Origin of the sequence: Streptomyces sp. WMMB 322 (assembly GCF_900090145.1) — a bacterium.
Taxonomy (GTDB): domain Bacteria; phylum Actinomycetota; class Actinomycetes; order Streptomycetales; family Streptomycetaceae; genus Streptomyces.
Genome location: NZ_FMHI01000017.1, coordinates 112,466 through 158,464, shown reverse-complemented (window position 1 = coordinate 158,464; position 45,999 = coordinate 112,466). Strand labels below are relative to the sequence as shown.

Genomic DNA, 45,999 nt, shown 5'->3' with positions numbered 1-45,999 from the left:
TTCTTTTTGCTCGCGTCCACTGTGCGGTATCTGAAACAGCAACCGTTCTGGTTGTTCGTGTATGTTCAATTGAACAGTGCGCTGGCACACGAGTTTTCCCCCGCCATGTGTGGGGGGTGTGTTTCGGTGGTCATAGCGTGAGGGAAACGCCCGGTTACTTTCCGAACCCGGAAGCTAAGCCTTACTGCGCCGATGGTACTGCATGCGGGAGCGTGTGGGAGAGTAGGACACCGCCGAACTCTTAGTAGGAGAAGCCCCGTTGGAGGGTGGCACAGCCACCACACCAACGGGGCTTCTTCATGTGCCCGTACAGTTGCCGCATGGGCAGGTATGACGTGGTCGTCTTCGACAACGACGGAGTGCTGGTGGACAGCGAGCCGATCTCCAATCGCGTACTCGCCGAGTATCTGACGGAGTTGGGGCATCCGACCACGTTCGAGGAGTCGGTCCGGGACTACATGGGTGCGGCCGTGCACCGCATTCACGACCTGGTGCTCGAGCGGTCGGGGCGCCGGCTGCCGGACGACTTCGATGAGACCTTCCACAGCCGAGTGTTCGCTGCTTTCCGACGCGAGTTGAGCGCCGTCGGCGGTGTGCACGAAGTGCTCGCGAAACTGGACGCGGACGGTGTGCCGTACTGCGTCGCTTCCTCCGGGAGCCATGAGCGGATCAGGGTCGCGTTGGGCAGGACGGGGCTTGCCGTGCATTTCGGGGAGGGGCGGATCTTCAGCGCGCAGGACGTGGGCCGGGGCAAGCCTGCGCCGGACCTCTTCCTGCTCGCCGCGGAGAAGATGGGTGTGCGGCCCGACCGGTGCGCGGTCGTCGAGGACAGCCCGTTGGGGGTGCGCGCCGCGCTCGCGGCAGGCATGGACGTATACGGATTCACGTCGATGACGCCTCGCGAGAAGCTCGTCGGCGCAACCGCCCACTTCTCCCGCATGGAGGAACTGCCGGCGCTGCTCTCGTAGGGCAGGGCGGTTCCGGGCGGCCTCTGTGATACGTCCCCGGACCATGCCGGTACGGTGGCGGGATGAGTGGCGGCGCACAGTTGATGTGGGACGAGGCGGTCACCGGTTACGACTTCGGGCCGGGGCACCCGATGAATCCGGTGCGGTTGGCGCTGACGATGCGGCTCGTCGAGGCGCTCGGGCTCGACTCCCACAAGGACCTGAAGGTGACCGCCGCGAAGGCGGCCGGGGATTCGACGCTGCGTCTGGTGCACAGACAGGACTACATCGACGCGGTGCGGCGCATCTCCGGCGATCCGGGTTCGGCTACGGGCGAGTTCGGGGTGGGCACGCCGGACGATCCAGCGTTCGCCGGGATGCACGAGGCGTCCGCGCTGATCGCCGGCCAGTCGACGGCTGCCGCCGACGCCGTTTGGCGCGGAGAAGTGAAGCACGGCGTGAACTTCTCCGGCGGCCTGCACCATGCGATGCACGCGTCCGCCGCAGGGTTCTGCATCTACAACGACGCGGCGCTGGCCATTGCCCGTCTCCTGGAGAACGGAGCGGAGCGAGTCGCGTACGTCGACGTGGACGTGCACCACGGGGACGGCGTCCAGGACGCGTTCTGGAACGACCCGCGCGTTCTGACGATCTCCCTGCACGAGCACCCGCGGATGCTGTTCCCCGGCACCGGCTGGCCCGAGGAGAACGGCGGCCCGGACGCCGAGGGCACAGCGGTGAACGTGGCGCTTCCGGCCGGCACCGGCGACGAGGGCTGGCTGCGCGCCCTGCACGGCGTGGTGCCCGAACTCCTCGCCGAATTCCGGCCACAGGCGCTCGTCACCCAGCACGGGGCGGACACCCACTTCGAGGATCCGCTGGCTCATCTGGCCGTCAGCGTGGACGCACACCGCCTCGCCGCGGAGGCACTCCACGGCTGGGCGCACGAGTACGCGGACGGGCGCTGGGTGGCGCTCGGCGGCGGAGGGTACGCCGTGTTCGACGTCGTACCGCGCACGTGGACTCACCTGGTGGCGATCGCCGCGGGTGCGCCCGTGCCGCCGGAGACGGAAGTTCCGGAGTCCTGGCGGGAGTTGGTGTACGCACGCACGGGCACTCCGGCGGCTCCGCAGCGGATGACGGACGGGCGCGACCCGGTGTGCCGGGTGTGGTCCGACACGGGCTACGACCCCGCCGACGCGCTCGACCGTGCGGTGCAGGCGACGAGGATGGCGGTCTTCCCGGCGCGGGGGCTGATGCCGTAGCCGCGGGATGCTCCGTACAAGGATTCGTCAGGTGGTCGCGGGCCCGAGAACGGGCGGCAGGGGGCTCCGGCCGCCAGCATGGACGATGTGCTGGGCAGCGGTGGATCACTTGCGGGGAGCGGAGCGGGCGATGTTCCGCCCGGCGTGGACGAACTCCGTGCGCATCTCCTCGCCTCCCGGCTCGCCGGCACGACGTCGACCAGCCGTGAGAAGAGTCTGCGCCGCTACCGGCTCTTCGCGGCCGGTGACCCGCGGGCACTGATCGGTCTCGAACCGGAACGTGAGTGGCGGGTTCCGGAGTTGCTCGCACTCATGGCTGAAACCTGTGGTGTCTCGGGCGATGCGGCTACTGTCACGGGCCTCGACACCATCGATCCCGAACGCACCATTGCCGCGCTGGACGCGTTCGCCGACCGGCTGCGAAGTGCGGCTGAGCGGCGCCTTCCCGTGCTCCTGGGTACGGGACACCCTCAGCGTCTGCTGGGCTTCTACGCCACATTGGCCTCAGCTCTGTCATCGGCGGGATGCACTCTCCTCACATCAGCGATGGGGAGACGTATCGACATAACGACCCGGTTCGGCGTACGTACTCTCGCCCTTGGCTACGCACGGGGAGTTGCACTGATACACGAACCCGGCGTACGCCCGGGAGGTGATGCGCCTGGTGTGCACACGCATTCGCCCCTGCCGCTGCGCACGGTGCTCGCGGCGGCGATGACGGATGGCGAGCCGTTGCCACGTCTGGTCATCGGGGACCACGGATGGGTCTGTGCAGCAGGTCAGTTGGGTATTGAGGCCATCGGGCCCGCAGATACGGATGATCCGGCGCCGTTCGTGGGCCAGGCCGAGGGGAGGGTGTCAGTCGCGGTACCCGTCGATGACGCTGCGCGTTCCGACAGCTACCGTCCGCTGGCGCACTATGTACTCAATCGAGCGTGTCTGTCACAGTAGGAGGCCGATCGCTACTCCTCTTCCCCACTTGCATCACCCGCCCCTAATCTGGGGAGGAGCGCGCATGCGAGCGGGAGTCGCCGGAAGGGGAAGCCGGTGACCGACATGTGCGGAAGGTTCAGGTGTGACATGGCTGCTGGCAAGGGACCTCTCAACGAGGTCAACTTTCTGACCGTGGCGGAAGTCGCCTCGGTGATGCGGGTGTCCAAGATGACCGTGTACCGGCTGGTGCACAGCGGTCATCTGCCGGCGATCCGGGTGGGCAGGTCCTTCCGGGTCCCAGAGCAGGCCGTCCATGAATACCTCCAGGAATCCTATGTGGGGGTGGAAACGGCCTGAAGGTGTCGCGCGGCGACCCTCGGATTACGGGCCGCGCCCGGCGGCGGGTAGGCTGGGCCTTCATGTAGGTCGTGTGGGCTCGGACGCCCCGCGCCGAGTGAAGACAGTTCTCTCCGTTCCGGACGGAGATGATTTGTGAGCGAGGGTTGTCGTGGGCTCAGTAATCAAGAAGCGCCGTAAGCGGATGGCGAAGAAGAAGCACCGCAAGCTCCTGAAGCGCACGCGAGTTCAGCGTCGCAACAAGAAGTGAGCGAGCGCCGAGTTCGTCGGTGACCGCCGTTCTGCTGCCCGCACCAGGTGTGCGGTGCGGTGGGGCGGCGGTTTTCGTTTGGCCGGGGCGCTGCGTTTCGCGTGGGCGTGTGCGGACAGGCGACAACCGGAACCGCGGGACCGGAGCCTGCGGGCGCGCGGAGGGCCGGCTTCACGCCGCACGGTCCGCAAGCGGTCGTCACGGGAGGGATCTTGGGCAGGGTCGTACTGGTCACCGGCGTCGCCCGGCAGCTGGGTGGCCGTTTCGCGCGCCGTGTCCAGCGGGAGCCCGACGTGGACCGGGTCGTCGGCGTCGACATCACCGAACCCGTGCACCACTTGGGCGGTGCCGAGTTCGTCCTGGCGGACATCCGGCAGCCCGACATCGCCGGCGTGCTGGCGCAGTACGGCGTCGACACCGTCGTCCACATGGATGTGCACGGATCGCCACCGTCGGTACCCGGGGTCGGCAGTCGCGGCTCGGTCAAGGAAGTCAACGTCATAGGCACCATGCAGCTGCTCGGTGCCTGCCAGAAGGCTCCGTCGGTGCGCCGGTTCGTCGTGAAGTCGACGACGAGCGTGTACGGCGGGGCACCGCGCGACCCGGCCGTCTTCGACGAGTCCATGCCGGCCAAGTCGCTGCCCAGCGGCGGCTTCGCGAAGGACGCGGTCGAGGTGGAGGCGTATGTGCGCGGCTTCGCCCGGCGGCGCCCCGACGTGTCCGTCACGGTGCTGCGGTTCGCACATGTGCTGGGCCCGTCCGTGGATTCGCCCCTCGCTGCGTACTTCGCGCTTCCGGTGCTGCCGACCGTGCTCGGCTACGATCCGCGGCTTCAGTTCGTCCACGAGGACGACGCCATCGAGGTGTTGCGCCTGGCGGCCCGCGAGCCCCGGCGCGGGACGCTCAGCGCCGGAACGTTCAACATCGCCGGGGACGGGACGCTGCTGCTCTCCCAGTGCGCGCGGCGGCTCGGGCGTCCGACGGTGCCGATGCTGCTTCCGGCGATCCGCTGGGGCAGGTCGCTGCTGCAGTCGGTCGGTGCGACGGACTTCTCGCCGGAGCAGGTGAGGCTGCTGACGCACGGACGCGTCGTGCGTACGGCCCAGATGCGTGAAGTCCTCGGTTTCGAGCCTCGGTTCACGACGGGCGAGACGCTGGCAGCCTTCGCGCGCAGCCGCGGGCCGGGACTGCTGCCGCCGGAGACTCTGGCCCGTACGGTCGACAGACTGGCTGACATGCTGGAGCCACCGGAGGTTGAAGGGCAGGACGAGGAGGTCGGCCGGCGTGGCTGATGCGAAGGTCATTCCGTTCGGGTCTCCGGACGACGGGCACGAGCGGCGGGGCGGGCACCAGCGTCACGACGGGCGCGGGGAGTCAAGGGGCGAGCGGCATCTGCGCGCCGGGCAGGCGGGCACGGGCGGCAGCGGTGGCGAGTCCGGGACGGGCACCGACGCCGGTGCGGCCTCCGGCGGCCAGGAACGCGCCGGCGGGGCCGGCGGCACGGAGGGCGGCTGGGAGGGCAGGGCCGCGCAGGCGCTGGCCTTCCTCCGCAGGCGGGTCACCGGCGAATACGAGGTCGACGACTTCGGCTACGATCCCGAGCTGACCGATCAGGTGCTGATGTCGCTGCTGCGGCCCCTGTACGAGAAGTACTTCAGGGTCGAGGTGCGGGGGATCGAGAACATTCCCGCCGAGGGCTCGGCGCTCATCGTCTCCAACCATTCGGGCACGCTGCCGCTCGACGGTCTGATGATGCAGGTCGCCGTGCACGATCACCATCCGGCGGGCCGTCATCTGCGACTGCTCGCGGCGGACCTCGTCTTCGTGCTGCCCGTCGTCAACGCCCTGGCGCGCAAGGCGGGGCACACGCTGGCCTGTTCGCAGGACGCCGCGGCGCTGCTGGAGCGGGGAGAGGTCGTCGGCGTCATGCCGGAGGGGTTCAAGGGGCTGGGCAAGCCGTTCTCGGAGCGCTACAAGCTGCAGCGGTTCGGGCGGGGCGGCTTCGTGTCGACCGCTCTGCGGGCCGGGGCCCCGATCGTGCCCTGCTCGGTCGTCGGCGCGGAGGAGATATTCCCCATGGTGGGCAACGCCAAGACGCTCGCCAGGCTGCTGGGTTTTCCGTACTTCCCGGTGACGCCGACGTTCCCCTGGCTGGGGCCGCTGGGCGCTCTGCCGCTGCCGACGAAGTGGACCATCCAGTTCGGTGAGCCGATCCCGACGGACGGCTATCCGGCGGGCTCGGCCGAGGACCCCATGCTGGTCTTCAACCTCACCGACCAGATACGCGAGACGATCCAGCACACGCTTTACAAGCTGCTGGTGCAGCGGAGGTCGGTGTTCTTCTAGGCGTACCCACGCGGGACGGCGGGGCCTAGTTGCGTACGTCCTGCCGCCGTTTGTGACCCACCGCGGGTCGTGGGACGGGCAACGCCCCTCCCGCGTCCCGGACTTCACCGTCCGGGGCACCGAAGAGGCGTTGCCTGCACCGCTTCTGCCGCTGCTCCGCCCGACGCGCTACTTGCCGTTCTCCGAGAGCTTCTTCAGCCCCGGCAGCACGTCGGGGACGATCGGCGGCAGCGTGACCTGCGGGTCGGGCTGCGCATCGCGGTCGGAGCCGGGGTGCGACGGATTCCCGTCCGCGTCCCGGTCCGGGTCCAGGAGGCCGCCACCGCCGATGAGTTCGCCGTCACGCGAATCCGAACCGGACGGTGAGGGTTCGCCGCTCCGGCCGTCCTGGTGTCCCTCGTCGTAGGAGCGGGACGAGGACGGCGACGACGGCCCGGCGGACGTACGGCCGTGACCGTGCCGGCCTTCGCCGCCCTGGCCCTGCTCGCGCGACGACTCCTCGCGGGAGCCGGAGAGCAGACCCGCGATCGGGGTGATGTCGTGATCCATCTCGTCGAAGACGGAGCTCACCTCGTCGCCGACCGCCGAGAGTTGCGGGGGGAGGTTCTGCCGGAGCTTCGACCAGCTCTCCCGGTGCCCCGTTGTGAAGGACGAGAGCGAACGCATCGGCGCGATGCTGCCGTCCCTCTCGTACGCCGCCCGGAGCAGGTGGTGTCCCTCGGAGGCGTCGTAGCGCATTGCGGCGAGGGCCCTGCGGACCTTGCCCACCGACTCGTCGTCCAGCTCTGCACCGCCTCGTGCCCGCTCCATCAGCCGGCGGGCCTCGCGCAGCCTCGCCGATGCGTTGTCGAGATGCACCTGGCCGCGGCCCGTCTCGTCGTCGGCGAAGTCCAGGCGCAGATCCTCCATGCCCCGCTTGAAGCCGTACAACGAGTCACCCGGCAGGGCTTCGCTGCTCGCCGCGGCGACTCCGCCGAGCGCGGACGCGGCGACACCGACGCCGAGCCCCCCTGCGGCAATCCCCTTGCCCAGACGGGAGTTGGGGCGGAGCTTGCTCAACGGCCCTGTGGCGGGGGCACGATGGGTGCCCTTCCTGGCGCCGCGGCCGTCCCGCTGCGGCGGAACCTGCCGGGCGCGGGCCTCCGGCGAGGCGAACTCCGCCTCCATGGCGGCGATCAGCTGCGCCCGCTGAACGGTCTTGACGTCGGGAGCCAGCGCCGGCCGGGGCACCGAGCGGAGCCTCTCCGCCAGGCCCAGCAGCCGTTCGGGCCCGGTGTCCCCGGCTTCCCCGGGCAGGCTCTCCGCAGCGCCCGCGGGGGGCGCGGCACTGTCGCCGGTCTTGAACGGACCGACGGGTGCGGGCACGGGAACGGGAACGCGCAGGGGCTCGGGTGCAGTGACGCCCCGGCTCCCGACCTCAGCCGTCCGGCCGTCCGCCCGGGCCTCGTCGAGCTCCAGCTCATCCAGGCCTTGGGCGAAGGCGGCGGCCCGCTTGCTCGCGGCTGCGGACCCGATCACGGGCGGCACCTCCTCTCGTCAGCACGGTCCACTCCCCACCACGGATGGAAGGCTGTGGGCAAAGCGTTCATGTTCACTCGGAAGTGGTAGCGAACCCTTGCGCGCCACGGGTGCGGGGAGACTGCACCCCCACAACGAGCGGCAAGCCACTCGGGTTACGGACTCACGATGATGTGACCACATGCATGCGCGGAGTCACCCTGTGGTGAACGGCAAGCACGGAAAAACACGTGAAAACGGCCTGGCGCAGGGCGAGTCGGCGTCAGCGCGCATCCTGCGGCAGGAGCCGGGCAAGGGTGCGGACCGCCCGGTACTGCAGGGTCTTGATGGCGCCCTCGTTCTTCCCCATGGCGCGGGCCGTCTCGGCGACGGAAAGGCCCTGGAGGAAGCGGAGCGTGACGCACTCCTGCTGCTGCGGATTGAGCCTGCGCACGGCCTCCAGCAGGGCGGCGTTGGAGAGCGACTCGAGGACCGAATCCTCCGGGCTGCGCTCGACCTCGTTGGCGTCGAGCATCTCGCCGGTGGTGACCTCGAGCCGGAAGCGGCTCGATTTGAAGTGATCGGCGACCAGATTGCGGGCGATGGTGACGAGCCACGCGCCGAAGTCCCGGCCCTGCCACGTGAAGGTGCCGATGCGCCGCAGCGCCCGCAGGAACGTCTCGCTCGTGAGGTCCTCGGCCGTCGCCCGGCCGCCGACGCGGTAGTAGATGTACCGGTACACCGTGTCGCTGTACTGGTCGTAGAGGCGGCCGAAGGCCTCCGCCTCCCCGGCCTGCGCCCGCTCGACGAGGTCCATCATCCGGCGGCTGTCGGTGTCCGAGGCGGCGGGACGGGCGCGCCGGGTGTTGGAGGTGCCCGCACTGCCCGCGGCGGAGCTGCGGGTGCGCCTGCCGACGCTGCCGGAGGACGCGGCGGAGACGGCCGGCGCGGCGTGGGCGGCGGCCGCGCCGAGGGCGGTGCCGGCGGCGGCGCGGTGCGCCATGGCATAGCGGGGCGCGGCGGGGACGGGCACGGCTGATGCGAGGGCGAGGGCGGGGGCGTACGCGCGGGGGACAAGAGCGCGCAGCCGGCCGAGTGCCGTAACGACCGTGCTGCGCAGCGTAGCCAGGCCCGAGGCGTCAACCCCGACGTGTGGGTACACGGGACTCCCAGAGGCAGAGCTTCCATCACGTGCAGTACGGGACCGTTCGACCCGGAAGGGACGTGTGGGTACCGATTGCGTCTGAGGAGAATAACGCTTCGTACAGACAGTGCTACGCGTAGTTGCTGAAATCGCCGATTCAGTCAGATCTGTTACGCGTTGGTGCCATCTATTGAACAGAGTGTGAGCGGCTCAACGACCGTTTGCTGAGCACAATTTGTCGTTCGAGTTACGACTTGTGCCCGGAAGTCCAGAGCGCGGCTGGCGGGAGGGAGCGTGCGCGGAAAGCGGGAAACACGGCCTCCAACTGCCGTGCGCCATCGGCCGGTATGGCGTGTCGGGGCGTGGCCGCGGGGGCCGAGGCCTTATCGGCGGCGGCGTTGCATCGCCACGGCCGCGGCCGCGCCGCCCGCCACCGCTCCGACGCCTGCGGCGGCCGGAATGCCCACCTTGGCCGCCTTGCGGCCCGTCCTGTAGTCGCGCAGCCGCCAGCCCATTTCGCGTGCGTGCTCGCGGAGCCTGCTGTCAGGATTGATCGCATACGGATATCCGACGAGCGAGAGCATCGGGATGTCGTTCGACGAGTCGCTGTAGGCGGCGCACCGCTCCAGCTCCAGATCCTCCGCCGCGGCGAGCGCCCGTACCGCTTCCGCCTTGGCGGGGCCGTGCAGTGGCTCGCCCACCAGCCTTCCCGTGTAGACGCCGTCGACCGATTCCGCGACGGTCCCGAGCGCGCCGGTCAGGCCGAGCCGGCGGGCGATGATCGTCGCCGTCTCCACGGGTGCCGCAGTGACGAGCCAGACCTTCTGGCCCGCGTCGAGGTGCGCCTGGGCGAGGGCGCGGGTGCCGGGCCAGATGCGGCCGGCCATGTACTCGTCGTAGATCTCCTCGCCGATGGCGGTCAGTTCGGAGACGCTGTGCCCCTGGACGATGGAGAGGGCACTGGAGCGCACGTCCGCCATGTGCCCGGCATCCTCCTTGCCGGCCAGCCTGAACCAGGCCTGCTGCCAGGCGAAACGGGCCAGTTCGCGCTTCTCGAAGAAGTCGCGCTTGTACAGGCCGCGGCCGAAGTGGAAGAGCGCGGCGCCCTGCATGACGGTGTTGTCGAGGTCGAAGAAGGCCGCTGCGCGGACGTCTCCGGCGACGGGGAACCCGTCCTCCTCGTCCTCGTCCGCCTGCGCCGCCTCGAAGACGCCCTGCTGGAACTCCTCCGCCTGCTGCCGCTCCAGTTCCTGCTTGCGTGCCGCGTCGGCCGAGGCCTCGCCTGCGAGCACGCTGCGCGCGGTCGCGGAGCCGGCCCGGCTCGCGATCCAGGACCAGGCGTGACGGGGGGAGCGGCGGGAGCGCATGACAACGAGGATAGCCACTCGGCGCCGCGCGCCTGTTACGTCCGGATGTCCAACTGTGGGCCGTACGGGACACATTCGGAACCGACCGGTTGCGCAGAGGTGTTAGGGCCCGACCGGCGGTTCCGGCTCGTGCCACGGGTGCGGTGTGGGCCGGTGGACCCGTCCGCCCTGCGTGCACCGCGCAGGGGGTCCGCCCGACCGGTGGGGACGGTGCCGGATGTGAAGCCGCGGGAGGTGACGTGTGCTGCCGGAGAAGCGTGACAATGGCGGGCATGAGGACTGTCACCCTGATCGGGAAGCCCGGATGCCATCTGTGCGACATCGCACGGGACGTGATCGTGCGGGTGTGCGCCGAGACCGGAGCGGCCTGGGAGGAGAAGAGCATCGAGGACGACCAGGAGCTGTACCGGAAGTACTGGGAGCAGATCCCGGTTGTACTGGTGGACGGTGCGCAGCACGACTTCTGGCGCGTGGACCCGCAACGGCTGCGCAAGGCGCTGGAGAGCCGGTCCTGAGCGGGGCGGGTCTCGTCGTGCGGGGCCGCCGGGAAGGCCCGTCGCCGTGCCGGGCGCGGGAGTCGGGCCGCGTACAGGGAGCGGCGGTCACGGCCGGTGGATGATGAGGAGTGACATGTGTCGCAGGTGTTGCATGTGGCACCGGTCACGTTGACCGGACAAATCGGACTCCATCTTTGTGCACGCGTTCACAAAGGCATAGCCTTGTCGCGACGGAGCGTTCGGAACGCGCGGCTCGCGCGACATCGCTCACCGCTTCGCGCAGACGGCAGGAGCACTGTGGCAACTGGCCGAAACCACCGACCGGCGACGAGCCGGAGCCGAGGGATCCCCGAGGCCACCGTCGCCCGGCTACCGCTGTATCTGCGGGCCCTGACGGCGCTCTCGGAGCGTTCGGTGCCCACGGTCTCCTCCGAGGAACTCGCCGCGGCGGCGGGGGTGAATTCGGCCAAGCTGCGCAAGGACTTCTCGTACCTCGGCTCCTACGGCACCCGCGGGGTCGGCTACGACGTGGAGTACCTCGTCTACCAGATCTCGCGCGAGCTGGGTCTGACGCAGGACTGGCCCGTCGTCATCGTCGGCATCGGCAACCTCGGCGCCGCCCTCGCCAACTACGGAGGCTTCGCCTCCCGCGGCTTCCGCGTCGCGGCCCTGATCGACGCCGACCCGGCCCTCGCGGGCAAGCCCGTCGCGGGAATCGACGTGCAGCACACCGACCAGCTCGAGCAGATCATCGACGAGAGCGGCGTCTCCATCGGCGTCATCGCCACGCCCGCGGGCTCGGCGCAGCAGGTGTGCGACAGGCTCGTCGCCGCCGGGATCACCTCCATCCTCAACTTCGCCCCGACCGTGCTGTCCGTCCCCGAGGGCGTCGACGTACGGAAGGTGGACCTCTCCATCGAGCTTCAGATCCTCGCCTTCCACGAGCAGCGCAAGGCGGGCGAGGAAGCGCCGGAGGAGGAGACCGCCCCGCCGGCGGTTCCGCCCGCCGCGGCGGTCACCAAGCGTCCCGGGCCGGGATCTGACGGGGACCGCCCCGCCGTGATGCCCGCATGAGTCTGCTGGTCGTCGGTCTGAGTCACCGCAGTGCCCCGGTGAGCGTCCTGGAGCGGGCCGTGCTCGCACCCCAGGTGCGCGGCAAGCTGGTGCAGGACACCGTGAGCGCCGAACCCGCCGCCGAGGCGGCGGTGCTCTCCACCTGCAACCGCATCGAGCTGTACGCCGACGTGGACAAGTTCCACGCCGGCGTCGCTGAGCTGTCGACGCTCCTGGCGCTGCACAGCGGCGTCGGCCTCGAAGAGCTGACCCCCCACCTGTACGTGCACTACGAGGACAGGGCCGTGCACCACCTTTTCTCGGTGGCCTGCGGCCTGGACTCGATGGTCGTCGGCGAGGGCCAGATCCTCGGCCAGATCAAGGACGCCCTCGCGGTCGCCCAGGAGCAGCACACGGCCGGACGGGTGCTGAACGACCTCTTCCAGCAGGCGCTGCGCACGGGCAAGCGCGCCCACAGCGAGACGGGCATCGACAAGGCCGGGCAGTCGCTGGTCACCTTCGGCCTCGAACAGCTCGCACGGCCCGCGCCCGTCGGGGAGTGGGTGCGCGGCAAGCGTGCCCTGGTCATCGGGGCCGGATCGATGTCGTCCCTGGCCGCGACGACGCTCGCGCGTGCCGGTGTGGCCGAACTGGTGATCGCCAACAGGACCCTGGACCGCGCCGAGCGGCTGGCCTCCGGGCTCGGTGCCGGGCTCGCCGCGGGTGCGGCGCCGGTCGCCGCGCTCAGCGCCGGGCACGGGCCGCGTGCCCACGCGCTGCCGATCGACGGGCTCGCGGCCGAGCTGCCCCGCGCGGACATCGTGGTCTCCTGCACGGGCGCCACCGGTCTCGTCCTCACCGACGAGGCCGTACAGCAGGCCCTGGACCGGCGGCCCGTACCGGCCACCGCGGAGGACGCCACGGGCGGCCCCGGCGACGACATGGCGCTGCTCGACCTCGCCATGCCCCGGGACGTCGACGCCGCTCTGCACCACAACGGGCGGGTGCGGCTCGTCGACATCGAATCGCTCGCGGAGGCGGCGGCGGACGCGCCGCTCGCCGCCGACGTGGACGCCGTGCGGAGGATCGTCAGCGAGGAGGTCTCCGCCTTCGGAGCCGCGCAGCGCGCGGCGACGATCACACCGACGGTCGTCGCGCTGCGCACCATGGCGGCCGATGTCGTCTCCTCCGAGATGACCCGGCTCGACGGCCGGCTGCAGGGCCTCGACGACAAGCAACGCGCGGAGATCACGCAGACCGTCCGGCGCGTGGTGGACAAGCTCCTGCACGCGCCGACCGTGCGCGTGAAGGAGCTCGCCGGTGAACCGGGCGGCGCGGCCTACGCGGACGCCCTGCGCGAGCTCTTCGACCTCGACCCGCAGACGGTCGCCGCCGTCAGCAGCCCCGGGGCGCCAAGCGTCCCCGAGCCCACGGCGTCTCCGGAACAGGCACCCGATGCGGCCCCCGAGCAGTCCCCGGGAGGCCGCGGCGCGGGGCGGCGGGCCGGACAGAACGACGAAACAGCAGTCCCGGGCCTGAACACGGCCGGGCGCGACGAGGTGAGCACATGAGCAACAGCCCAGCGAACGCCCTGCGCCTGGGCACCCGTCGCAGCAAGCTCGCGATGGCCCAGTCGGGGCTCGTGGCCGAGGAGGTCCGACGGCTGACCGGGCGCCCGGTCGAGCTGGTCGAGATCACGACGTACGGCGACGTCAGCAGGGAGCAGCTCGCGCAGATCGGCGGCACCGGCGTCTTCGTCACGGCGCTCCGGGAAGCCCTGCTCGACGGGCGGATCGACTTCGCCGTCCACTCGCTCAAGGACCTGCCCACCACGCAGCCCGACGAGCTGAACCTGGCCGCCGTGCCCCGCCGGGCCGACGCGCGCGACGTGCTGATCGCCCGCGACGGACTCGGTTTCGAACAGCTCGCGGCGAGCGTGCGCACCACGGGCAGGCCCGCCCGCATCGGTACGGGCTCGCCCCGCCGGATGTCCCAACTGGCCGCGTGGGCCCGCAGCCTGGGTGTCGAGATCGACACGGTGCCGATCCGGGGGAATATCGACACGCGCATCGGGTATGTGCGGTCAGGCGAACTCGACGCCGTGGTGCTCGCAGCCGCCGGGATGGAGCGCACCGGACGCCTCGACGAGGTGACCGAACTGCTCAGCCCCGATGTGGTGCTGCCCGCTCCCGGCCAGGGGGCCCTCGCCGTCGAGTGCGCGTCGGCCGACGTACACCTGGCCACCCAGCTCGCCGAGCTCGACGACCCGCAGACGCGGGCCGCCGTGACCGCCGAGCGAACCCTGCTCGCCGCTCTGGAGGCCGGCTGCAGCGCACCTGTGGGAGCGCTCGCCGACCTGCTGCACGACGGGCAGGCTGTCACCGAAATGCGCCTGCGCGGCGTCGTCGGAACCATCGACGGCGAGACGCTGGTGCAGCTGTCCACCACCGGTCCCGTACCGGCGTCCGCGGAGGGCGCAGCGACCCCGGAGAACATGGGTCGTGAGCTCGCCGACGAGATGCTCGCCAAGGGCGCGGCCGGTCTGATGGGGGAGCGAGCACTTTGAGCCCCACCACTGCCCATAACTCGACATTCCCGCACCTCTACGGCGCGCACGGACACGTCACCTTCCTCGGTGCCGGGCCCGGGGACCCGGGTCTGCTGACTCTGCGCGCCGTCGAGGCGCTGGCGCATGCCGACGTGCTTGTGGCCGATCCGCAGGTGTACGACGTGGTCCGCGGCCACGCGCGGGCAGGGGTGGACACGCCGCTTCGGGTGGAAGCCGAGGCGAAGCGGGACGCGAAAACTGACGGGGCGTCAGCCGACGCGCCCGCGAACGGTGCTGCCGATCTTGCCATGGCGGCAGCACGGTCCGGCAAGCGGGTCGTGCGGGCGGTGACGGGCGATCCGGGCCTGGACGCCGACGCGGCGCGCGAGATGCTGGCGTGCGCACGCGAAGGCATTCCGTTCGAGGTGGTGCCCGGCATCGCGACCGCCGTGGGCGTGCCCGCGTACGCCGGCATCCCGCTGCGCGACGCGGAAGGCACCGACGTCCGCTTCATCGACGCGCGTACCGCCGACGACAGATGCTGGACCGAGGTCGGTGCCAGCGACGCCACCGTCGTCGTCTCCACGAGCCTGGGCTCCGTCGTCTCCGTCGCGGGTGACCTCGTCGCGGGCGGCCGCAAGCCCGAGACGCCGCTGACGGTCACCTCCGAGGGCACCACCACCCGTCAGCGCACGTGGAGCGCCACGCTCGGCACCATCGGGCAGGTCCTCAAGTCCGCGAAGGTGCTGCCGCCCTCGGAGGGCGGGCAACCGGTCATAGCCGTGGTCGGCGAGCGCACCGGCGCGGCGGAACGTCACCGCCTGGCGTGGTTCGAGTCCAAGCCGCTCTTCGGGTGGCAGGTGCTGGTGCCGCGCACGAAGGAGCAGGCGGAGTCGCTCTCCGACCAGCTGCGCAGCTACGGCGCCGTGCCGGCCGAGGTCCCCACGATCGCGGTGGAGCCGCCGCGCACGCCGCAGCAGATGGAGCGGGCGGTCAAGGGCCTGGTCACCGGGCGGTACGAGTGGATCGCCTTCACCTCCGTCAACGCCGTGAAGGCGGTGCGTGAGAAGTTCGAGGAGTACGGGCTGGACGCGCGGGCCTTCGCGGGGATCAAGGTCGCCGCGGTGGGCGAGCAGACGGGCAAGGCACTGATCGAGTTCGGTGTGAAACCGGACCTGATGCCCAGCGGTGAGCAGTCCGCCGCCGGGCTGCTGGAGGACTGGCCGCCCTACGACCCGGTCTTCGACCCGATCGACCGTGTGTTCCTTCCGCGGGCCGACATCGCCACGGAGACGCTCGTGGCCGGGCTCATCGAGCTGGGCTGGGAGGTCGACGACGTGACCGCGTACCGCACGGTGCGCGCCTCGCCGCCGCCCGCCGAGACGCGTGAGGCGATCAAGGGCGGTGGCTTCGACGCGGTGCTGTTCACCTCGTCGTCCACGGTGCGGAACCTCGTCGGCATCGCCGGCAAGCCGCACAACGTCACCGTCATCGCCTGTATCGGGCCCGCCACCGCCAAGACGGCGGAGGAGCACGGGCTGCGGGTGGACGTGATGTCGCCGGAGCCGTCGGTGCACAAACTTGCCGCGGCGCTGGCGGACTTCGGCGCGGAGCGCCGGGCGGAAGCCGTCGCCGCCGGTGACGTGGTGAAGCGGCCGAGCGAGAAGCGCCCGGCGAGAAGGAGGGCACGAACGTCGTGACTGTTGATGTTCCCGGCGGCACCGGTGCCGGTGGTGTCGGCACCGGAGGTTCCGGCAGCGGGAGTGCCTCGGGCGGGTTCCCGTTTGTGCGGCCGCGCAGGCTGCGCACCACCGCGGCGATGCGCCGCATGGTCGCCGAACACCGCCTGCACCCGGCGGAGTTGATCCTTCCCGTCTTTGTGCGCGACGGCATCCGCGAGCCGGTGCCCGTCTCGTCCATGCCGGGGGTCGTGCAGCACACGCGGGACACTCTGAAGAAGGCGGCGTCCGAGGCCGTACGGGCCGGCGTCGGCGGAATCATGATCTTCGGCGTGCCCGACGAGGCCGACAAGGACGCCGTCGGCACCGCCGGAACCGACCCCCAGGGCATCCTCCAGGTCGCTCTGCGGGACGTACGGGCGGAGGTCGGCGACGACATCGTGATCATGTCCGACCTGTGCCTGGACGAGACGACGGACCACGGCCACTGCGGAGTCCTGGACGCCCAGGGCCGGGTGGACAACGACGCGACGCTGGAGCGGTACGCCGAGATGGCCCGCGTCCAGGCCGAGGCCGGCGCCCATGTGCTGGGCGCCAGCGGCATGATGGACGGGCAGATCGGTTACGCACGCCGCGCCCTCGACCAGGCGGGCCACCAGGACGTGGCGCTGTTCGCCTACACGGCCAAGTACTCCTCCGCGTTCTACGGCCCGTTCCGCGAGGCGGTCGGCTCCTCGCTCAAGGGCGACCGCAGCACCTACCAGCAGGACCCTGCGAACGCCCGCGAGGCGCTGCGGGAGCTGTCCCTCGACGCCGCCGAGGGCGCGGACATGGTGATGGTCAAGCCGGGGCTGCCGTACCTGGACATCCTGCGGGACTTCGCCGAGCGGTCCGAAGTCCCCGTCGGCGTCTACCAGATCTCCGGCGAGTACGCGATGGTCGAGGCGGCCGCGCAGAACGGCTGGATCGACCGGGACCGCGCCATGATGGAGACACTGACGAGCTTCAAGCGCGCGGGCGCGAACCTCATCCTCACCTACTGGGCGACGGAGGCCGCGGGCAAGCTGTAGCGGGCCGCGGTTCGTTCGCGCACTCCCCGCGCCACTCGATGTGGTGACCCGGTGCGAGCATTGGTGAGCACGCTGCGATTCTCGCGTGAAATGCGGGCAGGACCCACGCGGGTCCTCCGTAGACTGGCAGGCAGCGCGCGATGGGAGGACTCCTCATGACGCTCACCGCACACGAACACGGCACCAGCCCGATGCGGCAGGCCGCTGAGGCGGCCGAGGAGGCCACTGGCCTGCGCGCCGAGATCATCTGGGGAGTGCTGATGATGTCGCCCACTCCGCGCTTCAAGCACGCGCGGGTCATCAATGTGATCCATGAGCAGTTGATGTCCGCGCTGCCGGAGGGGATGGAAGCGTTCCAGGTCGCGTCGGTCGCACTGCCCCACGATCCGGACGACTACGCCACCCCCGACCTCCTCGTGGGGGATTCGGCCCTCGGCGACTCGGACGACTGGCTCGCTGAGCCGGGCAGCGTCGTCTTCGTGCTGGAGGTCGTCTCAAGGAGCAACAGCACGAAGGACACTCAGGACATGGTTCGCTGGTACGCGGAGGCCGGCATTCCCGAATACCTGGTGATCGATCCGCGTGACGGCACATGGACGCTCCACACAGAGCCACGCGGTGGCGAATACCAGGGCACGCTGCACAAGCAGTACGGCGACGAGATCGTCCTGAACGGCCTTGAGGTCAAGCTGTCGACCGGCTCTCTTCCCAGATACGCCGACGGGCCCTGACCTCGGCCGGCGAGGGCGGCGATGCTCAGAGCTTCTTGCCGATGCCCGCGTAGAAGAAGGCGTCCGCGTCGGTGATGCCGGAGTCCCCGTCGGGGCGCCAGCGGTGAGTCGTGGTCAGGCCCGGCTCGATCAGCTCCGTGCCCTCGAAGAAGCGCATGATCTCGGACTTGGTGCGTATCTGGGCCGGGGTGCCGCTCTGGCGGTAGACCTCGACGGCCTTCTCCGCCGCCGGGTTGAAGTCCGGGGTGGCGTGCGAGAGCACCAGGAAGCTGCCGGGGGCGAGGCGCTGGACCATCTCCTGCACGATCTCGATCGGCCCGTCCTCGTCGGGGAGGAAGTGGGTCACCGCGAGCATCGACAGCGCGACGGGCTGGTCCAGGTCGATGACGTCACGCAGCTCACGCGACTCCAGAACGGCGTCGTGGCGCAGGTCCGCGTGCACGTAGGCGGTCTTGCCCTCGGGGCTGCTGAGGGTCAGCGCGTCGGTGTACTCCAGCACCGTCGGGTCGTTGTCGGCGTAGACGACGCGCGCGTCCGGAGCGACCTTCTGGGCGACCTGGTGCAGGTTGGGCTCGGTGGGGATGCCGGTGCCGATGTCGATGAACTGCCGCATGCCGTACTCGGATGCGAGCGTGCGCGTCGCGCGGTGCATGAAGTCCCGGTTGGCGCGCGCACCGGTCACGATGAAGGGGAAGACCTGCTTGACCTTCTCGGCCGCCTCCTGATCGACCGGGTACCAGTCCTTGCCGCCGAGGTAGTAGTCGTACATCCGGGCGGAGTGGGCCTTGCTGGTGTCGATCTGCTGGGGACGGGCGCCGGAACCGGTCATGCTGTGCTTCCTCTTCTGCCGCTGCTGCGTGGGACGGGTGCGGGGCAGATCACGTCCGAGTCCTTGCCGGTTCGTCAACAGCCCTTCTGTGCAGCCGATTTGAAACTATCAGAGCGATGGTTGCGTGTTGAAGGTCCTGGGAGGCGGCAGTGTGCGGGGCCCGGGGCGCCCGGCCCTCCGCCCGATCGCGGACGGAGGGCCGGGCGCCCCGTGTCTCAGAAGATTCCCTGGCCGGGGACGAGGATGCCGTCGGGGTCGTAGCGGCGGCGGGCCGCCTCCAGCGCCGGCCAGGCGCCGCCGAAGTGGTCGCGCCAGTCCGCACGTTGGAACGGGATGGAACCCACGGGGTACTGCTTGCCTCCCGCGTCGCGGACCTTCTCGTACGCGGCGCGGTTGGCCGCGAGGAGCCGGTCGACGGTCGCGGGCTCGTCCGGCGGGCTCGTGCGCAGCACGGCGAGCAGGTACGGCGCCGGGTCGTGCGGCATCCGGAGCATCGGCGTGTGCAGCACGTCCCCGTGCAGCGGGTAGAGCAGCACGACTCCGCTCGTCCCGACGTCCTCCGGCTTGAGGTTGTCGAGGATGCCGGAGGCCAGGGGTTCGACGGAGGCCGACGGCAGGAGCAGGTTGAGCCAGGGGTGCGGGTCGTCCCACAGGCCCTGTTCCTTCTGCTCGGCGACGCCCGGAGCGAGCCGGTCGAGGAACGTGTAGTAGTCGAGGGTGTCGGCGGTCATGCCCGCGCTCTCGAAGCGCAGCCCTTCCAGCAGCGCCTCGTCGTCGGGTTCGGGGCCCGCGGGGGGACCGTATGCGACGGCCTCCAGCACGTGGACGCGGAAGGCGCCGGTCTCGTCGGGGAACACCAGGCCCTCGACGTAGTCGAAGCGGCGCTCCTGCGTCAGCCGGCGCTGGTCCTCGAGGAACACCGCCAGGTCGGTGTAGGGGAGCTGGAAGTGCCGCACCGTCTCGGGTGCCCGTACGAGGCGGAGCGTCGCAGCCACCACGATCGCGCACTGGCCGAGCCCGGCACGTACGGCGTCGAAGAGGTCGGCGTGCCGCGTGGCGGAGCAGCGCACCAACTCGCCTGCACCCGTGACGACTTGGAGTTCGGTGACGGTGTCGGTCTGGGAGCCGTGCCGGTGCGTCTGACCGCCGAGACCCCCGACGGACAGCGTGCCGCCGACGGAGAGTTCGAGGTAGTCGGTGAAGACCGGGGGCGTGAGCCCGTCCCGCAGCGTGGACTTGGCGACGGCGCTCCACAGGGCACCCGCGCCCACTGTCACCGTGCGGTCCTTGCCGACGCCCTGAACGGGGCCGATGTCCTTCAGCGGCGCGGTCTCGATCACCAGGCCGCCCTCGGTCTGCGCCTGCCCGTTCGTCGCGTGCCCCTGGCCACGGGGCGCCACCGGAATGCCGTGCTTGCGGCAGAAGCGGACCATCACCACCACGTCGTCGACGGAACCGGGACGCAGAACCGCCGCCGGACGCCGGTGGACGATGTGGCCGAAGTCGTCGGCGGCAGCGTCGCGCGAGGCGTCGTCCGTGAGCAACTGGCCGTCCAGGGGCGGCACATCGTCGAAACCGCCACCGTCCGCCGACCGCGCGGGCCGGGTGCGTTCCGTGGCCCAGGCACGTGATGAGGGGTCGAATCCGACGACGGCAACGGCCGCGGTCGTCAGGCCGTACAGGGCAGCGGTCCGTCTCGAGGGTTCTGAGCGTTCCCGGCGCATGGTGTCCTCCTGATGCGACGTCAGCGGGTGTCTCCCGGCGGTGGATGGTACTTGTGCGGGTGAAGTTGCGCGCGCCGCTTGCCGGTCGCCCCGGTCGCCCCGGTCGCTCCCGACGCCCCCGTCGTCCTGGTCGTCCCGGCCGGCGGCCGGAGGTCAGGCCGCCGCAGCTCAAGATTCGCGCTGCGAGCTCGTGCGCCCTTGCGACAGGATCAGTCCGCATGAACCGTGTCTACGACGAGGAGCGCCTTGCCAACGCCTACGAGCGGGGCAACGCGATGCCTGAGGAATCCATGCGGGCCTGGGTCGAGTTGATCGCCTCCTGCTCGCCCCGCCCGGCCCCGTCCGTCATCGAGGTCGGTGCCGGGACGGGCATGTTCTCCGCCGCGATGGCCCGTTGGCTCGAAGGGTCGACCGTCCTCGCCGTGGACGCCTCCGAAGCGATGCTTGCCGAGGCCCAGCGGCACCATGCGCACCCCCGTGTGCGGTACGTGTCAGGGGCGGCGGAGGCCGTGCCCGCCCCCGCCGACGCCTTCGACCTGGCCTTGCTCTCCCGCGTGATCCATCACATCCCCGACCGGGCCGGTGCGGCGCGGGAGTTGGCCCGCGTCCTCCGGCCGGGCGGGAAGACGATCGTCCGGACGACGTTCCGCGAACGGCTGGACGCTCTGGTTTACGAGTACTGGCCGGCGCTGCGAACGGCCGACGAGCGCCGGTTCCCGGGCGAGCGGGAGGTCGTCGCAGATTTCGTGGCCGCCGGATTCGCCCTGGAGTCGGTGACGTCTTTCGCTCAGCCGGTGACGGCGAGCCTGCGCGATTACCACGCCCGCCTGGTCGCTCGCCCGCAGTCGAAGTTCACCTGCCTGAGCGATGAGCAGTTCCACGAGGGTCTTTCGCGTCTGGCCGCCGCAGCGCGGAGCGAGCCGCAGGAGAAGCCCCTGCCCGTCGAAGAACGCTACGACGTCGTCGTGTTCGCCCTCTCCTGAGCAGCCCGCCTCACAGCGGATCCGGCCGCCGGCAGATGAGGGACGCGCCGGCAGATGAGGCGGGCGCCCGGCTGTACGGCCCCTGTACCGGCACCGGCGCGTGACGGTACGTCCCCGCGGCCGGTTGACCAGGACGGGCAGGGGCGGGCACCGGGCACCGGAGGTGGCGATGAGCGAGGACGCGGACCGCGGGCGGAACGGCGGCGGACGGGCGGAACCGGACGAGGACGACGCGGACGAGACCGCGGCGGTCGTACGGACGGTCGGCCGGCTCGTCAAGCTCTGGCGCGAGCGTGCGTCCATGACGCAGGCCGAACTCGGCGCCGCCATCGGCTACTGCGTGGACCTGGTCGCGTCCGTGGAACGCGGACGGCGCGTGCCCCGGCCGGAGTTCCTGTCCGCCGCCGACGAAGTGCTGGGCGCGGGCGGCATCCTGGCAGCGATGGCGAAGGACGTCGCGGAGGCGCGGTACCCGAAGAAGGTCCGCGACCTGGCGAAGCTGGAGGCCGAGGCCGTCGAACTGGGCGCGTACGCCAACCACAACATGCACGGCCTGCTTCAGACGGAGGAATACGCGCGGGCGTTGTTCTCGATGAGGAAGCCCGCGTACGGGGACGACGAGGTCGAGCGGCATGTCGCCGCACGCATGGCCAGGCAAGCGATCCTGGGAGGACCCACTGCCCCGATGCTGACCTTCGTCCAGGAGGAGGTCACGCTCCACCGGCCCATCGGCGGACGCGCGGTGCTGAGGCGGCAGCTCCAACGTCTGCTGGAACTGGGCCAGTTGCGTAACGTGAGCATTCAGGTGATGCCCACGGCCCGGGACGATCACGCGGGGATGGGCGGCCCGGTGCAACTGCTGAAGCTCAAGGACGGCGCGGCCGTCGGGCACACGGAGGTCCAGCTCACCAACCGCCTCATCTCCGATCCGAAGGAAGTACAGATCCTGGAGATGCGGTATGGGATCATCCGTGCACAGGCGCTCACACCCAGTGAGTCCCTGGCCCTGGTCGCAGAAGCCTTGGGAGAGACATGACGCTCAAGTCCGTTGCCCGGAACGGCTCAACTCCCCAGTGGATCAAAAGCAGTTACAGCAGCAATGACGGCCCGGAATGCGTCGAGGTCGCCGCCGTCGCTCCCGGCACGGTGCGGGTACGGGACTCGAAGGACGTGGCCGGTCCCCAACTGGCGTTCGGAGCTGCGAGCTGGAGCGCGTTCACGGAACTCGCGGCCCGGTGCGCTGCTTCCCGGTGAAAGAGCCCGCGATGGTGTGCAGGGTGCGGAGGGCGCTGTTGAGCGGGTTGCCGACGCGACCCGATGCCCAGTGATGTCTTGCTGAACGTAGCCGGTTCCACGATGGCCAGGAGGTCTCATGCTCCGTCCCACGAGTGACGTGCAAGCATTTGATGCCCGGGCAACAGACGCCGACCTCGACGATCTGCGCGCGCGGTTGGCCGCGGCCCGGCTGCCGGAGGCCGAGACGGTTCATCGCGCCGCGCCCGGCCCTGGCCGATGGGAGCAGGGCGTTCCCCTCACCGACCTCGTCGATGTCGTGAACTACTGGCGCACCGGGTACGACTGGCGGTCGTTCGAAGCGCGACTCGACAGGATCGGCCAGTTCCGCACGACCATCGACGGTCTGGGCATCCACTTCCTGCACCGCCGCTCCGCGCGCGCAGACGCCACTCCTCTGATCCTGACGCACGGCTGGCCGGGCAGCATCGCCGAGTTCGCCCATGTGATGGACGAACTGGCAGATCCGAAAAGCGCAGACGCGCCGGCGTTCCACGTCGTGGCCCCGTCGCTGCCGGGCTTCGGTTACAGCGACAAGCCGGCCACCACCGGGTGGGGCATCGAAAAGATCGCGGCCGCATGGGTGGAACTGATGGCAGCGCTCGGCTACAGCGAGTTCGTAGCCCACGGCGGCGACTGGGGAGGTGTGATCACCACGGTCCTCGGCGGCAGGTTCCCGGGGCACGTTCTCGGCATCCACACAACGACCGCGCAGGCACCGCCCGGGTTGGCCACGGACGGGCTGACGGCGGCCGAGCGCAGTTGGGCCGAGGAAACCCGCGACTTCTGGCACCACCGCGCGGCGTATGCGAAGCAGCAGGCGACCCGGCCCCAGACCATCGGCTACTCGCTCGTCGACTCACCGGTCGGGCTTCTCGCCTGGATCCTCGACAAGTTCGCCGAGTGGACGGACACCGAAGACAGTCCGTTCGAGACTCTTTCCAGAGACAGAGTTCTCGACGACGTCACCCTGTACTGGCTGACGCGGACCGGCGCATCGGCGGCCCGTATCTACTACGAGAGCCACAACTCGCTCGATCCCGAACTCCGGGTCGACGTCCCGTCGGCAATCAGTGTGTATCCCCGCGACATCGAGAAGTGTCCGCGCCCCTGGGCACAGGAGCGGTACCGCCGGATCGTCCGATGGAGGGCGCCCGAAAGCGGGGGACACTTCCCGTCGCTGGAGGTCCCCGGGTATTTCGTCAACGACGTGCGAGAGGGCCTCGCGGCCGTGCTGGCCGCCAGTCGCTGAACGCGGCCGGGTGCCGCCGTTCGCACGACGGTCCGGACCCGGGCGCCCCCGGGCGCGGACCCTCGTGCGAAGGCCGCGCTCCTGCCGTCAACCGTCCGCCTCCGGCGGACGGTTCAGAGCCGCTCCGGCGTGCGGATGCCCAGCAGCGTCATGCCCTGGCGGAGCGTGCGTGCCGTGAGGTCGCACAGGAACAGGCGGTTCTGGACCAACTGCTGTGTGTCCGCCTTCAGTACGGGGCACGTCTCGTAGAACGGGCTGTAGAGCGTGGCCAGTTCGTACAGGTACGAGGCCAGCTTGTGCGGCTCGTAGTTCTCGGCGACGGCGGCGAGGGTGTCGCCGAACTCGTCCAGGTGCAGCGCCAGGGCGCGCTCCGCGGGCTCGAGGTCCAGCGTCGGGTGCACCTTCGCCTTCTCGCCGCCCGCCTTGCGGAAGATGGACTGGATCCGCGCGTAGGCGTACTGGAGGTAGACGCTGGTGTCGCCCTGGAGGGAGACCATCCGGTCCAGGTCGAAGACGTAGTCGCGCGTCATCGAGTTGGACAGGTCCGCGTACTTGACCGCGCCGATGCCGACCTGGGCGGCACGCTCCTGGATCTCGTCCTCGGTGAGGTCCTGGGCCTTCTCCCGTACGACCAGGGCCGCGCGCTGCGTCGCCTCCTCCAGCAGGTCCACCAGCCGCACCGAGCCGCCGGCCCGCGTCTTGAACGGCTTGCCGTCCTTGCCGAGGACCGTGCCGAAGGCGAGCTGCCTGGCGGCGCCTTCGGGGAGCCAGCCGGCGCGCTGCGCCGTCTCGAAGACCATGCGGAAGTGCAGGGCCTGCCGGGCGTCCACCACGTACAGCACGGTGTCGGCGCCGAGTTCGCCGATGCGGTCGCGGATCGCGGCGAGGTCGGTGGCGGCGTAGCCGAAGCCGCCGTTGGACTTCTGCACGATCAGCGGTGTGGGTGTCCCGTCGGGGCCCTTCACGTCGTCGAAGAAGACGCACAGGGCACCCTCGGAGCGCACGGCGACGCCGGAGGACTCCAGGTCCCTCACGACGGCCTGCAGACCGTCGTTGTAGGCGCTCTCGCCGACGATGTCCTCGTCCCGGATCTCGACGTCGAGCACTTCGTAGACGCCCTGGAAGTACGTCTTGGACTCGTCGACGATCTTGTGCCAGAGCGTGAGGGACTGCTCGTCCCCGGACTGGAGCGCCACGACCCGGTCCCGGGCGCGCGCCTTGAACTCCTCGTCCGTCTCGAAGAGCGAATAGGCCGCCTTGTAGAGGCGGTTGAGGCGCGCCATGGCGGCCTCGCCCTCGTCCTTCGCGTCGGCCGAGTCGGACTCGTGGTCCAGCTCGTGCGGGTGCTCGACCAGGTACTGGATGAGCATGCCGAACTGCGTGCCCCAGTCGCCGATGTGGTGCCGCCGGATCACCTTCTCGCCCCGGTGCTCCAGGATCTGGGTGATCGCGTCACCGATGACGGTGGAACGCAGATGGCCGACGTGCATCTCCTTCGCGACGTTCGGCTGCGAGTAGTCGATCACCGTGGTGCCCGGGTGCTCCGCGTACGGGACGCCCAGCCGCTCGTCGTCGGAGCGCGCGGCGAGGTTGCGGAGCACGGCGGCGTCGGTGACGTCGACGTTGAGGAAGCCGGGACCGGAGACCTCGGCGGAGGCGATCTCCTCGTTGGCGGGCAGGCTCTCCACGACCTGGCCGGCCAGGTCACGCGGGTTCGTCCTGAGGCGCTTCGCGAGCGCGAGGACGCCGTTGGCCTGGAAGTCCGCCCGGTCGCTGCGTCGCAGCATGGGGTCGATCCACTCTCCCGGGGTGTCCTCGGGCAGGACGGCCGAGAAGGCCTCCGCGAGGCACTTGTGGAGTGTGACGGCGAGCGACGGGACCGAGGGCATGAATGCGAGCCGTTCCGTACGTGGGTGATGGGTCGGAAAACGAGTATTTCACGCGGCTCCCACGGGCGTCGCAGCAGTATTCGGTGTGAAACCCCGTCCCGCGCAGTGGGAGAATGGGCCCCGCAGACATGGCAGCGCAGAGAGAAGGAAGTGCCGGACGTGCCTCAGACCGCCGTCGAGACCGACTGGGTCTCCCGCATCGCCGATGACGTCATCGCCGAAGCGGAGCGTCGCGCGCCGGGCAAACCCGTTGTCTGCGCGTCCGGCCTCTCGCCGTCCGGCCCGATCCACCTGGGCAACCTGCGCGAGGTGATGGTGCCGCACCTGGTCGCCGACGAGATCAAGCGGCGCGGAGTGGCGTGCGAGCACATCATCTCCTGGGACGACTACGACCGGTTCCGCAAGGTGCCCGCCGGGGTCGAGGGCGTCGACTCCTCGTGGGACGAGCACATCGGCAAGCCGCTGACCTCGGTGCCCGCGCCTCCCGGCAGCCCGTACGGCAGCTGGGGCGAGCACTTCAAGGCGGCCATGGCTGACTCCCTGGCACAGCTCGGCGTCGAGTACCGGGGGATCAGCCAGACGGAGATGTACACCTCGGGCGCCTACCGCGAGCAGATCCTTTTCGCCATGCGCGAACGGGAGCGCATCGACGCGGTGCTGGACCGCTACCGCACGCTCGACAAGGCGTCCTCCGGCGCCGGCGGCAAGAAGCAGCAGAAGAAGCAGAAGCAGGGCGAGCCCGACGCCGCCGAGCTCGAGGCGGAGGAGGGCTCGGGCGCCGCCGCCGAGGACGACGGCTCGGGAGTGGGCACCGGCGCCTACTACCCGTACAAGCCGTACTGCACGGCGTGCGGGCGGGACACCACCAAGGTGACGGCCTACGACGACGAGACGACCGAGCTGACGTACACCTGCGGCGGCTGCGGGCACAGCGAGACCGTGCTGCTGCGCGAGTTCGACAACGGCAAGCTCGTGTGGAAGGTCGACTGGCCGATGCGCTGGGCCTACGAGGGCGTGGTCTTCGAGCCCAGCGGCGTCGACCACCAGTCGCCCGGCTCGTCCTTCGTCGTCGGCGGGCAGCTCGTGAAGGAGATCTTCGGAGCCGAGCAGCCCATCGGGCCGATGTACGCCTTCGTCGGCATCAGCGGCATGGCGAAGATGTCCTCGTCGAAGGGCGGAGTGCCCACGCCGGCCGACGCGCTCGGGATCATGGAGGCTCCGCTGCTGCGGTGGCTCTACGCCCGCCGCAGGCCCAACCAGTCCTTCAAGGTCGCCTTCGACCAGGAGATCCAGCGCACGTACGACGAGTGGGACGCCCTGGAGCGCAAGCTCGCCGCGGGCACGGCGCAGCCGGCGGACGTCGCCGCGCACCTGCGCGCCTCCTCGACGGCCGCCGGGCCGCTGCCCTCGACGCCCCGCCCGCTGCCGTACCGGACGCTCGCGTCCGTGGTCGATGTGACGGCGGGCAACGACGAGCAGACGCTGCGGATCCTGAGCGAACTGGACCCGGAACGTCCCGTGGGCTCGCTGGACGAGGTCCGTCCCCGGCTGGACCGCGCACAGCGCTGGATCACCACCCAGGTCCCCGCGGAGCAGCGCACACGCGTACGCGACGAACCCGACACGGCGCTGCTGGAGTCGCTGGAGGACGAGCAGCGCGAGTCGCTGCGCCTGCTGCTCGACGGGCTGGAGGACCACTGGTCGCTCGAAGGGCTGACGCAGCTCGTGTACGGGGTGCCGAAGGTGCAGGCGGGCATCGATCCCGACGCCAAGCCGACGCCCGAACTGAAGGTGGCGCAGCGGTCGTTCTTCGCGCTCGTCTACAAGCTGCTCGTGGGCAGCGAGACGGGGCCGAGGCTGCCGACGCTGCTGCTGGCGGTGGGGTCGGACCGGGTGCGCAAGCTGCTGGGCGCGTGACGCCGGTCCCGGCGGGGCGCGGTTCGGCGCCCTGCTGGGGGCGGTTCAGCCCGCGAGCCCCATCTCCGCGTTGTAGCGCTCCTTGAACTCCCTGATGTAGCTGCGCAGATAGGCCTCGCCGAGCAGCGAGCCGTCCGCGTTGGTCACACCGTGCAGTTCGTGCAGGGCACGGGAGAGCTGCCGGGCGTTCGGGAAGCTGCCCTGCGACGCGACGAACTGGCGGTAGGCGAGGAAGTAGTACTCGTCACGGGGCACCCCGTCCGGTATGCCGACCGGTTCCGCGTCTTCGGCGGCGTACGGCGCGGGAGGTGCCGGATCCCGCTCGGGCACGGACTCGTAGCCCTCACCCGCGGCGCCGCCGGCCGGCGCCGGTTCCACGAACAGCTGCTGCTCCTGGGCCCGTTGCGGCGGGAGATAGGCGGGGCCGCTGCCGGCCGGCGCGTTGGAATTGCCCAGCGCGCGACGCCGGCCCGGCCCGACGGGCACGGTGACCTGGGGGCCGGAGGGCTGCGTCTCCGCGGCGTAGGTGTATTCGCGGGACGGGTCGGGCTCCTGGGCGGCGCCGGTTTCCTGCGCCGGGCCGGGCTCCTGTGCGGTGCCGTGCTGCCGCGGCCGGGGCCGCGCCGGTTCCTGCTCCGGGCCCTGTTCCCCGAACTGCCCGTACCGCGGCCGCTGTTCGTACGCGTACTCGCCGTACTCGCTGTGATCGCCGTACTGTTCCTGCCGTTCGCCCGCGTACTCCCCGTACGGCTGCGGCTGCTGCGGTTCCGTGCGGTGCCGTTCGGTGCTCTGCGGTTCCGTGCGCTGCGGTGCGGTCGCCGCCGCGTGCCCGTCGCGTCGCTCCTGACCCTCCTCCCCGCCCTCCCGCTCCGCGCCCGCGGTGAGCTCGGCGCGCTGCCGCCCGCCGGCCGGGGAGGCCAGTCCCGGAGCGGCGCCGCTCGCGCGGGTCAGCGTGGCGGGCGCCTCGATGCCGGCCGCCGCCAGGCCGGCGGCGCCGGTCTCGGAGAGCGGGACGCCGTAGCGCGCGAGCTTGAGCGGCATCATCGACTCCACCGGGGCCTTGCGCCGCCAGTTGCGTCCGTATCGGGCGCGCAGCCGCGCCTCGTAGACCAGCCGCTCCTGTTCCATGCGGATGACCTCGTCGTAGCTGCGCAGCTCCCACAGCTTCATCCGGCGCCACAGCCGGAAGGTGGAGGGGAAGGCGAGCAGCCAGCGGGAGACGCGCACGCCCTCCATGTGCTTGTCGGCGGTGATGTCCGCGATCCGTCCGATCGCGTGCCGCGCGGCCTCGACGGAGACGACGAAGAGGACGGGGATCACCGCGTGCATCCCCACGCCCAGTGGGTCGGGCCAGGCGGCGGCGCCGTTGAAGGCGATGGTGGCCGCCGTCAGCAGCCACGCCGTCTGGCGCAGCAGCGGGAACGGGATGCGGATCCAGGTGAGGAGCAGGTCCAGCGCGAGCAGTACGACGATGCCCGCGTCGATGCCGATGGGGAAGAAGGGCGCGAAGGCCCCGAACCCCTTGCGTTCGGCGAGGTCACGCACGGCGGCGAAGGAACCGGCGAAACCGATGGCGGCGATCGTCACGGCACCGATGACGACCACCGCGGCCAATATGCGGTGTGTACGAGTCAGTTGTACGGCCTGCACTGGAGTTGTCCCCCACCCTTGGAAACCTGCGCGGCGCACCAGACTGGCACATGCGTCAAGTCCGCGCCGCGCGGGTGTGCCGCGGGGCGGTGAGTCACTTCAGTGAAGCGATCGCTTCCTTGGCCGCCTTCTCGGCGTTCTTCTTCAACTCGTCGGCTCCCGGGGTCTTGCCGCTCTCGAAGCCGGCACCGGCGTAGTCGACGGTCACGACGACGTTGGCGCTGCGCGCCACGAGTCTGTGTTCGCGGAAGTCCTCGGACTTGTCACCGTTCTTCCTCTTGGCCTCGTAGCTCACGGATGTCGCCTTGTCGCCGATACCTTCGGCCGAGGCGGACTTGACGTCCTTGTTCGACTTGTCCGACTTCACCGCGTCGGCCTGCTGTGTCAGGAACGTGCCGGCCAGCTCGTTGCCGGAGCCGCGCGAGGTGTCCGAGTCGAAGCGCTTGAGGGAGACGGTCAGCTGCCGGTAGTCGAACTTGTCCAGGCCGCTCCACAGGCAGCTGCCGGAGTCCTTGGTGTTGCCGGAGCCGATCCGCTTGCCGGAGGCGTTGTCCGTCTTCGGGGTCAGCTCCTTGACCGTGCCGCGGGGGACGGTCTTGCAGGCGTCGGGCAGCTCCTTGAACTTCACGGGCGCGGCACTCGGCTCGGCCTTGTCCTCGGCGGGAGCCGAAGTGTCGCTCTGGCCGCCGGAGTCGGAGGAGCATCCCGCCACCAGCAGCGCGGGGACCGCCACTGCCGCGCAGGCGAGCGTCCGTGCGAGACGCGGCGAGCGTCGCTGTGATGTCCGCTGTGCGTTACGGGGCATGATTCCTTCGCTTCCAGTAGGTCTGCGTCAGTTGTCGTCGAACTCCCCGGCGAGTTCTTCGGCGACGCTACGGGCCTTCTCCTGCAACTCGGCGCTGTCCGGGGTGCGCCGCTTGTCCGTGAGCCACTGGTCGTACCGGATCGTGGCGATCACGTTCGCGCTGCGGAAGACGAGCGTGATGTCACGATGGACACCTGAATCCGTGGTGTCCAGTTCGTCGTCGATGTAGGCGTTGTCACCGATGCCGTCGAGGATACGAGGAGAGAGATCCTCGTCCGGTGACTGGGACGCGTCGGGGTCCTCGTCGGATTCACCGGCGGCGCCGTTGTCGGGTTTCTCACTCCCGCCGCCGCCCTGGCCCTTGCCGTCCGCGTCCTGGCTGCCGGCGTCCTCGCTGTTGCCGCCGCCCTCGGCGTCGCCGTTCTCGCCCTTGTCCCCGTCGCCGTCCTGCGCCGGTGAGTCGCTTTCGTCGTCGGTCGGGATCTCGGCCTGGCCCGCGCGCTCGTCGTAGAGCAGCTGTGCCTGCTTGTCGTCGCTCATGGCCGGGTCGTAGGACACGACGCGTTCCAGGTCGACGGCGAGATGGCGGGTGGCGAGGCTCGTGGTGCTCTTCCAGCGGCAGCCCACGCGACGGTCCGTGTCGTAGGTGACGGTGGCCTCGCCCTTGTACGGGGACTCGTCCGGGTCGGCGTCCGCGTCCTTCCCCGACGTGGCGCTTCCGGGGGTGCTTTCGGCCGCTTCGGCGCCGGGGAGCAGCTTCTTGAGGGTGCCGATGCCGACGGCCCCGCACGGCTCGGGAAGGGTGCTGTACCTGCCGGGTTCGGCGGGGGGCTGGGCGGGGGAGGAGTTGCCCTGCTTGGTGTCCTCGCCGCTGCCCTCGTCGGGTGATCCGCTGCACGCGGTGAGACCTCCGGAGAGCATGACGGCCAGCGCGACGCCGGTCAGGTACGTCCTTGCCCTCCGCTGCACTGTCTGCCTCCTGCTCGGCGCTCAGCCGTCCGCTCGCGAATGTGCCGGAACCGTGGCGGGCCACGGAAGACAATGTCTACCGCACGCACGGCGGGGCCGTCCGGCCAGGGGGTGTCTATGTTGCGCGAAGTTCGCTTTTTCCGTTTCGCCCCTTGGCGGTGACGCTGCGGCATTCGCGCAGTAGCCGCCGGCGAAGTCGGCGAAGCCGGCGTGAGGCGGTGGCAGTCGGCACCGTGCCCGCGCGCCGGTGCCGGCTGTTCGCCTGTTCGTCCACCCGTCAGCGCCGGCGGTGGACCTTCGTGTTCGACGCCTGGGCGCGGGGGCGCACGACGAGAAGGTCGACGTTGACGTGCGGGGGACGGGTCACGGCCCAGTCGATCGTGTCCGCCACGTCCTCCGCGGTCAGCGGTGCGTCCACGCCCTCGTAGACCTCGGCGGCCCGCTCGGCGTCACCGCGGAAGCGGGTGAGGGCGAACTCGTCGGTCTTCACCATGCCGGGCGCGATCTCGATGACACGTACGGGCTCACCGCACAGCTCCAGGCGCAGCGTCTCGGCCAGTACGTGCGCGCCGTGCTTGGCGGCCACATAGCCGCCTCCGCCCTCGTACGTCGCGTGGCCCGCGGTGGAGGAGACGACCACGACCGTCCCTCCGCCGGAGTCGGGGGCGTCACCCGGGCCGTCGGGCCCAGGGGGAGACTGCGCCAGCGCCGGCAGCAGGGCCTGCGTGAGGTGCAGCACGCCGAGGACGTTGACCTCGTACATGCGGCGCCAGTCGGCGGGGTCGGCGGTGGCGACGGGATCCGTGCCGAGGGCGCCGCCCGCGTTGTTGACCAGGACGTCGCAGCGGTCGAGCGCGGCGGCGAAGGCGTCGACGGCCGCCCGGTCGGTGACGTCGAGGGGGTGTGCCACCGCTTCGTGACCCGCGTCGGTCAACTCCGCGGCCAGCGCGTCGATGCGGTCCCGGCGCCGGGCCGTGAGCACGACCCGGTAGCCGGAGGCGGCCAGTCGGCGTGCGGTGGCGGCGCCTATGCCGCTGCTGGCGCCGCTGATGACGGCGGTACGGATGCTCATGGGCCAAAGGCTACGTCGTACCGGCCGGTTGCCTGCCGGGGCGGCCGTGACCCGCCCTCTCCCCGGCGGGGGCCGGGAGTTCAGGCCGCGGACCTGACGGCCGGCGATCCCGTCCACTGCGCCAGCGCCTGACGCAGGCCCCGCGGGTCCGGCCGGTCGCTCGCCCAGGCGATGTAGCCGTCGGGCCGCACGAGCAGCGTCCGCGTGCCGACGGCCGCCGAACGGACGTGCACCGTACGGTCGTCGGCCTCCTCGCCCGTGTCCGGGGGCGGGCCGTCCGGCGGTGAGACGAGGACGAACGCGCCCTGGCGCAGGGTCTCGTAGAGCCGTCCCGAGGTGAGCGCCAGGTCGGGCGCTCGTCTGCCGGCCAGCGGGTGGGAGCCGCGCGGGGACTTGTAGGAGATGGCGATGCCGGAGACCATCCGCACGGCGCGGTTCGCCAACGGCCGTACACGGTTGACGATTTCGGCGCCGGTGGAGCGCAGCGCGCGGCCCGCGGCGGAGCGGGTGAGGGCGAGGCGGAGGATGGCGCCGCTCATGCGCAGCACGAGGGTGCCGACGGGGTGCCGTTCGCTGTCGTACGTCTCCAGCAGAGTCACGGGGGAGTGTCTGCGCAGCACAGCCGAGAGCTTCCAGGTGAGGTTGGCGGCGTCCTGGAGGCCGGTGTTCATGCCCATGCCTCCGGCCGGCGAATGGACGTGCGCGGCGTCGCCCGCGAGGAAGACGCGGCCCACCGTGTAGCGCGGCGCCTGCCGTTCGTCGCTGTGGAACCGGGAGGTCCAGCGGGGGTCGTGCATCCCGTGGTCGGAGCCCAGCGCCCTGACGGCGAGGTCCCGGACCTCCTCCAGGCCGGGCTCTCCTTCCCCGTGCTCCGGCCCGGCGGGGTCCCGCTCGGGGGGCTGCCGGTGGCGGTTCCAGCCCAGGACGCGGTACCAGCCGCCCCCGAAGGAGGCGATGATGGCGAAGCCGTCCTCCGTCGCGTTGAGGAGGAAGGGCGTGGCCGGGGGGTCGGACAGCCGCACATCGGCCAGCACGATCGAGCGGAGGACGGACTTGCCGGGGAAGGGCAGTCCGAGAAGTCCGCGGACGGTGCTGTGCACGCCGTCGGCGCCGACGAGGTACGAGGCGCGGAGGGTGCGGACCGCCGCCGGGGGCTCCGCCTCCGGTGCCGCTTCCGCGTCCGGTTCCGCCTGTGGTGCCGGTTCCGCCTCCGGCGACGCGGCGGGGGGCCGGCGCGCCTCGGTGACGTCCAGCTCGACGCCGGTGCCGTCCTGGCGGAGGCCGCGGACCTCCGTGCCGTACAGGAAGGTCACTCCTGCCTCGCGGGCGCGCCGCTCCAGCAGCCGCTCCACCTCGAACTGGCCGGTGACCAGCACGAACGGAAAGCGCCCGGGAAGCTGTCCGGGACGGAGCACCGCCCGTCCGAAGAGGCCGAGCGAGTCCGTCCGCGCGCCGGTGCCGATCAGTTCGTCGGCAAGCCCGCGGGCGTCCAGCTGTTCGAGGGTGCGGGCGTGCACGACGAGTGCGCGGGAGAGGTTGCTGATCGTCTCGTCCCGTCGCTCGACGAGTGTGACGCTGTGCCCGGCCGCGGCCAGATCCCCGGCGGCCAGGAGCCCCGTGGGGCCGGCTCCGACGACCAGCACGTCCGCCGTGCCGGGGGCGTCCGCGAGCGGGATGGCGGTGCGGGCCGTGCTGTCCGTGCCGCTGTGTGCCATGGAAGCCTCCCGGAATGCAGATGCCAACGGGTGTTGGTCAACGCCCGTTGGCACAACGGTAGGACGGCCCGCCAGAAGTGTCAACGCATGTTGGCCCACGCATGTTGGCATGAGTGGGACAGTGAGGGGGTACCGGCTGTCGGCGTCCGGAGCCTTTCGTCCGGAGCCTCTGGGCCGGAGCCATTCGTCCGCAGCTTCGCGGCCCGGGTCCGCGGCGCCGTTCCTGGGCCCGAGCAGCCGGCAAAGGGACTCAGGCGTCAGGCACTTGGGCCGCGCGCAGCCAGGGGTGAGAGACAATCGGGCCGCACGCGGACTCGGGCGTCAGGCTCTTCTTGAGTCGCGTGCAGGGCCACGCGCGCAGGGCCGGGGTTCAGGCTTCGAGCCGCTCGCAGAACACGTCCACGAGGCGTGCGAGGAAGGCGCGCCCCTCCTCCCCGGGCTCCATGGAGATCGTGCCCCCGCCCCAGTCCACGGTTCCGACCATCTCCTGGTATTCGGAGTGCAGGTGGTGCAATATCCCGCCGACGCGCGCCCTGGGCAGGTCGAGCAGCTTGCACACGGGCTGCACGTACGGCTGCCAGCGGGTCGTGACCGCCCGCCGCAGCAGCTCGCCGGCCCGGGCGTCGCGCCCGGTGATGTCCAGGCGGGCTCGCAACGGCAACGCCAGTGCGTCGCCGAGCAGTTCGGCCTGGCGCCGGGTCAGCCGCCAGCGGCCGCCGCGCTCCATCTCCTCGTACTCGGTGGGCGAGAGGCCCAGCCGCAGCGCCATGTCGAACGTGGAGACCCCGCGGGCGAGGCGGTGCTGGTGGACGCTGCTGAGCGACCCCATCAGATCGCCGACGGAGCACCACAGCACACCCGCCAGAGCGGTCAACTCCCGCTCGCCGGGGCTCTGGTCGCCCGACTCCCAGCTCAGTACGGTCAGAGGCGTGACCTGCACCCCGTAGGCGCTGAGCATCGTCGACGCGACGTCCTCGGCCCGCATCCCGAGCGCCTGGCGAGTGCTGCGTGCCGCCTCACGGTTGAACGCGGGCCTGCGGGGGTCGGACGACGGGTACAGGGACAAGCGGTCCACTTCTTCTGCTTCCTCACGGCAAGCCACGGGCCGGGGCAAAGAATGTCAAAGGACCTAGGGCAGCGTCCAGGCCATGATGCCGGACTGTGCATAGATCAACACGCAGAGAATCAGCAGCAGTCCGAGGCTCCACTTGAGCGTCGAGCGCAGCAGTTCGGACTCCTGGCTGGCACAGCCCACGGCCGTCGCGGCGATCGTCAGGTTCTGCGGGCTGATCATCTTGCCCACGACGCCGCCCGAGGCGTTGCCCGCGACGAGCAGTGAGGGATCGAGGCCGGCCCCCTTCGCGGCGGTGTTCTGGAGGCTGGCGAACAGCGCCTGCGATGACGTGTCGGAGCCGGTGACCGCTGTTCCGAACCAGCCCAGCACCGGCGAGAGCAGCGCGAGCGCGCTCCCGCTGCCGGCTATCCAGGTGCCGATGGTGATGGTCTGGCCCGAGAGGTTCATCGCGTAGGCGAGGGCGAGCACGGACGCGACGGTCAGCAGGGCCGTCCTCAACTTCACGATCGTGGCCCCGAGTTCCCTGAGCGCCACCTGCGGTTCGATGCGCAGGACGAGCGCGGTGACCACACCGGAGAGCAGCAGCAGTGTCCCGGGCGACGACAGCCACGCCAGGTCGTAGACGGTGGAGTCCACCGGGTTGCCGTTGACGGTCAGGAGCTTTCCGTGCAGCCCGGGCCAGGGGATCGCGATGCTCGTGCTGCCGAGGAACTCCTTGACCGGGGTCCACAGTTGGGCCACGGAGAAGACCGAGATGACGATGATGTACGGAGTGAAGGCCGCGGCCAGCCGCCGGCCGTCGGTCTCCGGCGGCGCCTGTTCGCGTGCGTGCGCGCCGGGTGTTCCGGGCGAGGGCCGTCCGCCGTGCGTGGTTCGCGCGGCCGGCGCCGGCCGGCCTCCGGGGCTGTGGCCTCCCGGGCTGTGCCCGCCGTAGGCGCGTCCTGCGGTGTCCGGCCTGCCCCGTCGGCCGGTCTCGGCCTCTCCGCCTGCGCCGAGAAGGTCCGCTCTCGCCTGCTCGCTGCCCTTCGGCTGCCAGAGCCGCAGGAAGGCGACTGCCGCCACCAGGCTGGCGAGGGAGGTGATGATGTCGGTCAGTTCGACGGATATGTAGTTGGAGCTGACGAACTGCACCACCGCGAAGGTCACTCCGCAGACCATGGCCACGGGCCAGATCTGACGCAGCCCGCGGAAGCCGTCCACGATCACGGTCAGCAGCAGCGGCACGATGAGCGCGAGCACGGGCACCTGCCGGCCGACGTACGAGCCGATCTCGGTGTACGGGATCTTCGTCAGCGCCCCCGCGGTGATGACGGGTATGCCCATGGCGCCGAAGGCGACGGGAACCGTGTTGGCGACGAGCACCGTGACGGCCGCCCGGAAGGGCGGGAACCCCAGGGCGATGAGCATGATGCCGGTGATCGCCACGGGTGCGCCGAAGCCGGCGAGGGCCTCCAGCAGGGCGCCGAAGCAGAACGCCAGCACGACCGCCAGAACACGCGGATCGTCGCTGATGAGCCGCAGGGACCGGCGCAGGTCCTCGAACGTGCCGCTGACGACGGTGAGTTGGTACAGCCAGATGGCCGTGACGAGGATCCAGCCGATGGGGAAGAGGCCGAAGACCGCGCCCTCCGCGGCGGACAGGGCGGCCAGCTTGAACGGCATCCCGTACACGGCGACGGCGATGCCCACCGCGACGGCCAGGGCGGAGAGGCCGGCCAAGTGGGCCTTGACCCGGGCGGCTCCGAGCAGCAGGAAGAGAGTCAGCAGCGGCAGCGCGGCGACGAGTGCCGACAGTGCGAGGCCGCCGGAGAGCGGTGAGATGGCGGGCTGGTACAAGGGCATCCCCGTACGGATTTGGTCAGACCATGCGTTGAAGCTGCCACACACTATGAAGTGCCCAACTCGCTGTCCAGAGACAGCACATGACTGACCGGGACTTGGTCAGACCAAAGTGCGGGCGGTTGGGTTACGCTCACCGCGACCGCGTGGTCCCCGGTCCGGTGTTCAGTGCCGGGGAGCGGCCCGACTTCGCGGATCTGGAGGGGTTTCATGGCCGGACCGGACGACTGGGAACCCGTTGCCCGTTCGCGCACGTACGAACTGGTCCTCACCCGGATCGAACAGCTCATCCTCGACGGCAGGCTCAAGGTCGGCGACCGGCTGCCGCCCGAGCGGGAGTTGAGTGAGATGCTCGGCGTGAGCAGGGCGGCGATCCGGGAGGCGCTGCGCGTGCTGGAGGCCCAGGGCGCCCTTCGGCCCCGGGTCGGCACCGGGCCGGACTCGGGGAACGTGATCATCGCGATGCCGGGTGCCGGGCTCACCCAGTTCCTCAGGCTGCACATCGCGCTCGCGCACTTCTCCCTCGACGACGTCGTCGAGGCGCGTGCCGTCCTGGAGCGGTCGAGCGCCAGGCTGGCCGCCGAGCACGCCAGGGCGGACGATCTCGCGCGGATGCGCGAACAGCTCGACCGCATGGACGCGGCGGGGCTGCCGCGGGAGACGTTCAACGACTGCGACACGGATTTCCACGTCGCGATCGCCGAGGCCGCGGGCAACCGCATGGTGGCCGACCTGACGGTTTCCGTGCGCAACGCGGTCCGGCAGACCCTGCTGACGGTCTTCCACCGGGTGGAGGACTGGGAGGCGGTGGCCACCAGGCTGCGTGCGGAGCACCGGGCGATCTACGACGCCGTGGTTGCGGGTGAGGTCGAACGTGCGGGCGAGGCGGTGGAGGCGCACATCCGCTCCGTGCACCGGGACATCGTTGTACCGTCCCTGTCGCCGGTTTCCTGAGCGCGGGCCGTACGGGTTCCGGCGGCGGAGCAGCACCGCACGCCGCTGCCTCGCCGGACAGCCCCCTGGCCCGTCAACAGTTGTTGGCCTACATTCGTTGGCATGGAAGACGAAGCACAGGCGGGTTCCGCCGCGGGAACAGGCGCGGACGCCGATGCCCACCGGGCGGCCGCACCACCGAAGGCGGCGGAGGGCCGGCCCCCACGCCGCTCCGACGCAACACGGGCGGCGATCGTGCGCTCCGCGCGCGAGCGGTTCGCCACCGACGGCTACGAGCGCGCCACGATCCGTGCCATCGCGCGGGACGCGGGCATCGACCCGTCGATGGTCATGCGCTACTTCGGCAACAAGGAGGGCCTGTTCGCCGCCGCCTCCGAGATCGACCTGCGGCTGCCGGACCTGACGGGCGTCCCCGCCGAGGAGGTCGGCACGCGCCTCGTGCGCCACTTCCTGGAGCGCTGGGAGGGCGACGAGACGCTGAACGCCATGGTGCGCGTCGGCGTCACCAACCCCGCGGGCGCCGAGCGGGTGCACTCCGTCTTCCGCGACCAGGTCTCGCCCGCGGTGGCCGCCGTGTGCCCGGACCCCCGGCAGGTCCCCGCGCGTGCGGCCCTGCTCGCCTCGCAGATCCTCGGCATGGCCCTCGGCCGGTACGTGCTGAAGCTGCCGCCCGCGGTGGCGATGACCCACGAGGAGATCGTGGGCTGGCTCGGGCCCACGGTCCGGCGCTACCTGACCGCTGAGAGCCCCTAGGGCCTGTTTCGAAGTCCCGCCTGCGGGGCGGCGCCACGCACGCACGCACGCTCTCCCCCACTTCGTGGGAGGTGCCCCCAGCGTTGTCGGTCGTCGGCGCAGCCCGCTGCGCTCTCTCCCCCTGGGCCTGGCGGCCCGGGAGGTACCCCCACCCTCCGCCTTGCGAGCGCACGCACCTGACGCCGCCCCGCCCGCCCTAACGGGCGGACGACGCTACTTCGAAACACGCCCTAGTTCCGAACCGGCGGACGGGCGCACCCGCCCCGCCGGACGCACCCCGGCAGGAAGTCCGTCCCGCCCGAAATCCGGGAGATCTCCTGTGATCGGCCAACAACGTCCCTGTGGACGGAAGTTGGAACGAGCAGCGGGCGGGCGGCCGGGGGCCCCGGCGAATCGCTGGGCACGGACATGCCTTGAGTCCCTGTTCCGGGGTACGCAGCGGACCGTAACGAGCCCCCTTCCCATGAGAGGTGACCAAGAGTGTCCTCCTCCCTCGTAGAGACCGTTGACGTCGAAGCTCCGGTCGCGGTGAGCTGGGCGCTGTGGAGCGACGTGGCCGAGTGGCCGAAGTTCCTGAGCCACGTGAAGGACGTCGTCCGTATCGACAACAAGTCCTTCTCCTGGTGGCTCTCGCTCCCCGGCGCCGAAAAGAGCTTCACCGCCGAACTCACGGAATTCATCCCCCAGGAGCGCATCGCCTGGAGGACCACGGAAGGCGTGGAGCACGCCGGGGTGGTCACCTTCCACAGGCTCAGCGACACCACGAGCCGGGTGACGCTCCAGATCGAGTACAACCCGCAGGACTTCATCGAGCGTCTCGGAGCCCTGACCAACCTGGACTCCACGCTCACCAACTACGACCTGGGCCAGTTCAAGCGCGCAGCCGAGAAGGCGGCGGGCGGGAACGGAAGTCCGGGCGCCTGACCGGGGCCGGTCCGCTCCTCTTCCGGGGTGGTCCGGTCGCCCGGGCCCGTCACCGGGCCCGCGCCGGGGCACGTTTCGTGCGCGAGAGCATGCCAGTCGGTCTCAGCCGTGTGCCCGGCTGCGCGGGCCCGGCCGGGCGCCGCACCGGAAGGCGTTCAGGCCCGCGGCGGGCAGAACGGCCGGACGCTCAGGGCCACACCAGGCAGTACGGCTGGTGGCCCGCCATGTGCAGGCGGTCGGAGAAGTCCTGCCATTCGTGCAGGAGTTGGTACACGTTGAAGGCGTCCTGGGGGCCCGCTCGGTCGGGCACCGTCGACCAGATGAAGGCCGCCGCGCCCACCGACTCCTCGCCGATTCCGCGCAGCGGGTCCACGACCGTCATCGGCAGCTTCACGACGGCGTAATCCGGGTGCAGCACCACGAGTTCGAGCGGCGGCACCCGGTGCAGAGGTATGCCCTCGATGCCTGTGAGCACCATCGCGGCCATGGTCTCCGGCTTGATCTTGGTGAACATGCCGTGACCCAACTCGTCGCCGCCGAGCTCCTCCGGGCGCATGGAAACGGGAACCCGGGCCGCCGTAGCGCCGTCCGGGGCGCCGAAGTACTTGTAGGTCACCCCCACTCGGCCGCCACCCTTGCTGCTCCCAGTGTCTCTTTCCGCCGCGTCTCTCCGGTGACGTCCGCTTGCGCGCTCCGGACCGAGGTCCCCGGTACCCTCTCCCAGTCCACCACCGCGCTGCATGTCACCACCCGACCACTCGCGGCCGCCGCCGCGCAACCCGATCATCGTGACAGAGACCTCCCCGTCCTGCCGGTCGTGAAACGCCCCGCGGCGGGCGGGTAATCCCCGTGTTACCGGGCCGGTACCTGACCGGCTCCTCATGTCCCCTATACCCACCAGCGGGACGACGACGCGGTGCCGTCGGGATGCTCTGACACCATGGTCCTCGTGACTTACTCGTACGAGGCCCCAGTATCGCAGTCGCTCTACGACCGCGCCGCCGCCGTGACGCCCGGTGGCGTGAACTCTCCGGTCCGCGCCTTCCAAGCCGTGGGCGGTACGCCCCGGTTCATGGTGTCCGGGGCCGGTCCGTACCTCATGGATGCCGACGGACGTGAGTACGTGGACCTCGTCTGTTCGTGGGGGCCGATGATTCTGGGCCATTCCCATCCCGAAGTGATCGCGGCCGTCCAGGCGGCGGTGAGCCGCGGCACGTCGTTCGGAACGCCCGGCGAGGACGAAGTCGCCCTCGCGGAAGAGATCGTGGACCGCATCGATCCGGTCGAACAGGTGCGGCTGGTCTCCTCCGGCACGGAGGCCACGATGTCCGCGATCCGCCTGGCGCGCGGTTTCACCGGGCGCGCGAAGGTCGTGAAGTTCGCGGGCTGTTACCACGGTCATGTCGACGCGCTGCTCGCGTCGGCGGGTTCGGGCGTCGCGACGTTCGGGCTGCCCGACACCCCGGGCGTGACGGGTGCGCAGGCGGCGGAGACCATCGTGCTGCCGTACAACGACCTCGACGCCGTACGGGCCGCGTTCGCCGCGCAGCCCGACGGGATCGCGTGCGTCATCACCGAGGCGTCCCCCGGCAACATGGGCGTCGTGCCGCCGAAGCCCGGCTTCAACGAGCAACTCAAGGAGATCTGCCGGGCGCACGGGGCGCTGTTCATCTCGGACGAGGTGATGACGGGCTTCCGCGTCAGCAAGCAGGGCTGGTACGGGATCGACCAAGTCGCCCCCGATCTGATGACGTTCGGCAAGGTGATGGGCGGCGGCTTCCCGGCGGCGGCCTTCGGCGGCCGGCGTGACGTGATGGAGCGCCTCGCACCGGCCGGCCCCGTCTACCAGGCCGGCACGCTGTCGGGGAACCCGGTCGCCACAGCCGCAGGCATCGCACAGCTGCGGCTGCTGGACGACGCGGCGTACGCGGCGGTGGACTCCGCTTCCGAGCAGCTGCGCCGTGCTGTGACCGAGGCGCTGGACAAGGCGGGCGTCGCCCACCGGCTCCAGGTCGCGGGCAACATGTTCTCCGTCTTCTTCACCGGCGAGCCGGTCACGGACTACGAGGGCGCGAGGGCGCAGGAGGCCTTCCGGTTCAAGGCCTTCTTCCACTCGATGCTGGAGCAGGGCGTCTACCTTCCGCCGTCCGCCTTCGAGTCCTGGTTCGTCTCGACCGCGCACGACGACGGCGCCCTGGAACGCGTCGCCGAGGCGCTTCCGGCCGCCGCCCGCGCCGCCGCGGAGGCGACCGCATGAGCGCGGCGGACGGTACGGCCCCGGGCCGCGAGGCCGGAAGACGCGAGCGTGACACCGGCGGGCAGGCCGTCACCGTCGTGCACGTGATGCGCCACGGCGAGGTCGAGAACCCGGACGGCGTGCTGTACGGACGCCTGCCCGGCTACCACCTCTCCGACCTGGGACGCAGGATGGCCGACCGGGTGGCCGAACATCTCGCCGGCCGGGACATCGCGTACGTCGTGGCCTCGCCGCTGGAGCGTGCGCAGGAGTCCGCGGCGCCCATCGCCAAGGCGCACGGTCTGGACGTCGCCAGCGACGAGGACCTGATCGAGGCGGACAACGTCTTCCAGGGCAGGACGGTGGGCGTGGGGGACGGTGCGCTGCGCAGGCCCGCGAACTGGCGCCACCTGTTCAACCCTTTCCGTCCGTCGTGGGGCGAGTCGTACGTGCACCAGGTGCAGCGGATGCGCGCCGCCCTGGACGCGGCCCGCGACGCCGCGCGCGGCCACGAGGCCGTCTGCGTCTCACATCAGCTGCCGATCTGGACGCTGCGCAGCTTCGTCGAACGGCGCAGGCTCTGGCACGACCCGCGCCGGCGGCAGTGCACGCTCGCCTCCCTCACCTCCTTCACCTTCGAGGGGGACAAGATCGTCTCGGTCGGCTACACGGAGCCCGCGCGTGATCTGGTGCCTCCGCATCTGCGCGCGGGCGCCAAGTCCGCCGGGGGCGGCGGACGCGGGGCCTGAGGGATTTCCGACGTCGTCCTGAGGGGCCCGAGGGGGTCCGAGGGGCTGCGCGGAGCGCGGCCGCCGGGCGCCATGAGGGAGGAGCGAGCCGGCCGGAGACCGGTCGGAAGCGGGCCACCGCAAGTGGGGCGGCCCGTGCCCAACGGGCGCAAGGGGGGCGTGGAAGATCGGCTCGGGGCTCATGCGAAACTTTTCACATGAGTCAGACCCGAGCCTTCCGGCGCCGCCCCGCACTGCTGATCGCGTTGCTCGCGGCGGGGGCCTCGGTGCTGGCCGGGTGCAGCGACGACAAGGCCGGTTCGTCGTCGGGGGACACGAAGTTCGTACAGGGCACCGGGAAGATCACCAAGGTCGAGAGCGGCGAGCGGCAGAAGGCGCCGGACATTTCGGGCAAGAGCGTCGACGGGAAGCGGCTGGAACTCTCCGACTTCAAGGGGAAGATCGTCGTCCTGAACGTCTGGGGCTCCTGGTGCGCACCCTGCCGCGCGGAGGCGCCCAACCTCGCCAAGGTCTCCAAGGAGACCGAGGGCAAGGGCGTGCAGTTCGTCGGGATCAACACCCGCGATCTCGACCGCGCCAACGCCAAGGCGTTCGAGCGCAACTACGGCATCGAGTACCCGAGCTTCTACGACCCCAGCGGCAAGCTCATCCTCCGCTTCCCCAAGGGCAGCCTCTCCCCGCAGGCCATCCCCTCCACGCTCATCCTCGACCGGGACGGGAGGATCGCCGTACGGGCGCTGAAGGAACTCGGCGAGAAGGAACTGCGCTCCGCGCTCGACCCGTTGACGGCGGAGAAGTGACCCCCGCATGAGCACGCCCGCCACCGCCGCGGCCTCCTCCGCCGGCACCGCACTCGCGGCCGCCACGGCGGAGGTGAACCACACGGTCCTCAGCGGCGCCCTGCTGCTGGCCGTCCCCGTGGCCGTGCTCGGCGGTCTCGTCTCCTTCTTCTCCCCGTGCGTCCTGCCCCTCGTGCCCGGCTACCTCAGCTACGTCACCGGCGTCAGCGGCACCGACCTGGCGCATGCCAGGCGCGGCCGGATGCTCCTCGGGGCGGGCCTGTTCGTGCTCGGCTTCACCGCGGTCTTCGTCTCCGGCGGTGCGCTCTTCGGGGGCTTCGGAGCGACGCTGCAGGAGCACCGGACGGTCATCTCCCGGGTCCTGGGCGCCCTGACGATCCTGCTGGGGCTCGCGTTCATGGGCGCGCTCGGCCCGCTGTCCCGGCTGACCTCGCGCGAACTGCGCATCCAGCGGCGCCCGTCCGTCGGCCTCGCGGGGGCTCCCATGCTCGGCGTGCTGTTCGGCATCGGCTGGACCCCGTGCATCGGGCCGACCCTCGCCGCGGTGCAGACCCTGGCGTTCAACGAGGCCAGCGCCGGCCGGGGCGCACTGCTGACAGTGGCGTACTGCCTGGGGCTCGGCGTGCCGTTCGTCGTGGCCGCCATCGCCTTCCGCCGCACGCTGGGGGCCTTCGGCTGGGTGAAGCGGCACTATGCATGGGTGATGCGCACCGGCGGTCTGATGCTCGTCGGGGTCGGCGTGTTGCTCGTCACCGGGGTCTGGGACCGGATCGTGTACGACCTGCAAGTCTGGTCGTCCGACTACACCGTGGGAATCTGAGATGCGTACGACGGACACCGGATCCGGCACCGGACCGGACACCGGATCGGACACCGCCGCCGGGACCGGCGCAGGCGGCACCAGCGGCACTCCCGCGACGGCGGGCGCGGCCCCCGAGGGGAACGCGCCCGAGGGGAACGCCCCCGAGGGGATCCCGGAGGAGACGCGGCTCGCCCGCGAGGCCGAGTCCCAGCTTTCCACCGCGCCCGGTGAGGAGAAGCTCAACGTCCCCTCCATCGGTGCCGTCGGCTGGGCCCGCTGGTTCTGGCGGCAGCTGACGTCGATGCGGGTCGCGCTGATCCTTCTGCTTCTGCTCTCCCTCGCGGCGATCCCCGGCTCGGTGATCCCGCAGAGCAACGTCGACAGCCTCAAGGTCGAGAACTTCCGGAAGAAGCACGACGTGCTCTCGCCGGTCTACGAGAAGCTCCAGCTCTTCGACGTCTACACGTCGGTCTGGTTCTCGGCGATCTACATCCTGCTGTTCGTCTCCCTCGCCGGCTGCATCGTCCCCCGCACCTGGCAGTTCGTGGGCCAGCTGCGCAGCAGGCCGCCCCGCGCACCGCGCCGCCTGGAGCGGATGCCGGCCTACACGACCTGGCGCACGGACGCCGCCCCGGACGAAGTTCTCGGCGGGGCCCGCCGGCTGCTGGCGGGACGGCGGTTCCGTGTCGAACGGGAGGGTGACGCCGTCGCCTCGGAGAAGGGCTATCTGCGCGAGGCGGGCAACCTCCTCTTCCACATCGCCCTGATCGTTCTGCTGCTGGCCTTCGCCGCCGGGCAGTTGTGGAAGTCCGACGGCGGCAAGCTCATCATCAAGGGCGACGGCTTCTCCAACACACTCACCCAGTACGACGACTTCAAGTCCGGCTCCCTCTTCGACCCGGACGACCTGGAGTCCTTCGGCTTCAGCCTCGAGGACTTCCACGCCACGTACGAGGAGTCCGGCCCGCAGAAGGGCACGGCACGCGACTACCGCGCGGACGTCTCGTACTGGGAGGGCGCCGACGGCAGGGAGAAGCAGGACTCGATCAAGGTCAACCACCCGCTGCAGATCGGTGATTCGAAGGTCTTCCTGAACGGGAACGGCTACGCCCCGGTCGTCTCCGTCAAGGACGGCAAGGGCAACACCGCTTTCCGCGGCCCCGTCGCCTTCCTCCCGCAGGACGGCAACCTCACGTCGTCCGGCGTCGTCAAGGTCACCGACTACCGGGACGCGAAGAACCGCAAGGACCAGCTGGGCTTCCAGGGGTTCTTCGTTCCGACCTTCGGCGGCTCGGGGTCGGGAACGATGTTCTCGCAGTCGCCGGCGATGAGGTTCCCGGTGCTCTTCCTCACCGCGTACCACGGTGATCTCGGGCTCGACTACGGCGCCGCGCAGAGCGTCTACCAGCTCGACACCAAGCGCATGAAGCAGTTCAAGAAGCCGGACGGCAGCCCGCTGGCGAAGAAGATCCTTCCGGGCGAGACGATGAAGCTGCCGAACGGCGGGGGCGAGCTGAAGTTCGAAGGCGTGCGCCAGTGGGCCCAGTTCCAGATCGTCCACGAGGTGGGCGGCGGCTGGGCGCTGGGCGGTGCGCTCGCCGCGATCGGCGGGCTCGCGGGCTCGCTGTTCATCCAGCGGCGGCGCGTGTGGGTACGTGCGGTCACGGGTGCCGACGGCCGTACGGTCGTGGAGATGGCGGGGCTGGGACGCAGTGAGTCGGCCAGACTCCCCGAGGAACTGGGTGACTTGGCGTACGCGATGCAGAACGACGCCCCGCCCGTGCCGGACGAGCCGGAGACCGAACCGGGGAGCCGGCACGTGGAGCACGACGAGCACGCGGAGCACGAGGAGCAGGGCAAGAAGGACGAGAACGACGAGGACGACAAGGCCAGTGCCGAGGACGGCGCCGAAGCCTCGCCGCGAGGAGAACGCACGTGAACATCGCCGCTGCCGCAACGAACGAGAATCTCGCCGAGATCAGCAACTACCTGATCTATTCGGCGATGGCCGTCTACGCGCTCGCCTTCGTCGCGCACATCGCCGAGTGGGTCTTCGGCAGCCGCAGCAAGGTGGCCCGCACCGCC

At 70.6% G+C, this 45,999-nt stretch carries 42 protein-coding genes and 1 rRNA gene (1 of these 43 running past the window's edge); 29 read left to right on the top strand and 14 right to left on the bottom strand.

Features of this window, described 5'->3' with window-relative positions; all coding sequences use genetic code 11:
- Positions 1–122 precede the first annotated feature (122 nt).
- The 8 genes from rrf (at position 123) to H180DRAFT_RS23345 (ending at position 6,098) form a co-directional block, all read left to right on the top strand.
- Positions 123–239, top strand: a 5S ribosomal RNA gene (gene rrf / locus H180DRAFT_RS23380).
- Positions 240–320: 81 nt separating this feature from the next.
- Entirely contained in the window at positions 321–968 is a 648-nt protein-coding gene (locus tag H180DRAFT_RS23375; protein WP_055488085.1) for an HAD family hydrolase, read from the top strand.
- A 62-nt stretch (positions 969–1,030) separates the two neighbouring features.
- Entirely contained in the window at positions 1,031–2,212 is a 1,182-nt protein-coding gene (locus tag H180DRAFT_RS23370; protein ID WP_055488084.1) for an acetoin utilization protein AcuC, read from the top strand.
- Between the two features lie 78 nt (positions 2,213–2,290).
- Positions 2,291–3,163 carry a phosphatase gene (locus tag H180DRAFT_RS23365; RefSeq protein ID WP_079100342.1) on the top strand — a complete coding sequence of 291 codons (873 nt, stop codon included), beginning with the start codon at positions 2,291–2,293 and terminating at the stop codon, positions 3,161–3,163.
- A 129-nt stretch (positions 3,164–3,292) separates the two neighbouring features.
- Positions 3,293–3,502, top strand: a complete 210-nt coding sequence (locus tag H180DRAFT_RS23360) for a helix-turn-helix domain-containing protein (RefSeq protein WP_158677109.1) — start codon at positions 3,293–3,295, stop codon at positions 3,500–3,502.
- A 151-nt stretch (positions 3,503–3,653) separates the two neighbouring features.
- Positions 3,654–3,752 carry a 30S ribosomal protein bS22 gene (locus H180DRAFT_RS23355; RefSeq protein WP_003948845.1) on the top strand — a complete coding sequence of 33 codons (99 nt, stop codon included), beginning with the start codon at positions 3,654–3,656 and terminating at the stop codon, positions 3,750–3,752.
- 212 nt (positions 3,753–3,964) lie between these two features.
- Complete coding sequence (locus H180DRAFT_RS23350) at positions 3,965–5,044, top strand: NAD-dependent epimerase/dehydratase family protein (protein WP_055488082.1); 1,080 nt, start codon at positions 3,965–3,967, stop codon at positions 5,042–5,044.
- Positions 5,037–6,098, top strand: a complete 1,062-nt coding sequence (locus tag H180DRAFT_RS23345) for a lysophospholipid acyltransferase family protein (protein ID WP_055488081.1) — start codon at positions 5,037–5,039, stop codon at positions 6,096–6,098. The genes H180DRAFT_RS23350 and H180DRAFT_RS23345 overlap by 8 nt, the downstream gene beginning before the upstream one ends.
- Before the next feature lie 168 nt (positions 6,099–6,266).
- Here the strand turns inward: H180DRAFT_RS23345 and H180DRAFT_RS23340 are convergent, their stop codons facing one another.
- The 3 genes from H180DRAFT_RS23340 to H180DRAFT_RS23330 all read right to left on the bottom strand — a co-directional run bounded on the left by H180DRAFT_RS23340 (position 6,267) and on the right by H180DRAFT_RS23330 (position 10,106).
- Positions 6,267–7,616 carry a DUF5667 domain-containing protein gene (locus H180DRAFT_RS23340; RefSeq protein ID WP_055488080.1) on the bottom strand — a complete coding sequence of 450 codons (1,350 nt, stop codon included), beginning with the start codon at positions 7,614–7,616 and terminating at the stop codon, positions 6,267–6,269.
- 262 nt (positions 7,617–7,878) lie between these two features.
- Complete coding sequence (locus H180DRAFT_RS23335) at positions 7,879–8,757, bottom strand: ECF subfamily RNA polymerase sigma factor, BldN family (protein WP_055488079.1); 879 nt, start codon at positions 8,755–8,757, stop codon at positions 7,879–7,881.
- Between the two features lie 365 nt (positions 8,758–9,122).
- On the bottom strand, positions 9,123–10,106 hold the full coding sequence (locus H180DRAFT_RS23330) for an HAD family hydrolase (RefSeq protein WP_055488078.1): 984 nt from the start codon (positions 10,104–10,106) through the stop codon (positions 9,123–9,125).
- A 272-nt stretch (positions 10,107–10,378) separates the two neighbouring features.
- Between H180DRAFT_RS23330 and H180DRAFT_RS23325 the strand changes: the two genes are divergently transcribed.
- From H180DRAFT_RS23325 to H180DRAFT_RS23295, 7 genes are all read left to right on the top strand, one after another.
- Positions 10,379–10,621, top strand: a complete 243-nt coding sequence (locus H180DRAFT_RS23325; protein ID WP_055488110.1) for a glutaredoxin family protein — start codon at positions 10,379–10,381, stop codon at positions 10,619–10,621.
- A gap of 279 nt (positions 10,622–10,900) precedes the next feature.
- Positions 10,901–11,677, top strand: a complete 777-nt coding sequence (locus H180DRAFT_RS23320; protein WP_055488077.1) for a redox-sensing transcriptional repressor Rex — start codon at positions 10,901–10,903, stop codon at positions 11,675–11,677.
- The gene (locus tag H180DRAFT_RS23315) at positions 11,674–13,227 is read left to right on the top strand and encodes a glutamyl-tRNA reductase (RefSeq protein WP_079100341.1); all 1,554 of its coding nucleotides are present in this window, start codon (positions 11,674–11,676) and stop codon (positions 13,225–13,227) included. The genes H180DRAFT_RS23320 and H180DRAFT_RS23315 overlap by 4 nt, the downstream gene beginning before the upstream one ends.
- On the top strand, positions 13,224–14,222 hold the full coding sequence (gene hemC, locus H180DRAFT_RS23310) for a hydroxymethylbilane synthase (protein ID WP_055488076.1): 999 nt from the start codon (positions 13,224–13,226) through the stop codon (positions 14,220–14,222). Before H180DRAFT_RS23315 ends, hemC begins: the two co-directional genes overlap by 4 nt.
- A complete protein-coding gene (locus H180DRAFT_RS23305; RefSeq protein ID WP_055488075.1) occupies positions 14,219–15,904 on the top strand; it encodes a bifunctional uroporphyrinogen-III C-methyltransferase/uroporphyrinogen-III synthase in 1,686 nt (561 codons plus the stop codon). Before hemC ends, H180DRAFT_RS23305 begins: the two co-directional genes overlap by 4 nt.
- 86 nt (positions 15,905–15,990) lie before the next feature.
- Entirely contained in the window at positions 15,991–16,953 is a 963-nt protein-coding gene (gene hemB, locus H180DRAFT_RS23300) for a porphobilinogen synthase (RefSeq protein WP_055488074.1), read from the top strand.
- Positions 16,954–17,108: 155 nt separating this feature from the next.
- A complete protein-coding gene (locus tag H180DRAFT_RS23295) occupies positions 17,109–17,684 on the top strand; it encodes a Uma2 family endonuclease (protein WP_175437813.1) in 576 nt (191 codons plus the stop codon).
- A gap of 25 nt (positions 17,685–17,709) precedes the next feature.
- On the opposite strand, the gene H180DRAFT_RS23290 is transcribed toward H180DRAFT_RS23295, so the two are convergent.
- Both H180DRAFT_RS23290 and H180DRAFT_RS23285 read right to left on the bottom strand, forming a co-directional pair.
- Complete coding sequence (locus tag H180DRAFT_RS23290; RefSeq protein ID WP_055488073.1) at positions 17,710–18,513, bottom strand: SAM-dependent methyltransferase; 804 nt, start codon at positions 18,511–18,513, stop codon at positions 17,710–17,712.
- 215 nt (positions 18,514–18,728) lie between these two features.
- Positions 18,729–20,237: an FAD-binding protein gene (locus H180DRAFT_RS23285; protein ID WP_055488072.1), complete on the bottom strand. Its 1,509-nt coding sequence runs from the start codon at positions 20,235–20,237 to the stop codon at positions 18,729–18,731.
- Between the two features lie 218 nt (positions 20,238–20,455).
- On the opposite strand from H180DRAFT_RS23285, the gene H180DRAFT_RS23280 reads away from it, so the two are divergent.
- The 4 genes from H180DRAFT_RS23280 (at position 20,456) to H180DRAFT_RS23265 (ending at position 23,765) form a co-directional block, all read left to right on the top strand.
- Complete coding sequence (locus H180DRAFT_RS23280; RefSeq protein WP_055488071.1) at positions 20,456–21,220, top strand: class I SAM-dependent methyltransferase; 765 nt, start codon at positions 20,456–20,458, stop codon at positions 21,218–21,220.
- A gap of 169 nt (positions 21,221–21,389) precedes the next feature.
- Entirely contained in the window at positions 21,390–22,256 is an 867-nt protein-coding gene (locus H180DRAFT_RS23275; RefSeq protein ID WP_055488070.1) for a helix-turn-helix domain-containing protein, read from the top strand.
- A complete protein-coding gene (locus H180DRAFT_RS23270) occupies positions 22,253–22,474 on the top strand; it encodes a DUF397 domain-containing protein (RefSeq protein WP_055488069.1) in 222 nt (73 codons plus the stop codon). Before H180DRAFT_RS23275 ends, H180DRAFT_RS23270 begins: the two co-directional genes overlap by 4 nt.
- A 118-nt stretch (positions 22,475–22,592) precedes the next feature.
- Complete coding sequence (locus tag H180DRAFT_RS23265; protein ID WP_055488068.1) at positions 22,593–23,765, top strand: epoxide hydrolase family protein; 1,173 nt, start codon at positions 22,593–22,595, stop codon at positions 23,763–23,765.
- Positions 23,766–23,878: 113 nt separating this feature from the next.
- Here the strand turns inward: H180DRAFT_RS23265 and argS are convergent, their stop codons facing one another.
- The gene (gene argS, locus H180DRAFT_RS23260) at positions 23,879–25,654 is read right to left on the bottom strand and encodes an arginine--tRNA ligase (RefSeq protein WP_055488067.1); all 1,776 of its coding nucleotides are present in this window, start codon (positions 25,652–25,654) and stop codon (positions 23,879–23,881) included.
- 159 nt (positions 25,655–25,813) lie between these two features.
- Here argS and lysS point away from each other — a divergent pair, with 159 nt between their 5' ends.
- Positions 25,814–27,571, top strand: coding sequence for a lysine--tRNA ligase (gene lysS, locus H180DRAFT_RS23255; protein ID WP_055488108.1), 1,758 nt, complete (start codon positions 25,814–25,816; stop codon positions 27,569–27,571).
- Between the two features lie 45 nt (positions 27,572–27,616).
- On the opposite strand, the gene H180DRAFT_RS23250 is transcribed toward lysS, so the two are convergent.
- From H180DRAFT_RS23250 to H180DRAFT_RS23220, 7 genes are all read right to left on the bottom strand, one after another.
- Complete coding sequence (locus H180DRAFT_RS23250) at positions 27,617–29,206, bottom strand: DUF2637 domain-containing protein (protein WP_055488107.1); 1,590 nt, start codon at positions 29,204–29,206, stop codon at positions 27,617–27,619.
- Between the two features lie 109 nt (positions 29,207–29,315).
- A complete protein-coding gene (locus H180DRAFT_RS23245) occupies positions 29,316–30,026 on the bottom strand; it encodes a DUF3558 domain-containing protein (RefSeq protein WP_055488066.1) in 711 nt (236 codons plus the stop codon).
- Between the two features lie 27 nt (positions 30,027–30,053).
- A complete protein-coding gene (locus tag H180DRAFT_RS29955) occupies positions 30,054–30,995 on the bottom strand; it encodes a hypothetical protein (RefSeq protein WP_055488065.1) in 942 nt (313 codons plus the stop codon).
- A gap of 277 nt (positions 30,996–31,272) precedes the next feature.
- A complete protein-coding gene (locus H180DRAFT_RS23235) occupies positions 31,273–32,067 on the bottom strand; it encodes an SDR family NAD(P)-dependent oxidoreductase (protein WP_055488064.1) in 795 nt (264 codons plus the stop codon).
- A gap of 80 nt (positions 32,068–32,147) precedes the next feature.
- Positions 32,148–33,782 (bottom strand): FAD-dependent oxidoreductase, encoded by a 1,635-nt coding sequence (locus H180DRAFT_RS23230; RefSeq protein ID WP_055488063.1) that lies wholly within the window; start codon positions 33,780–33,782, stop codon positions 32,148–32,150.
- Between the two features lie 370 nt (positions 33,783–34,152).
- Positions 34,153–34,857, bottom strand: coding sequence for a transcriptional regulator (locus H180DRAFT_RS23225; RefSeq protein WP_055488062.1), 705 nt, complete (start codon positions 34,855–34,857; stop codon positions 34,153–34,155).
- Positions 34,858–34,911: 54 nt separating this feature from the next.
- On the bottom strand, positions 34,912–36,693 hold the full coding sequence (locus H180DRAFT_RS23220; RefSeq protein WP_055488061.1) for an L-lactate permease: 1,782 nt from the start codon (positions 36,691–36,693) through the stop codon (positions 34,912–34,914).
- A gap of 213 nt (positions 36,694–36,906) precedes the next feature.
- Here H180DRAFT_RS23220 and H180DRAFT_RS23215 point away from each other — a divergent pair, with 213 nt between their 5' ends.
- The 3 genes from H180DRAFT_RS23215 to H180DRAFT_RS23205 all read left to right on the top strand — a co-directional run bounded on the left by H180DRAFT_RS23215 (position 36,907) and on the right by H180DRAFT_RS23205 (position 39,327).
- Entirely contained in the window at positions 36,907–37,650 is a 744-nt protein-coding gene (locus H180DRAFT_RS23215; protein ID WP_055488060.1) for a FadR/GntR family transcriptional regulator, read from the top strand.
- Between the two features lie 102 nt (positions 37,651–37,752).
- The gene (locus H180DRAFT_RS23210; protein WP_079100339.1) at positions 37,753–38,403 is read left to right on the top strand and encodes a TetR/AcrR family transcriptional regulator; all 651 of its coding nucleotides are present in this window, start codon (positions 37,753–37,755) and stop codon (positions 38,401–38,403) included.
- Between the two features lie 480 nt (positions 38,404–38,883).
- Positions 38,884–39,327 carry an SRPBCC family protein gene (locus H180DRAFT_RS23205; RefSeq protein WP_055488059.1) on the top strand — a complete coding sequence of 148 codons (444 nt, stop codon included), beginning with the start codon at positions 38,884–38,886 and terminating at the stop codon, positions 39,325–39,327.
- 187 nt (positions 39,328–39,514) lie between these two features.
- Here H180DRAFT_RS23205 and H180DRAFT_RS23200 read toward each other — a convergent pair whose 3' ends face one another.
- Positions 39,515–40,069 (bottom strand): hypothetical protein, encoded by a 555-nt coding sequence (locus H180DRAFT_RS23200; protein WP_074466950.1) that lies wholly within the window; start codon positions 40,067–40,069, stop codon positions 39,515–39,517.
- Positions 40,070–40,267: 198 nt separating this feature from the next.
- Here H180DRAFT_RS23200 and hemL point away from each other — a divergent pair, with 198 nt between their 5' ends.
- The 6 genes from hemL to ccsB form a co-directional block, all read left to right on the top strand.
- A complete protein-coding gene (gene hemL / locus H180DRAFT_RS23195) occupies positions 40,268–41,584 on the top strand; it encodes a glutamate-1-semialdehyde 2,1-aminomutase (protein WP_055488057.1) in 1,317 nt (438 codons plus the stop codon).
- An 86-nt stretch (positions 41,585–41,670) separates the two neighbouring features.
- Positions 41,671–42,312 carry a histidine phosphatase family protein gene (locus H180DRAFT_RS23190; RefSeq protein WP_055488105.1) on the top strand — a complete coding sequence of 214 codons (642 nt, stop codon included), beginning with the start codon at positions 41,671–41,673 and terminating at the stop codon, positions 42,310–42,312.
- A 197-nt stretch (positions 42,313–42,509) separates the two neighbouring features.
- A complete protein-coding gene (locus H180DRAFT_RS23185) occupies positions 42,510–43,112 on the top strand; it encodes a TlpA family protein disulfide reductase (RefSeq protein WP_055488056.1) in 603 nt (200 codons plus the stop codon).
- A 7-nt stretch (positions 43,113–43,119) separates the two neighbouring features.
- Entirely contained in the window at positions 43,120–43,932 is an 813-nt protein-coding gene (locus H180DRAFT_RS23180) for a cytochrome c biogenesis CcdA family protein (RefSeq protein ID WP_055488055.1), read from the top strand.
- A gap of 1 nt (position 43,933) precedes the next feature.
- Positions 43,934–45,853 carry a cytochrome c biogenesis protein ResB gene (locus H180DRAFT_RS23175; RefSeq protein ID WP_079100337.1) on the top strand — a complete coding sequence of 640 codons (1,920 nt, stop codon included), beginning with the start codon at positions 43,934–43,936 and terminating at the stop codon, positions 45,851–45,853.
- Positions 45,850–45,999: the 5' portion of a c-type cytochrome biogenesis protein CcsB gene (ccsB, locus tag H180DRAFT_RS23170; protein ID WP_055488054.1), read on the top strand. Its footprint extends 1,020 nt past the window's final position; the window shows 150 of its 1,170 coding nt (coding positions 1–150); its start codon is at positions 45,850–45,852; its stop codon lies beyond the right edge, outside the window. Before H180DRAFT_RS23175 ends, ccsB begins: the two co-directional genes overlap by 4 nt.

What these genes read in the sequence shown, in the direction of transcription:
- H180DRAFT_RS23210 (WP_079100339.1), top strand. Translation starts at nt 37,753, where the DNA reads ATGGAAGACGAAGCACAGGCGGGTTCCGCCGCGGGAACAGGCGCGGAC.
- H180DRAFT_RS23215 (WP_055488060.1), top strand. Translation starts at nt 36,907, where the DNA reads ATGGCCGGACCGGACGACTGGGAACCCGTTGCCCGTTCGCGCACGTAC.
- H180DRAFT_RS23370 (WP_055488084.1), top strand. Translation starts at nt 1,031, where the DNA reads ATGAGTGGCGGCGCACAGTTGATGTGGGACGAGGCGGTCACCGGTTAC.
- H180DRAFT_RS23270 (WP_055488069.1), top strand. Translation starts at nt 22,253, where the DNA reads ATGACGCTCAAGTCCGTTGCCCGGAACGGCTCAACTCCCCAGTGGATC.
- H180DRAFT_RS23360 (WP_158677109.1), top strand. Translation starts at nt 3,293, where the DNA reads ATGGCTGCTGGCAAGGGACCTCTCAACGAGGTCAACTTTCTGACCGTG.
- H180DRAFT_RS23200 (WP_074466950.1), bottom strand. Translation starts at nt 40,069, where the DNA reads ATGCAGCGCGGTGGTGGACTGGGAGAGGGTACCGGGGACCTCGGTCCG.
- H180DRAFT_RS23175 (WP_079100337.1), top strand. Translation starts at nt 43,934, where the DNA reads ATGCGTACGACGGACACCGGATCCGGCACCGGACCGGACACCGGATCG.
- H180DRAFT_RS23190 (WP_055488105.1), top strand. Translation starts at nt 41,671, where the DNA reads ATGCGCCACGGCGAGGTCGAGAACCCGGACGGCGTGCTGTACGGACGC.
- H180DRAFT_RS23280 (WP_055488071.1), top strand. Translation starts at nt 20,456, where the DNA reads ATGAACCGTGTCTACGACGAGGAGCGCCTTGCCAACGCCTACGAGCGG.
- H180DRAFT_RS23290 (WP_055488073.1), bottom strand. Translation starts at nt 18,513, where the DNA reads ATGACCGGTTCCGGCGCCCGTCCCCAGCAGATCGACACCAGCAAGGCC.
- H180DRAFT_RS23230 (WP_055488063.1), bottom strand. Translation starts at nt 33,782, where the DNA reads ATGGCACACAGCGGCACGGACAGCACGGCCCGCACCGCCATCCCGCTC.
- hemL (WP_055488057.1), top strand. Translation starts at nt 40,268, where the DNA reads ATGGTCCTCGTGACTTACTCGTACGAGGCCCCAGTATCGCAGTCGCTC.
- H180DRAFT_RS23375 (WP_055488085.1), top strand. Translation starts at nt 321, where the DNA reads ATGGGCAGGTATGACGTGGTCGTCTTCGACAACGACGGAGTGCTGGTG.
- H180DRAFT_RS23185 (WP_055488056.1), top strand. Translation starts at nt 42,510, where the DNA reads ATGAGTCAGACCCGAGCCTTCCGGCGCCGCCCCGCACTGCTGATCGCG.
- H180DRAFT_RS23265 (WP_055488068.1), top strand. Translation starts at nt 22,593, where the DNA reads ATGCTCCGTCCCACGAGTGACGTGCAAGCATTTGATGCCCGGGCAACA.
- H180DRAFT_RS23325 (WP_055488110.1), top strand. Translation starts at nt 10,379, where the DNA reads ATGAGGACTGTCACCCTGATCGGGAAGCCCGGATGCCATCTGTGCGAC.
- H180DRAFT_RS23275 (WP_055488070.1), top strand. Translation starts at nt 21,390, where the DNA reads ATGAGCGAGGACGCGGACCGCGGGCGGAACGGCGGCGGACGGGCGGAA.
- H180DRAFT_RS23295 (WP_175437813.1), top strand. Translation starts at nt 17,109, where the DNA reads ATGACGCTCACCGCACACGAACACGGCACCAGCCCGATGCGGCAGGCC.
- H180DRAFT_RS23180 (WP_055488055.1), top strand. Translation starts at nt 43,120, where the DNA reads ATGAGCACGCCCGCCACCGCCGCGGCCTCCTCCGCCGGCACCGCACTC.
- argS (WP_055488067.1), bottom strand. Translation starts at nt 25,654, where the DNA reads ATGCCCTCGGTCCCGTCGCTCGCCGTCACACTCCACAAGTGCCTCGCG.
- H180DRAFT_RS23235 (WP_055488064.1), bottom strand. Translation starts at nt 32,067, where the DNA reads ATGAGCATCCGTACCGCCGTCATCAGCGGCGCCAGCAGCGGCATAGGC.
- H180DRAFT_RS23245 (WP_055488066.1), bottom strand. Translation starts at nt 30,026, where the DNA reads ATGCCCCGTAACGCACAGCGGACATCACAGCGACGCTCGCCGCGTCTC.
- H180DRAFT_RS23285 (WP_055488072.1), bottom strand. Translation starts at nt 20,237, where the DNA reads ATGCGCCGGGAACGCTCAGAACCCTCGAGACGGACCGCTGCCCTGTAC.
- H180DRAFT_RS23315 (WP_079100341.1), top strand. Translation starts at nt 11,674, where the DNA reads ATGAGTCTGCTGGTCGTCGGTCTGAGTCACCGCAGTGCCCCGGTGAGC.
- hemC (WP_055488076.1), top strand. Translation starts at nt 13,224, where the DNA reads ATGAGCAACAGCCCAGCGAACGCCCTGCGCCTGGGCACCCGTCGCAGC.
- H180DRAFT_RS23365 (WP_079100342.1), top strand. Translation starts at nt 2,291, where the DNA reads ATGGACGATGTGCTGGGCAGCGGTGGATCACTTGCGGGGAGCGGAGCG.
- H180DRAFT_RS23330 (WP_055488078.1), bottom strand. Translation starts at nt 10,106, where the DNA reads ATGCGCTCCCGCCGCTCCCCCCGTCACGCCTGGTCCTGGATCGCGAGC.